General features: G+C 66.0%; 50 protein-coding genes (2 of these 50 cut by a window edge). 17 read left to right on the top strand and 33 right to left on the bottom strand.

What is annotated here, in order from left to right; translation table 11 throughout:
* Window positions 1-465, top strand: partial view of a heparan-alpha-glucosaminide N-acetyltransferase domain-containing protein gene (locus ACFVYC_RS04345; RefSeq protein ID WP_387546993.1) — the final stretch only. Its footprint begins 768 nt before the window's first position; 465 of the gene's 1,233 nt are visible here — the last part of the coding sequence; its start codon lies off the left edge, out of view; the stop codon is at window positions 463-465.
* Between the two features lie 55 nt (window positions 466-520).
* On the opposite strand, the gene ACFVYC_RS04340 is transcribed toward ACFVYC_RS04345, so the two are convergent.
* The 7 genes from ACFVYC_RS04340 to ACFVYC_RS04310 form a co-directional block, all read right to left on the bottom strand.
* Window positions 521-1,006, bottom strand: a complete 486-nt coding sequence (locus tag ACFVYC_RS04340) for a hypothetical protein (RefSeq protein ID WP_387547153.1) — start codon at window positions 1,004-1,006, stop codon at window positions 521-523.
* Between the two features lie 2 nt (window positions 1,007-1,008).
* Complete coding sequence (gene dapB / locus ACFVYC_RS04335; RefSeq protein WP_387546990.1) at window positions 1,009-1,779, bottom strand: 4-hydroxy-tetrahydrodipicolinate reductase; 771 nt, start codon at window positions 1,777-1,779, stop codon at window positions 1,009-1,011.
* Between the two features lie 113 nt (window positions 1,780-1,892).
* Entirely contained in the window at window positions 1,893-2,369 is a 477-nt protein-coding gene (locus ACFVYC_RS04330; protein ID WP_387546988.1) for a molybdenum cofactor biosynthesis protein MoaE, read from the bottom strand.
* On the bottom strand, window positions 2,359-2,880 hold the full coding sequence (locus ACFVYC_RS04325; protein ID WP_387546985.1) for a molybdenum cofactor biosynthesis protein B: 522 nt from the start codon (window positions 2,878-2,880) through the stop codon (window positions 2,359-2,361). The genes ACFVYC_RS04330 and ACFVYC_RS04325 overlap by 11 nt, the downstream gene beginning before the upstream one ends.
* Window positions 2,877-3,371: a cyclic pyranopterin monophosphate synthase MoaC gene (gene moaC, locus ACFVYC_RS04320; RefSeq protein WP_387546982.1), complete on the bottom strand. Its 495-nt coding sequence runs from the start codon at window positions 3,369-3,371 to the stop codon at window positions 2,877-2,879. Before moaC ends, ACFVYC_RS04325 begins: the two co-directional genes overlap by 4 nt.
* Window positions 3,359-4,672, bottom strand: a complete 1,314-nt coding sequence (gene glp, locus ACFVYC_RS04315) for a gephyrin-like molybdotransferase Glp (protein ID WP_387546979.1) — start codon at window positions 4,670-4,672, stop codon at window positions 3,359-3,361. Before glp ends, moaC begins: the two co-directional genes overlap by 13 nt.
* A 21-nt stretch (window positions 4,673-4,693) precedes the next feature.
* Window positions 4,694-6,247 (bottom strand): molybdopterin-dependent oxidoreductase, encoded by a 1,554-nt coding sequence (locus ACFVYC_RS04310; protein WP_387547150.1) that lies wholly within the window; start codon window positions 6,245-6,247, stop codon window positions 4,694-4,696.
* A gap of 189 nt (window positions 6,248-6,436) precedes the next feature.
* Here ACFVYC_RS04310 and moaA point away from each other — a divergent pair, with 189 nt between their 5' ends.
* From moaA to ACFVYC_RS04290, 4 genes are all read left to right on the top strand, one after another.
* Window positions 6,437-7,561, top strand: coding sequence for a GTP 3',8-cyclase MoaA (moaA, locus tag ACFVYC_RS04305; RefSeq protein ID WP_387546976.1), 1,125 nt, complete (start codon window positions 6,437-6,439; stop codon window positions 7,559-7,561).
* 5 nt (window positions 7,562-7,566) lie between these two features.
* The gene (locus ACFVYC_RS04300) at window positions 7,567-7,833 is read left to right on the top strand and encodes a MoaD/ThiS family protein (protein WP_387546974.1); all 267 of its coding nucleotides are present in this window, start codon (window positions 7,567-7,569) and stop codon (window positions 7,831-7,833) included.
* Window positions 7,834-8,076: 243 nt separating this feature from the next.
* Entirely contained in the window at window positions 8,077-9,636 is a 1,560-nt protein-coding gene (locus ACFVYC_RS04295; RefSeq protein WP_387546971.1) for an HNH endonuclease, read from the top strand.
* 130 nt (window positions 9,637-9,766) lie between these two features.
* A complete protein-coding gene (locus ACFVYC_RS04290) occupies window positions 9,767-10,063 on the top strand; it encodes a DUF4190 domain-containing protein (protein ID WP_387546969.1) in 297 nt (98 codons plus the stop codon).
* Window positions 10,064-10,076: 13 nt separating this feature from the next.
* Here ACFVYC_RS04290 and ACFVYC_RS04285 read toward each other — a convergent pair whose 3' ends face one another.
* The 4 genes from ACFVYC_RS04285 to leuA all read right to left on the bottom strand — a co-directional run bounded on the left by ACFVYC_RS04285 (window position 10,077) and on the right by leuA (window position 14,305).
* Entirely contained in the window at window positions 10,077-10,532 is a 456-nt protein-coding gene (locus ACFVYC_RS04285; RefSeq protein WP_387546966.1) for an SRPBCC family protein, read from the bottom strand.
* Window positions 10,533-10,610: 78 nt separating this feature from the next.
* Window positions 10,611-11,072 carry a DUF1579 family protein gene (locus tag ACFVYC_RS04280; RefSeq protein WP_387546963.1) on the bottom strand — a complete coding sequence of 154 codons (462 nt, stop codon included), beginning with the start codon at window positions 11,070-11,072 and terminating at the stop codon, window positions 10,611-10,613.
* Between the two features lie 41 nt (window positions 11,073-11,113).
* Window positions 11,114-12,457, bottom strand: a complete 1,344-nt coding sequence (locus ACFVYC_RS04275) for a M16 family metallopeptidase (RefSeq protein WP_387546960.1) — start codon at window positions 12,455-12,457, stop codon at window positions 11,114-11,116.
* Between the two features lie 108 nt (window positions 12,458-12,565).
* Window positions 12,566-14,305, bottom strand: coding sequence for a 2-isopropylmalate synthase (gene leuA, locus ACFVYC_RS04270; protein WP_387546958.1), 1,740 nt, complete (start codon window positions 14,303-14,305; stop codon window positions 12,566-12,568).
* Window positions 14,306-14,557: 252 nt separating this feature from the next.
* On the opposite strand from leuA, the gene ACFVYC_RS04265 reads away from it, so the two are divergent.
* Window positions 14,558-16,489, top strand: a complete 1,932-nt coding sequence (locus ACFVYC_RS04265; RefSeq protein ID WP_387546956.1) for a M13 family metallopeptidase — start codon at window positions 14,558-14,560, stop codon at window positions 16,487-16,489.
* 97 nt (window positions 16,490-16,586) lie between these two features.
* Here the strand turns inward: ACFVYC_RS04265 and ACFVYC_RS04260 are convergent, their stop codons facing one another.
* From ACFVYC_RS04260 to ACFVYC_RS04240, 5 genes are all read right to left on the bottom strand, one after another.
* Window positions 16,587-18,041: an LCP family protein gene (locus tag ACFVYC_RS04260; RefSeq protein ID WP_387547147.1), complete on the bottom strand. Its 1,455-nt coding sequence runs from the start codon at window positions 18,039-18,041 to the stop codon at window positions 16,587-16,589.
* A gap of 216 nt (window positions 18,042-18,257) precedes the next feature.
* Complete coding sequence (gene era, locus ACFVYC_RS04255; RefSeq protein WP_387546953.1) at window positions 18,258-19,217, bottom strand: GTPase Era; 960 nt, start codon at window positions 19,215-19,217, stop codon at window positions 18,258-18,260.
* The gene (locus tag ACFVYC_RS04250; RefSeq protein WP_387546950.1) at window positions 19,201-20,532 is read right to left on the bottom strand and encodes a hemolysin family protein; all 1,332 of its coding nucleotides are present in this window, start codon (window positions 20,530-20,532) and stop codon (window positions 19,201-19,203) included. The genes era and ACFVYC_RS04250 overlap by 17 nt, the downstream gene beginning before the upstream one ends.
* Window positions 20,529-21,002 carry an rRNA maturation RNase YbeY gene (ybeY, locus tag ACFVYC_RS04245; RefSeq protein WP_387546947.1) on the bottom strand — a complete coding sequence of 158 codons (474 nt, stop codon included), beginning with the start codon at window positions 21,000-21,002 and terminating at the stop codon, window positions 20,529-20,531. Before ybeY ends, ACFVYC_RS04250 begins: the two co-directional genes overlap by 4 nt.
* The gene (locus ACFVYC_RS04240; protein WP_387546944.1) at window positions 20,999-22,087 is read right to left on the bottom strand and encodes a PhoH family protein; all 1,089 of its coding nucleotides are present in this window, start codon (window positions 22,085-22,087) and stop codon (window positions 20,999-21,001) included. The genes ybeY and ACFVYC_RS04240 overlap by 4 nt, the downstream gene beginning before the upstream one ends.
* A gap of 361 nt (window positions 22,088-22,448) precedes the next feature.
* On the opposite strand from ACFVYC_RS04240, the gene ACFVYC_RS04235 reads away from it, so the two are divergent.
* Entirely contained in the window at window positions 22,449-23,408 is a 960-nt protein-coding gene (locus tag ACFVYC_RS04235; RefSeq protein WP_387546943.1) for a GerMN domain-containing protein, read from the top strand.
* Between the two features lie 19 nt (window positions 23,409-23,427).
* Here ACFVYC_RS04235 and ACFVYC_RS04230 read toward each other — a convergent pair whose 3' ends face one another.
* The 3 genes from ACFVYC_RS04230 to hrcA form a co-directional block, all read right to left on the bottom strand.
* Window positions 23,428-24,210 carry a 16S rRNA (uracil(1498)-N(3))-methyltransferase gene (locus ACFVYC_RS04230; protein WP_387546940.1) on the bottom strand — a complete coding sequence of 261 codons (783 nt, stop codon included), beginning with the start codon at window positions 24,208-24,210 and terminating at the stop codon, window positions 23,428-23,430.
* A gap of 2 nt (window positions 24,211-24,212) precedes the next feature.
* Window positions 24,213-25,340 carry a molecular chaperone DnaJ gene (gene dnaJ, locus ACFVYC_RS04225; protein WP_387546938.1) on the bottom strand — a complete coding sequence of 376 codons (1,128 nt, stop codon included), beginning with the start codon at window positions 25,338-25,340 and terminating at the stop codon, window positions 24,213-24,215.
* Between the two features lie 79 nt (window positions 25,341-25,419).
* Window positions 25,420-26,433: a heat-inducible transcriptional repressor HrcA gene (hrcA, locus tag ACFVYC_RS04220; RefSeq protein WP_387546935.1), complete on the bottom strand. Its 1,014-nt coding sequence runs from the start codon at window positions 26,431-26,433 to the stop codon at window positions 25,420-25,422.
* 175 nt (window positions 26,434-26,608) lie between these two features.
* Between hrcA and ACFVYC_RS04215 the strand changes: the two genes are divergently transcribed.
* The 3 genes from ACFVYC_RS04215 (at window position 26,609) to ACFVYC_RS04205 (ending at window position 28,615) form a co-directional block, all read left to right on the top strand.
* On the top strand, window positions 26,609-27,463 hold the full coding sequence (locus tag ACFVYC_RS04215; RefSeq protein WP_387546932.1) for a DUF3097 domain-containing protein: 855 nt from the start codon (window positions 26,609-26,611) through the stop codon (window positions 27,461-27,463).
* A gap of 163 nt (window positions 27,464-27,626) precedes the next feature.
* Window positions 27,627-28,046, top strand: coding sequence for a DUF4870 domain-containing protein (locus ACFVYC_RS04210; protein ID WP_387546930.1), 420 nt, complete (start codon window positions 27,627-27,629; stop codon window positions 28,044-28,046).
* A gap of 56 nt (window positions 28,047-28,102) precedes the next feature.
* A complete protein-coding gene (locus ACFVYC_RS04205; RefSeq protein ID WP_387546927.1) occupies window positions 28,103-28,615 on the top strand; it encodes a 2'-5' RNA ligase family protein in 513 nt (170 codons plus the stop codon).
* On the opposite strand, the gene hemW is transcribed toward ACFVYC_RS04205, so the two are convergent.
* Window positions 28,612-29,841, bottom strand: a complete 1,230-nt coding sequence (hemW, locus tag ACFVYC_RS04200; RefSeq protein WP_387546924.1) for a radical SAM family heme chaperone HemW — start codon at window positions 29,839-29,841, stop codon at window positions 28,612-28,614. The two genes, ACFVYC_RS04205 and hemW, sit on opposite strands and share 4 nt — an antisense overlap.
* Before the next feature lie 36 nt (window positions 29,842-29,877).
* The gene (gene lepA / locus ACFVYC_RS04195; RefSeq protein WP_387546921.1) at window positions 29,878-31,731 is read right to left on the bottom strand and encodes a translation elongation factor 4; all 1,854 of its coding nucleotides are present in this window, start codon (window positions 31,729-31,731) and stop codon (window positions 29,878-29,880) included.
* A gap of 174 nt (window positions 31,732-31,905) precedes the next feature.
* Here lepA and ACFVYC_RS04190 point away from each other — a divergent pair, with 174 nt between their 5' ends.
* Window positions 31,906-32,442, top strand: coding sequence for a type II toxin-antitoxin system PemK/MazF family toxin (locus tag ACFVYC_RS04190; protein WP_387546918.1), 537 nt, complete (start codon window positions 31,906-31,908; stop codon window positions 32,440-32,442).
* Window positions 32,443-32,611: 169 nt separating this feature from the next.
* Window positions 32,612-32,872 (top strand): 30S ribosomal protein S20, encoded by a 261-nt coding sequence (gene rpsT, locus ACFVYC_RS04185; protein ID WP_011692086.1) that lies wholly within the window; start codon window positions 32,612-32,614, stop codon window positions 32,870-32,872.
* A 118-nt stretch (window positions 32,873-32,990) separates the two neighbouring features.
* Here the strand turns inward: rpsT and holA are convergent, their stop codons facing one another.
* The 6 genes from holA to leuS all read right to left on the bottom strand — a co-directional run bounded on the left by holA (window position 32,991) and on the right by leuS (window position 41,726).
* Window positions 32,991-34,007 (bottom strand): DNA polymerase III subunit delta, encoded by a 1,017-nt coding sequence (gene holA, locus ACFVYC_RS04180; RefSeq protein WP_387546915.1) that lies wholly within the window; start codon window positions 34,005-34,007, stop codon window positions 32,991-32,993.
* Window positions 33,941-35,905, bottom strand: coding sequence for a ComEC/Rec2 family competence protein (locus tag ACFVYC_RS04175; protein WP_387546912.1), 1,965 nt, complete (start codon window positions 35,903-35,905; stop codon window positions 33,941-33,943). The genes holA and ACFVYC_RS04175 overlap by 67 nt, the downstream gene beginning before the upstream one ends.
* A gap of 165 nt (window positions 35,906-36,070) precedes the next feature.
* Window positions 36,071-36,982 carry a helix-hairpin-helix domain-containing protein gene (locus ACFVYC_RS04170; protein WP_387546910.1) on the bottom strand — a complete coding sequence of 304 codons (912 nt, stop codon included), beginning with the start codon at window positions 36,980-36,982 and terminating at the stop codon, window positions 36,071-36,073.
* Window positions 36,983-37,801: 819 nt separating this feature from the next.
* A complete protein-coding gene (locus tag ACFVYC_RS04165) occupies window positions 37,802-38,089 on the bottom strand; it encodes a hypothetical protein (protein WP_387546908.1) in 288 nt (95 codons plus the stop codon).
* A gap of 70 nt (window positions 38,090-38,159) precedes the next feature.
* Complete coding sequence (locus ACFVYC_RS04160) at window positions 38,160-39,143, bottom strand: DegV family protein (protein WP_387546906.1); 984 nt, start codon at window positions 39,141-39,143, stop codon at window positions 38,160-38,162.
* A 57-nt stretch (window positions 39,144-39,200) separates the two neighbouring features.
* Window positions 39,201-41,726 carry a leucine--tRNA ligase gene (gene leuS / locus ACFVYC_RS04155; protein ID WP_387546904.1) on the bottom strand — a complete coding sequence of 842 codons (2,526 nt, stop codon included), beginning with the start codon at window positions 41,724-41,726 and terminating at the stop codon, window positions 39,201-39,203.
* Window positions 41,727-42,020: 294 nt separating this feature from the next.
* Here leuS and ACFVYC_RS04150 point away from each other — a divergent pair, with 294 nt between their 5' ends.
* Window positions 42,021-44,408, top strand: coding sequence for a PEP/pyruvate-binding domain-containing protein (locus ACFVYC_RS04150; RefSeq protein ID WP_387546901.1), 2,388 nt, complete (start codon window positions 42,021-42,023; stop codon window positions 44,406-44,408).
* A 221-nt stretch (window positions 44,409-44,629) separates the two neighbouring features.
* On the opposite strand, the gene glpK is transcribed toward ACFVYC_RS04150, so the two are convergent.
* From glpK to ACFVYC_RS04135, 3 genes are all read right to left on the bottom strand, one after another.
* Window positions 44,630-46,144 carry a glycerol kinase GlpK gene (glpK, locus tag ACFVYC_RS04145; RefSeq protein WP_387546898.1) on the bottom strand — a complete coding sequence of 505 codons (1,515 nt, stop codon included), beginning with the start codon at window positions 46,142-46,144 and terminating at the stop codon, window positions 44,630-44,632.
* A gap of 52 nt (window positions 46,145-46,196) precedes the next feature.
* A complete protein-coding gene (locus ACFVYC_RS04140; RefSeq protein WP_387546895.1) occupies window positions 46,197-46,946 on the bottom strand; it encodes an MIP/aquaporin family protein in 750 nt (249 codons plus the stop codon).
* Window positions 46,947-47,038: 92 nt separating this feature from the next.
* Window positions 47,039-48,850 carry a glycerol-3-phosphate dehydrogenase/oxidase gene (locus tag ACFVYC_RS04135; RefSeq protein WP_387546893.1) on the bottom strand — a complete coding sequence of 604 codons (1,812 nt, stop codon included), beginning with the start codon at window positions 48,848-48,850 and terminating at the stop codon, window positions 47,039-47,041.
* A gap of 165 nt (window positions 48,851-49,015) precedes the next feature.
* Here ACFVYC_RS04135 and ACFVYC_RS04130 point away from each other — a divergent pair, with 165 nt between their 5' ends.
* From ACFVYC_RS04130 to ACFVYC_RS04115, 4 genes are read left to right on the top strand one after another with little or no spacing between them, the layout of a single operon-like run.
* A complete protein-coding gene (locus tag ACFVYC_RS04130; protein ID WP_387546891.1) occupies window positions 49,016-49,948 on the top strand; it encodes a sugar-binding transcriptional regulator in 933 nt (310 codons plus the stop codon).
* A gap of 10 nt (window positions 49,949-49,958) precedes the next feature.
* On the top strand, window positions 49,959-50,828 hold the full coding sequence (locus ACFVYC_RS04125) for an aldo/keto reductase (protein WP_387546889.1): 870 nt from the start codon (window positions 49,959-49,961) through the stop codon (window positions 50,826-50,828).
* 6 nt (window positions 50,829-50,834) lie between these two features.
* Window positions 50,835-51,764 (top strand): alpha/beta fold hydrolase, encoded by a 930-nt coding sequence (locus tag ACFVYC_RS04120; protein ID WP_387546886.1) that lies wholly within the window; start codon window positions 50,835-50,837, stop codon window positions 51,762-51,764.
* Window positions 51,761-52,861: a glycosyltransferase family 4 protein gene (locus ACFVYC_RS04115; RefSeq protein ID WP_387546883.1), complete on the top strand. Its 1,101-nt coding sequence runs from the start codon at window positions 51,761-51,763 to the stop codon at window positions 52,859-52,861. The genes ACFVYC_RS04120 and ACFVYC_RS04115 overlap by 4 nt, the downstream gene beginning before the upstream one ends.
* Window positions 52,862-52,909: 48 nt before the next feature.
* Here ACFVYC_RS04115 and ACFVYC_RS04110 read toward each other — a convergent pair whose 3' ends face one another.
* The 3 genes from ACFVYC_RS04110 to coaBC form a co-directional block, all read right to left on the bottom strand.
* A complete protein-coding gene (locus ACFVYC_RS04110; RefSeq protein WP_387546880.1) occupies window positions 52,910-55,057 on the bottom strand; it encodes a primosomal protein N' in 2,148 nt (715 codons plus the stop codon).
* Window positions 55,058-55,148: 91 nt separating this feature from the next.
* Window positions 55,149-56,384 carry a methionine adenosyltransferase gene (metK, locus tag ACFVYC_RS04105; protein ID WP_387546877.1) on the bottom strand — a complete coding sequence of 412 codons (1,236 nt, stop codon included), beginning with the start codon at window positions 56,382-56,384 and terminating at the stop codon, window positions 55,149-55,151.
* Window positions 56,385-56,461: 77 nt separating this feature from the next.
* Window positions 56,462-57,671, bottom strand: the 3' portion of a protein-coding gene (gene coaBC, locus ACFVYC_RS04100) for a bifunctional phosphopantothenoylcysteine decarboxylase/phosphopantothenate--cysteine ligase CoaBC (protein ID WP_387546874.1). Its footprint extends 32 nt past the window's final position; 1,210 of the gene's 1,242 nt are visible here — the last part of the coding sequence; its start codon lies off the right edge, out of view; the stop codon is at window positions 56,462-56,464.

Raw genomic sequence — 57,671 nt, 5'->3', positions numbered from 1 at the left:
GAACGGCTGCTGGACTCCCCCGGCTACCCGCTGCACAATGTTCTGCAGGTCAATCTGACGGGCATCCCGCAGGAGGGGTCCTGGTGGTGGCTGGCGTCGGCGGCGCCCCATTCGGCCACCCCGCTGGACCTGCTGCATACGTCTGCGGTGGCGGCTGCGGTGATCGGGGCCTTCCTCCTGCTGGGCAGGTTGGCCGAATGGGTGGCGTTGGACCTGCTGCTGCCCCTGCGCGGTGCGGGCGCCATGACCCTGACCCTGTATTCAGTCCACGTGTGGGTGGTTTCGGGCTTCTACCTGAAGCCCCTGCCGGCCGGCTGGACGGAGGACGCCATGTACTTCGCCCAGGCTGCCAGTGCAGTGGTGGTGGGCATCGTGTTCGTGCTGCTGAAGTGGCGCGGGCCCCTGGAATGGCTGGGGCACGCTGCCAATCAGGTGGGCCGCGGCGGCGCCAAGGCCATCCGCTAACATCCTTCGGCTGACGCCGGAGCCCTGCCTCCGGAGTCGGTTGGCAGCGCCCGGGTCAGGGCTGGGCCGGAACGTTGCCGCGGAATAGCTTGACGGCGTCCCGCATGGAGGCGCGGGCGCGTTTACGGTCGCCGGCGGCGTCATAAGCGCAGCTGAGCCGGAACCAGGACCGCCAGTCCTCCGGTGCTGCTTCAGCCTCCGCCCGGTACTTCTCGAATTCGGCATCGGCTGCGGACCGGACAATCCGGCCTGCCGGCGTCCTGGGCAGCTCGTCCACCGGAAGCCCGCCTTCGGCTTCGAGGACTTTCGCCATCTGCTCGGTGCGGGCCCCAAACATCAGTTCCCGGACCAGCGCCCAGGCACCGATCACGGGCAGTACGAGGTAGGCCGCTCCGATGGCTACAGCAGCAGGGTTACTGTCCGTCAGCAGCAGGACCGAGCGCTGGAAGGACACCACCAGGTAAAAAACCAGGAGCAGCGTAACCGCCCCAACCCAGATCTTGGTGCGGTTCTTCCGGAAGCCAGCCAGCACTCCGCCCACGGTCAAAGCCCCAGGTCCAGGTAGCCGTCCAGGCCTACCGTCAGCCCTGGGTGGGCCGCTACCTTGCGCAGTCCAAGCAGCACGCCCGGCATAAAGGAGGCGCGGTCGAACGAGTCATGGCGCAGGGTCAGCTGCTCGCCGGCGCTGCCGAGGAGAACTTCCTGGTGGGCGACGAGGCCGCGGAGCCGCACGCTGTGGACCCGTATGCCGTCCACCTCGCAACCGCGGGCGCCGGCGAGTTCGCTGGTTGTCGCATCGGGGCTTGGCGGCATCTGGGCGGCACTGCGTTCGGCGGCGATGAGCTCTGCCGTGCGGACAGCTGTGCCCGACGGCGCATCCACCTTGTCCGGGTGGTGCAGTTCGATGATTTCCACTGATTCGAAGTATTTGGACGCCTTCGCGGCGAAGGCCGAGGCCAGCACCGAGCCCAGGGCGAAGTTCGGCGCGATCAGGACGCCGGTTTCCGGGTGGTTTTCCAGCTGGCCTTCCAGCGCGGACAGTTTGCCGCCGTCCCAGCCCGTGGTGCCCACAACGGCGTGGATGCCGTGTTCGACGGCGTAGCGGACATTCGCTTCAGTGCTCTCGGGAACCGTCAGGTCCACCACGAATTTGGCGCCCGCTACCGTGAGCTGGTCCAGCGAGTCGCCGCGGCCCAGGGCGGCCACGAGCAACATGTCCGGCGCGGCTTCGATGGCTTTTACGGCTTCGGCGCCCATGCGCCCGTTTGCACCCAGCACGGCAACGGGCAAGGGAGCAGAAAGTTGTTCGGTCATGCGTTAACCCTACCGGTGGGCTCGCGGCGCACGGGAACTGCGAAGTGTGGGTTACCTCGCAGGCAACCGGGTGGAAACTCCCGGATGACCGGGAGTTTCGCTGTGGGCCCGGGTCAGCTGCCCGCGCCCACCCATTCCACTGTTCCGTCGGTAAAGAACTGTTCCTTCCAGATGGGAACCTGCTCCTTGATCCGGTCCACCAGCTCGGAGCAGACGGCGAACGCCTGTCCCCGGTGGGCTGCGGACACGGCGCACACCAGCGCGGGGTCGCCTATTTCCAGCATGCCGATGCGGTGTGCCGCCCAGATCCGCACAGGCTGCTTGGAAGCACCCCCGGCGCTGTCTCCCTGGGCCTGCTGTTCGGCAACGAGGCGGGCAACGACGTCGGCCATCACCTGGTGTGCCGTGGGGTGCGTACTGTAACTGAGGCGCTCTACTGCCTTGCCGCCGTCGTGATTCCGCACCACGCCGCTGAAGCTGACCACCGCGCCGGCGGTATCGCTTTCCACTGCCGCGATGGCCTGGTCCACGGAGATGGGTTCCGCGCTCAGGACCGCGTTGACCACCTCGAATGCTGTTTCAGTGCCCATGTCCGCCTTCCAGTTGGTCGCAAAGGTGCCCGATCACCGGGTCCAGGACGGTCAGGCCGTCCATAACCCCTTTGGGTGATCCGGGCAGGTTGATGATGAAGGTCTGCCCTGCTGCGCCCGCATAGCCGCGACTAAGGGCCGCCAGCGGAGTTTTCGCGGCGCCCGCGCGGCGGACCGCTTCCATGATGCCGGGGATTTCACGGTCCAGCAGCGGCAGCGTGACGTCCGGTGTGCGGTCGTCCGGGCTGAGGCCCGTGCCTCCGCTGGTGATAACGACGGCGGGCCGCTGGGTCAGGAGGGCCCGGATGGCCGCGCCCACCGGCTCGCCGTCCGGAACCACCATGGCGGGGAACACGGCAAAGCCGTGTTCGGTCAGCCAGTCGGTGATCACGGGGCCGGTTTCGTCGTCGTAGATTCCCGCGGCGGCCCGTGTGGAGGCGATCACGACCCCGGCTTTCCGGCCCTGTACGTCGCCGTGCCGGTGGGGTTCGGGCGTGTTGGGAGTGGTCACAGTGTCCAGTCCCCGCTCTTGCCGCCGCTTTTGGCGAGCACCTTGATGTCGTTCAGGACGGCGTGTTTGTCCACGGCTTTGATCATGTCGTAGACGCTGAGGGCCGCAACGGAGGCTGCCGTGAGCGCCTCCATCTCCACCCCGGTGACACCGCGGGTCTTGACCGTGGCCAGGATTGAAACGGCATCAATGCCAAGTTCGAAGTCCACGGTGACCTTGGACAGCGGCAACGGATGGCACAGCGGAATCAGGTCGGGGGTCTTTTTGGCGGCCATGATACCGGCGACCCTTGCCACGGCCAGGGCGTCACCCTTGGGCAGGCCGCCGGAACCGAGCAGGCCCAGGACCTCCGCGGTGGTTCGGACTGTGGCGGTGGCGGTGGCTTCCCGGGTGGTTTCGGCTTTGGCGGAGACATCCACCATCTGGGCGCTGCCGTCCTGGCGCAGGTGCGTCAGCGCGGCCGGGGATTCTTCTGCATTCACAGCATCCATACTTCCACCTCCGCCCCCGCCGCGAGCGCGGCCACTCCTTCGGGAACGTGAACCAGCACATTGGAGCCCGCGAGCGCATGCATCAGGTGCGAGCTTTCCCCGCCCTGCAACTCGACGGTCCCGTCAGGCTGCAGGGTGCCGCGGCGGACCTGGTGCTTGTGTTCAGGGGATTTGAGCGGCTGGGCCAGCCGGGCGCGGAGCGGCAGGCGGAGCGCCGGGGCACCGAGCAGGCCGGCCAGGACAGGGCGGAGGAACATCTCGAAGGACACCAGGCAGCTGACCGGGTTTCCGGGGAACCCCAGGACGGGGCGCCCTTCGAACGTGCCGATCCCCTGCGGTCCCCCCGGCTGCATGGCCACGTGCAGGAACTCCACCGGCTGGTCTTCCATCGCCTGCCGGACCACCTCGTAGGCGCCCTTGCTGACCCCGCCGGTGGTGACGATGAGGTCCACCCCGCCGCCCTCGGCCCGGAGCAGTCCGCGGAGCTTTTCCGGATTGTCCGTGACGATGCCTGTCCGCCGGACTTCCAGTCCGGCCTGCCTCATGGCGGCTTCCAGGAGCGTGCCGTTGGAGTCGTAGATCTTGCCGGCGGGGAGGTCCTGGCCCGGTTCCACCACTTCGTCGCCCGTGGTCACCAAAAGGACGGTCACGGCCTGGTGGACCGCCACCTCGGAGATGCCGAGCGCCGCCAAAAGACCCAGCTGTGCCGGGCCCAGGAAAGTCCCCGCTGCCAGGGCCGTCCCGCCGGCCCGGATGTCACTGCCGGTGTCCCGCACAAAGGTGCCGGGCGCTGCCGCAGGCAGCTTCACCGTTGCCCGCCCGGAGTGCGGCAGGAATCGGTCCGGTATGGCCCGCTCAATGGGGACGACGGCGTCGGCCCCCTCCGGGAGCATCGCCCCGGTCATGATCGGTGCAGCCAACCCGGGCACTAGGGCTGCGGGGCTTGCGCCGGCCGGGACGGGAGGCATAACGCGCAGCTCCGTTCCGCCGTCGGGCACGTCCGCGGAACGGATGGCATAGCCGTCCATCTGCGAATTGGCGAAGGGCGGCAGGCTGATGGGGGCGGTGATGTCGCTGGCCAGGCCCCGGCCCAGCGCCTGGCTCAGGGGCAGCAGCTCGGTCCGGTTGAGTGACCGCAACGGACGCAACAGTTCGGCGACGGCAGCCACATGATCAGCCACGGACCTCGCCCGGTGCCCGCCCTGATGCCCCCGGTGGCCGGCTGGAGGCGTGGTTGGGTGCAGCGCTTGATCCAGTGACGTTGCATGCGGGGACGTTCCATGTGGTTGCGGGCTGGTCATGGTTCCGCCTTCGGTAAGCCATCAGGGTTGCACGTCCACTCTAATCGTGTGGAAGCCGGTGGCTCCGTCAGGCGCAACCGGCTTGCTCTGCTCCTCCTGGACCTGCGCTGCGAGATCCGTGGCGCGGACCTGCACCTCGTACTGCCCTGCCGTCAGGTCCATACCCAGCTTCCATTGGTACCAGGTGTCCAGCGAGATGCCTGCCGCCAGTTGAGCCTGCTGCCACGGCCCGCGGTTCATGCGGAGTTCAACCTTGCCGATGCCTGTGTGCTGGGCCCAGGCGATGCCGCCGAACACAACGGTTCCCGCCTTCACCTGTCGGCCGGTGCGCGGCACGTCGATCCTGGAGGATGTTTTGATGGGACCCCGCTCTGACCAGCCGCGGGGCGTCCAGTAGGCGACGTCGTCCGCGAACCTGGTGACCTTGAGCCCCGTGACCCATTTGGTGGCCGACACGTAACCATAGAGTCCCGGCACCACCAGCCGCACGGGGAATCCGTGCTCCAGGGGCAGGGGCTCCCCGTTCATTCCGACGGCGAGCAGGGCATCCCTGCTGTCGGTGAGGACCTCAAGGGGTGTGCCCGCTGTCCAGCCGTCCACGCTTCGTGAAAGCACCATATCCGCTCCGGGCTGAGGCCCTGCAAGGGCGAGCAGTTCACGGACGGGCCAGCCCAGCCAGCGTGCGTTGCCTATGAGGTCTCCGCCCACATTGTTGGACACGCAGGCGATGGTCACGTGGCGTTCGGTCAGGGGTTTGGCAAGGAGTTCGGCGAAGGTCAGCTCTACCTCCCTGTCCACCATTCCGGTGACTCTCAGGACCCACGTGTCCGGGTTTATGGCGGGAACCGTGAGGGCCGTGTCGATGCGGTAGAACTCCGGATTTGGCGTGACCAGCGGCTGCATGCCGTCGACTTTCGCTTCAGCGGCTGCCGGTATGGCCGGCGCCGGTGAGCCCGGGGCCGGCAACACCACACGGCTCCTGGCTTCGCTGACAGCCGCTGCGGCGCCGCGCCATGTCGCTGCCAGCGCTCCGCCAATGACTGTGAACGCTGCTCCGCCTGCCAGAACCTGCAGGAAGCGACGGCGGCCCGGTGCGGCGTCGGCTCCTGCCCCTGGTGCGCTCCCCCGGTCCTGAAGCCGGCGGATCAGGAACCTGAGCAGCGCCGCGGCCGCGGCGGCTGTAAGGACCGCCAGCGCAATCGCGTTGAAGGAGGCTTGGGCGCGGGTCAGGACGGCCGTCAGGCCCACTAGCCCAAAGAGGGCGACCACCACGACGCCCATAAAGCGGCGCCGGTCCTCCACCGCTCCCGCCAGCGCGGCCAGTACAACCATCACCAGGGCCATGCCCACCAGGAGGGCTACCTTGTCCGCAGTGCCGAACAGCGCAACGGCCCAGTCCTTGACACCGGGAGGAACGGCATCGATGACAGCGCCGCCAACGGCCGTTAGAGGCGATAACGACGGACTGACCAAGCCCGCCAACAGTTCCCCCAGCACCACCGCACTGCCCACCGCAACTGCGCCTGCAGCGGCCGCCAGCCACCCCCGCCGCCGCAGCCCGTGCCCGTGCGGCAGTAAAGGCGCCGGACGCTCCGGGAGCTGCGTCCCGCCGTCGTGCGCTGCCTGCTGTGGCTGGGTTGCGTCCACTCCTACAGCTTATGTTCGCCGGCAGCCGCGGCGCCCGTCCGGCCCGTAGATTCTGCTGCTGTGGCTGGATGGCGTCACGGGTGTGATGCGCACCCCAACGTGGCGTAGCCTGAATTCATGAGTGTCCAGCTAGGCATGCCCCAGCCTCGGGAAGAAGCAGCATCCCTGCCGCCGGTTCCCGGTGCCCGCCCCGCTGAAGCTCCGGCCGGACTGGCCGACCGCTACGGACGCCGCGCCACGGACATGAGACTGTCGCTGACGGACAAATGCAACCTTCGCTGCACGTACTGTATGCCTGCCGAGGGCCTGGAGTGGCTCGCAAAGCAGGCGGTTATGTCAGCCGGGGAAATCGTGCGGATCGTGAGGATCGGCGTCGAGCAGTTGGGGGTCCGCGAACTGCGTCTCACAGGCGGCGAGCCACTCGTGCGGCACGACCTGGTGGACATCATTGCAGCCCTCCGCAGCAACCACCCAACCCTGCCCATCTCGATGACGACCAATGGCGTGGGGCTGGCGAAAAAGGCGGCGCCGCTGAAGGCTGCCGGGCTGACCCGAATCAACGTATCCCTGGACTCGCTTCATGAGGAAACCTTCACCCAACTGACGCGAAGGCCGTTCCTCAACCAGGTGCTGGCCGGGGTGGACGCAGCCTGGGCGGCCGGTCTGGGCCCGGTCAAACTGAACGCTGTGCTGATGCGGGGCATCAATGACGCCGAGGCGCCGTCGCTGCTCGGGTGGGCTTTGGAGCGCGGCTACGAACTTCGTTTTATAGAGCAGATGCCCCTGGACGCGGATCACGGCTGGACTCGCCGGAACATGATTACGGCCGCCGAAATTCGTCAGATTCTCTCCACCGATTTTGTCCTCAGCCCTGATCCCCGCGCCCGAGACGGTGCTCCGGCGGAGCGTTTTGAAGTACGACGGCGGGTGGCCGGGTCTGCTGGTTTGGATGGTCCCGCCCTGGGAACCGTGGGGATTATTGCCTCCGTGACCGAACCGTTCTGCTCCGATTGCCGCCGGACCCGGATCACGGCAGAGGGCAAAATCATGAGCTGCCTGTTTTCCCGGGAAGAGGTGGACCTGCTGGGCCTCCTCCGCTCAGGAGCCAGCGACGAAGCCCTCGCCCAGCGGTGGCAAAACGCAATGTGGCTCAAGCCGAAAGCCCACGGAATGGACCACGTGGGACTTGATGCTCCGGACTTCGTCCAACCGGACCGCAGCATGAGCGCCATCGGGGGCTGACACTTTTGAACGTACGTTACTTCGCTGCCGCACGCGCTGCGGCAGGCCTGGAGGAAGAGAACTTCGACCTGGCGCCCGGCGCCACCGTGGCTGATCTCCTCGAGACCGTTCTGTCCGTGCAGCGCCCTGAGCCTCCTGCCGGCACTCCCCCGCTGCCCCGCATCCTGTCGCGGAGCAGCTTCCTGCTCAATGAGGTGGCTGTGCGGGACCACTCCGTTGTCCTGAAGGCCGACGACGTGGTGGATGTCCTGCCTCCCTTCGCCGGGGGCTAGGGAGCACCTTTCCTGCGTTTTGGTTTGCCCGCACCAGCTGGACTGGCTGGGCACGGGAATGTCGGTGCCTCGATGGATGATGTTTCCATGGAAAACGTGGCGGGCACGGCAGGTGAGGCGATCGGCTCGGCTGCGCTGATTCCATCCGCCCCGGCTGCTCCAGTCCTCCTATCGGCCTCGCCCGCGCGCAGCCCCGGCCCAGGTCCAGGCCAAATTGTCGGCGCCTCGATAGATGATGTTTGTATGGGAAACGGCGCGGGCGTCGCAGCAGCGATGGAAGGCATCCATGGTTCCGTCGCGCGCCTAGATGCGCTGTTCTTCGAGGACGCCGCCCTTGAAACCGGTGCCAGTGCCGGTGACGCGGTGGATGTGCTGCAGCGCCAGTACGAAATCCGCCTGGAGCGGATGACGGCAGTGAAGCAGCTGGAAGCGCAGCTCGCCGCGGTCAAAGCCCGGGACGCGGCTGAGGCCCTCGGCATCCAGCACGCCATGACCCCACCGGACTTGCCCGTGCACGAGCGGACCTATGCCGAGATGTCAGCGGTCGAGGAGATCGCCGGGGTCCTGACCATCAGTTCCGGCGCCGCCGGGGCGCTCGTCAGCCAGGCCCGTCAACTCTGCGCACTGCCCCTGGCCGTGGCCGCCCTGTCGGCCGGGACCATCTCCTGGCAGCACGCCAGGATCATCGCCGACGAAACCGAAGGCCTCGGCCCCGCCGGCGCCGCGGCCCTGGCAGCGCACTTCTTGGACCCGGACGCACCCAACCCGGCCCGCGGAGCCGCACCCGGGGAACTCGTCCCCGCCCGGTTCCGCGCCAAAGTCCGCACCTGGCGCGAACGCCACCACCCCGAAACCCTCGAAAAACGCCACACCAAAAGCGCCGCCGACCGGCGGATGGAATACACCCCCGACCGCAACGGCATGGCCTGGATCTCGCTCCACCTGCCCGGCGACACCGCCTGCGCCATCTGGAACCGCACCACCGCCCTCGCCCGCGGCCTCCAAGGCCCTGACGAGCCCCGGACCATGACCCAACTACGCCCCGACATCGCCGCCGGCCTCCTCCTCGCGGCGCCCGCCGCAGGAAGCGCCCGCCGCGAGGACACGGGCCTAGGTGCACCTGCAGAAACGGACACTGCAGAACGGGACACCGCGGAGAGGGCGGCGGCCAACGGGCCCCCGGCAACCGACGGAATCGCAACCCTGGGAAACATCCTGGCGCCCAAGGCGGATGTTCTCGTCACCGTCCCGGTCTTCTCGCTGCTCGGCCGCACCGACGAACCCGCCCTCCTCGACGGGTACGGACCCATCCCGGCCTCCATGGCCCGCAAACTCGTCGCAGACGGCGCAAGCTCCTTCTACCGGGTACTCGTCGACCCCCGCGACGGCGCACCACTGGAAATCGGCCGCATCAACTACCGCCTCACCACCGCCATGAAAAAAGCACTCCGGCTCCGCGACGGAAAATGCACCTTCCCCGGCTGCAACAACAACTCCCCCGACAACGAAGCCGACCACCTCAAAGCCTGGCAACACGGCGGGACCACAGGCATCAGCAACCTGGCCCAACTCTGCCCCAAACACCACCGCCTCAAACACCACAGCGGCTGGAAACCCACACCAGCCACCCGGAACGAACCACCCGGCTGGACCTCACCCACCGGCAGACACTACAAAGCCGAACACCACCACTGGGAACCACCCCACTGGCCACCCGGGTCCTTACCAGCGGAAACGCCAAGGTCCCTGCCCGCAGAGAAAAGCCCCTTCGAAGACGCCCTCGTGGACCTGCTAACCGGGTGAGGTGCTGTGCTGCCTCCCGGCACGTTCGCCCAACGGCAGCTGGAATTCGCGGCCTGGCGGAACCACACCACCCGCCCTGGTTACAGGTGCCCGGTTAGACTCACTCTTACATCGAGTTTGGGGGAACGGAATGAACACACCTACAGAGCCGACCTACACATCAGTTGGTCGACTAAACAAACTGGCCGTCGCAGCCATGATTCTGGCTGTCATTGCAACTTCGGGGTTTTGGGTTTTTGGGGTCGCCGTTCTTGCTGTTTTTGCAGTGGGGGCCGGGCACGTCGCCCTTAACCAAATCCAACTCGGAGACGAGCGCGGCAAGGGGTTTGCCATCGCTGCCCTCGCCGTTGGGTACGGCATAGCAACAATTGCTCTGATCAGCACCCTGGGATTCATACCGGGCGCAATCCAACAGTTCTCGCAGTAATTCGGACGGCTGGCTAATCCGTAGTCGATTCACCCGCAAGGTGCCTGTTGCGCGTCTCGATGAGGTTTTGAAGGTATCGGGCCAGCACCAGTTTCTCGACCAGTCGTCCTATGGGGCCGAACGGTGCTGTGAACTCGACACGATCCACCATCGTGGTGCCCGTTGAGTCCTGGCGGAACTCATGGACATGCCGAAACCGTCGAAAGGGACCCTGGACCTGCTCGTCCACGAAATAGTCAGGCGACTGCATCTCAGTAATGCGACTGGTCATCTCCAGGGGGACGCCGAAGTGCCAAGCCCGCCATGTCACTTCCTCGTTCAAGGACAGCAGTCCGGACGTCACGCCAGCGACTGCCTCTTCGAGGGATTCCGCCATTGAATCCTTGTGCACATCGACGCTCCGGGCAAGGTCGAACAGTTCGGCTCGGGGCAAAGATACCCGCGTTGTGCACACAAAAGAGACGGCCATGGTCCGAGTATTGCAGCTCATCAAGCCGCAGCCTTAATCGAAAACGAGGCCGAACCTGCGCCGTTGCCGGCTTGTGATTCAAGCGCGCCGACACTCAGAAATCATAAACGGCCGGTACTCCTCGGCCATACCAAGGCGCAGTTCAGCTGTGTGGGTGAGGGTGTCGCCGTCGAGCCTGAAAGTGTGGCGGGCCGAGCCCCGATCACTGTGCCGCTCCACGCGGAGGACGCCACCGTGCCATGTGCAGCGCTCCGGCGTGCCTGGCGGCAATCCGGAGCTGTCCACGTAGTACCAAAGGATGTCGTGGTGGTCCGGATCAACGGTGAAGATGCCGTGCCCTTCGAAGTGTCGACCGTCCACTTCTGCGTGGCGGTACGTCTGCACGACGGCGGACCCGCCGGCCACCTGGGTGTAGGTGACCTCGGCGTCGACGGTCCGCTCAGGACCCCACGGGCCTGCCGCCAAATGGGCAGTCCCTTTCCAGTGGCCAAGGAAGCCTGCCAGGGCTCCCGGACCACGGCCCGGCAGGGTTCGCTCCACGGTCCCTCACCTCCAGTGCCAACTAGTTCCGCAGGCCGCCGTCAGAGTCCGAACGTTTCCGTTTCCTCGAACGGTCCGACAACGGTCACGGTCCGGGGCGCCGCAGCCAGTTCAGCCGCAAGGTCCTGGACCTGCTCGGCAGTAACCGACTTGATCAGCCGCAGTGTCTCATCGATGTCCTGGTACTCGCCGGAAACGAGCTCCGCGCGGCCCAGCCGGGACATCCGCGAACCGGTGTCCTCAAGTGCCAGAACGATTCCGCCGCCCAGTTGGCCCACGGCCTTGCGCAGCTCGTCTTCGGTGATTCCATGCTCCGCGAGCTTGTCCAGTTCCACGCCGAGCAGGTCCAGGACCTGCCGCACCTTGGACGGCGTGCACCCTGCATACATGCCGAAGTACCCGGCGTCGGCGTAGGAGGAAGCAAAGGAGTACGTGGAATACACCAGGCCGCGCTTCTCGCGGATTTCCTGGAACAGGCGCGAAGACATACCTCCACCGAGCACGGCGTTCAGGACACTCATCACGTAGCGCCGTTCATCGGTGGCAACGATGGTGGGGCAGCCCATGATGATGTTCGCCTGCTCCACAGCGCGCTTGACCACGTGTAGCCCGGCCGTCCCTGCGATCAAGGCCCGGTCGGTGGAACGCCGTTCCACGGGCGCGGCATCAGCCTTCAGCGACCACCCGGCAGTCTTGAGGGCGTTCACCACAAGGTTGCAGACGACGTCATGCTCCAGGCCGCCGGCGGCGGTGATCACCAGCTCGTCCGGCCGGTAGTAGCGCTGGTAGTGCTCCCACACGGAGTCGCGGGCCACGGCCTTGATGGCGTCCGGGGTGCCGCCGATGGGGCGTCCGAGGGGGTGGCTGCCCAGGACGGCGGACACAAAGTGTTCATGGGCGACGTCTGTGGGGTCGTCGCTGTCCATGGCGATTTCCTCAAGGATGACGTCGCGTTCCTGCTCCATCTCGGCCGGGTCCAGGACGGCCCCGGTGATCATGTCCGCGATGACGTCGATGGCCATGGGCAGGTCCGAATCCAGGACCCGCGCGAAGTAGCACGTGCTTTCCTTGGCTGTGGCAGCGTTTGACTCGCCGCCCACCTCGTCGAAGGCCGAGGCGATCTCCAGGGCGGTACGGCGTTTGGTTCCCTTAAACAGGAGATGCTCCAGGAAGTGCGTGGAACCATGCTGCCCCGGAGCCTCGTCCCGGGACCCGACGCCTACCCAGAAACCGATGGTTGCCGACCGCTGGCCAGGCATTGCCTCTGTCAGCACCCGCACTCCCCCGGGCAGCACAGAACGCCGGACCTCGGAGCCGCCGTCGGAACCGTGGACCAGGGTGTCGCCGCGGTGATTCTGCTCAAGCGGCAGGGGTACAACAGTCATTGAGGCCTTTCAAAAGGGGCAGCCGGGATCTGGCTGCCATCGTAACAGCGGCGGGGGGGGGGGGGGGGTCCCCCCCCCCCTGGGGCCCCCCCCCCCCACGGCGGTGCGTCAGGCCTGTGCGTACCGGATGGCGCGGTTGACCGCAGAAATCACGGCTTTGAGGGACGACATGCTGGTGTTGGCGTCAATGCCCACACCCCATAGCACCCGCTCCCCCACAGCGCATTCCACATAGGCAGCTGCCATGGCGTTGCCGCCCTCGGAGAGTGCGTGCTCGCTGTAGTCCAGGACGCGGACGTCCACGCCGTCCTCCCGCAGGATGCTAAGCAGCGCAGCGATGGGACCGTTGCCCGTACCGGTGCGCTGAGCCTCGACACCATCCACGGTGAGCGAGGCGTGAAGCGTCATGCCGCCGTCGTTATCTGTTTCAGTCTTGACCGCGCCCAGGGAGTAGCGGCCCCACTGTCCGTCCGCCTTGCCGGAGGGCAGGTACTCATCCTGGAATACCTGCCAGAGCTGGGCGCCGCTGACCTCTCCGCCCACAGTGTCGGTGCGCTTCTGGATGACGCCGGAGAATTCGATCTGGGCGCGGCGCGGCAGGTCCAGGCTGTGCTCGTTCTTGAGCAGGTAGGCCACGCCGCCCTTGCCCGACTGGGAGTTGACCCGGATAACAGCTTCGTAGCTGCGGCCCAGGTCCTTGGGGTCCACGGGCAGGTACGGGACCTGCCAGGTGAAGTCGGCAACGTCCTTTCCGGCGGCAGCAGCATCGCGTTCCAGCGCCTCGAAGCCCTTCTTGATGGCGTCCTGGTGTGAACCCGAGAAGGCAGTGAAGACGAGGTCGCCACCGTAGGGTGAACGCTCGGCGACGGGCAACTGGTTGCAGTACTCCACGGTCCGGCGGATGTCGTCGATGTTGGAGAAGTCGATCATGGGGTCGATGCCCTGGACAAAGAGGTTCAGGCCCAGCGTGACCAGGTCCACGTTGCCGGTCCGCTCGCCGTTGCCGAACAGGCAGCCCTCGATCCGGTCGGCACCGGCCATATAGCCCAGTTCTGCAGCCGCAACACCCGTTCCGCGGTCGTTGTGAGGGTGCAGGGACAGGATGATGCCTTCGCGGGGGTGCAGGTGGCGGCTCATCCACTCAATCGAATCGGCGTACACGTTCGGGGTGGCCATCTCCACGGTGGCGGGCAGGTTGATGATGACCTGCCGGTCCGCGGAAGCCTCAAATACGTCCGCGACCGCGTTGCAGACCCGCACGGCGTATTCGAGCTCTGTACCGGTAAAGGACTCCGGCGAATACTCATAGGTCACATGCGTGTCCACAAGGGTCTCTTCGTACTTCTTGCACAGCCGCGCACCCTGGAGTGCGATGTCCAGGATTCCGTCCTCATCCTGGTTGAAGACCACGCGGCGCTGCAGCACGGAGGTGGAGTTGTAGAGGTGGACGATGGCCTGCTTGGCGCCCACCAGGGACTCGTAGGTCCGCTCGATCAGGTGCTCGCGGGCCTGCGTCAGGACCTGGATGGTGACGTCGTCCGGGATGTGGTTGCCCTCGATGAGCTGGCGGACAAAGTCGAAGTCCGTCTGGGACGCCGACGGAAAACCTACCTCGATCTCCTTGTAGCCCATCCGTACCAGCAGATCGAACATCTTCATCTTGCGGGCCGGGCTCATGGGGTCGATCAGCGCCTGATTGCCGTCGCGCAGGTCCACTGCGCACCAGCGCGGGGCCTTGGTGATCAGTTTGTCCGGCCATGTGCGGTCCGGCAGCTCAACCTTGATCTGGTCCTGGAACGGCATGTAGCGGTGGGCGGGCATTCCGGAGGGCTTCTGTGCGTTTCGCATTACTATCGGGGCCTTTTCTGTGGTTCTTCCTTGAAAGGGTGGCCGGGCAACACAAACTCCGCAGCGAGGGTGGGCCTTGCGCTAGATCGCGTCTGAGGCCTCGCCGCGGCAGCTAAGAAGAAGAAGGTCTGCACGCACCATTTGAGAGTAACACGGGTGCGTAAGATGAAAGAGCACTACCGTCCGTTACGTCCACCATGCAGACGCCGACCGGTACTCCGCCGGCGGAGGTCAGCATAAAAAGGAGCTTCAGTGCCCATTTCGGGGATCGACCTGTCCACCTTCGATAACACCGTCCGGCCGCAGGATGACCTCTACCAGCACGTGAACGGCGCATGGTTGAAGGCTACCGAAGTTCCCGATGACCGGCCCCTCGAAGGCACCTTCACAGCCCTTCGTGATGGCTCTGAAATTGCCGTACGGGACATCATCGAGGAGGCAGCAGCAAAGGGCGGTGCCGCCAGCGGCATCGAGCAGAAGGTCGGCGACCTCTACAACAGCTTTATGGACGAAGCCGCCGTCGAAGCCAAGGGAATGGAACCGATCCGCCAGCGGCTCGCGGACGTCTTTGCCACCACCTCCGTGACGGACTTGATAGCGCTGGCAGGCCGGCTGTTCCGGGCCGACGTCGGCGGACTCTTCTACATCTATCCCGCTCCGGACGCCGGCAACCCGGACCGTGTCCTTCTCTACACCGGCCAGGGCGGCCTCGGACTGCCCGACGAGTCCTACTACCGGGAAGAAAAGTTCGCACCAATGGTCACGGCCTACGGGGCCCACGTCAAAACCATGCTTGGCCTCGCAGGGGTTCCGGATGCCGACAGTGCTGCCGGAAGGGTGGTAGCGCTCGAGACCAAACTGGCGTCCCACCACTGGGACAACGTCACCCTCCGGGACCCGCAAAAGACCTACAACCTGAGGTCCGCCGACGAGGCCTCCGCCCTGTTCCCGCTGCTTCCAACCTGGTTCGACGCCGCCGGCATAGATGAGGGGAAGCGGCAGGAGATCGTGGTGAGCACTCCCCCGTTCTTTGACGGTGCCGCCGGCCTCCTCGAGTCCGAGCCGCTGGCCCACTGGCAGGAATGGCTGGCCATGCGGGTGGTCAGCGCCGCGGCCCCCTACCTGTCCTCGGCATTCGTGGATGGCAACTTCGCCTTCTACGGGACCACCATCAGTGGTACCCCGCGGAACAAGGACCGCTGGAAGCGCGGGGTGGGCGTGGTGGAAGGCGGCCTCGGCGAAGCAGTGGGCCAGATCTATGTTGCGCGGCATTTTCCGGAAACACACAAGGCCCGCATGCAGACACTCGTCGCCAACCTCATTGAGGCCTATCGCCGGAGCATCACAGCAGTCAGCTGGATGGGCGAGGATACCAAGGCCGAGGCCCTTCGGAAGCTGGAGGGGTTCCGGGCGAAAATCGGCTACCCGGAGGAGTGGATCGACTACTCGGCCGTGGAGATCGACCCCGCCGACCTGCTGGGCAACGTGGAAAGGGCGCATAACGCCGACGTCGACCGGCACCTTGATGAGGTGGGCAAGCCGGTGGACCGCAACAAGTGGCTGATGACCCCGCAGACAGTCAACGCCTACTACCACCCCATGATGAACGAAATTGTCTTCCCGGCGGCGATCCTCCAGCCTCCGTTCTTCACCGCGGACGCGGATGACGCCGTGAACTACGGGGGCATCGGGGCGGTAATCGGGCACGAAATCGGCCACGGCTTTGATGACCAGGGGTCACAGTTCGACGGCGGCGGCGCGCTGCGGAACTGGTGGACCGACGAGGACCGCAATGCCTTCGAAAAACTCACGGCCAAGCTGGTGGCGCAGTACGAGGTACTTTCCCCGTACGCTGCGCCGGAACATCACGTCAATGGACGCCTGACGCTCGGCGAAAACATCGGCGACCTCGCGGGGCTGGCCATCGCCTACAAGGCATACCTGATCAGCCTCGACGGCGAGGAGCCGGAGGTCCTGGACGGCCTCACAGGGCAACAGCGCTTCTTCGCGTCCTGGGCAGCAGGCTGGCGGCAGGTCATCCGGAGTGAGGAAGCCATCCGCAGGCTGGCAACTGACCCGCACTCGCCCAACGAGTTCCGGACCAATGCCATCGCAAAGAACCTGGACGCCTTCCACGACGCCTTTGAGGTCACCTCCATGTACGAATTGTTGTTGTCGCCGTAGTTGCGCGTCAGCATCTGGTGAAAAACAAGGCCGGGGCCCGCCGTGGAGATTTCCACGGCGGGCCCCGGCCTGTTTTATCGCTTGGAGGCGGTGTCTGCTAGCTGTTCACGATGAGGAACGGGTTGGCCTGCTGGCAGAGGGAATCCCCGGCCGTCTGGTTGACAATGTCTTCCGGCAGCGGGACGGAGCTGCCGTACGTGGCGCCGGCGGTGAAGTCGGTTCCCAGATAGACCTGGACACCAGACACCGCCGGAGCCGGCAGCATCTGCGCCGCCGGGATCCCCAGCAGCGCGGCAACGTCAACCGCCACGTCTTCGAAGCCGGTGCCGTAGTAGACAACTGACTGTTCCACGGCGGTCGCCTCGAACTGTGCCGTCTGGGTGAAGCCGCCGCCAATCAAGGCCTGGACGATTTCCTGTGCCCGCCCTGGCACGCCACTGCCGTTGGCCACCGTCACTGCCTGGAGTGCCTTGTCGTACGGCGGCAGCGGAGGAGCCGTTTCACTGGGAGCCGCCGAGGGTGGAGGGGTGGTTTCGGTGGGCGCAGGGGTGGCCGGCGCGGTGGGATCGGTAAGGTCGATGTCCTGCCGCATCGCGGAGAACAGCTGGGAGCCGGCGGGTTCGGCAATCTGCAGCCTGTTCGGATCCAAAAGGGCGGGCGTGGTGGGAACCGCCACGAACGCGACCTTGCTGATGTCGATGTCCTTGAGCCGGTTACCGATGGTGAGCAGGCTGGGAACGGAAGCCAGCCCTTCGTCGACGGTCAGGTTCTGGGTGACGACGTCGGCGATCGTCAGCATTTTGCCGGGGTCGGACAGGGTTCCCTCATCCTTGATCTTCCGCGTCAGGGAAGACAGGAAGCCCTGCTGGGCCTTGATCCGGCCAAGATCGCCGCCGTCGGCAAATGCGTGACGGGTCCGCAGGAAGGCGAGGGCCATTTCACCCTCGACCGCGGATGTGCCCTTGGGAAGCCGGAGGCCGGAATCGGGGTCAAACACGGCGTCACTGATACACACTTCGACGCCGCCCACAGCGTTGGACAGTTCCTTCACCGCGTTGAAGTCCGCCATCATGAAGTGGTCCACTTCCAGGCCGGTCAGTTGGTTGACCGTGTCCACCGCGCAGCCTATACCGGCCTCATTCATCGCCTCGTTGATCATCACGCCGCTCCGGGCGGGAAAGGCCTGATTGGTTTCCCGGTCCATGCACTCGGGGATGTCAACCAGCAGGTCACGCGGGAAACTGATGACGCTGACGCGCTTGTTGTCTTCGGAGATGTCCATGAGCATCATGACGTCCGACTTCCCGTAGCCCTTGGAATCGTCCGCCGAGCCGTACTCCGAGTTCTTGCCATCGCGGGTGTCCGAGCCCAGGATCAGGATCTGCATCCGCCCGGTCGCTTCGCTCACCTGTTCGTTGTTGCCGCCGCCGGCATTCAGCGGGGCCTTGGAGATGTTGTTTTGGAGACGGATGAACCAGAAACCGGCGAAGGCGAGGGCGCCGACGAGGGCAACCGACAGCACGCCTGTGGTGATCTTCAGCCACAGCGGCATCCCGCGCACAGGGCCAAAGTGGCGGGCGGCTCCAACGGAGCCATTATCCGCGTGCCGGGATACCGGTCCCCCTGCTGACACGTCAGCTCCGTTCTCGCGCTTGTCGCGGCCTCGCCCCACGTGGTGAACCTTCCTCTAGATTCTGAAATCCGGTCCATTTTAGTGGTCCAGGCTGGGAAATCCCCGGACGGCCCCGCGGCCGCACGTATTAAAGCGTCAGAAGCCCAGCTTGACCAGCTGTTTCGGGTCCCGCTGCCAGTCCTTTGCTACCTTCACGTGCAGGTCGAGGTAGATGCGGGTTCCCAGCAGGGCCTCGATTCCCTTCCGCGCGTTCGTGCCCACTTCCCGCAGCCGGCTGCCGCCCTTGCCGATGATGATGGCCTTCTGGGACGGGCGTTCTACGTAGAGGTTCACCCGCACATCCAGCAGGGGGCTGTCTTCAGGACGGTCCTCCCGGGGCACGATCTCTTCGACCACCACCGCCAGTGAGTGCGGAAGTTCGTCCCGGACACCTTCCAGTGCCGCTTCCCGGATCAGCTCGGCGACCATAACGGCTTCGGGCTCGTCGGTCAGCTCCCCGTCCGGGTACAGCGGCGGCGACGGCGGCATGTGGCTGATCAGGACGTCGGCTACGGTGTTGACCTGGAATCCGTCGGCGGCGGACACCGGAACGATGTCCTTCCAGCCTTCCTCCCCGAGCACTTCCCGCCCGAGCGCGGCGACGGCGAGCAACTGCTCGGTGAGCGCCTGCCGGTCCACCAGGTCCGCTTTGGTAACGATGGCGATAACAGGCTGGCGGCCAACAGCGGCGAGCTGTGCGGCGATGTACTTATCACCGGGTCCGATTTTTTCGTTGGCGGGCAGGCAGAACCCGATCGCGTCCACTTCTGCGAGCGTATCCGCTACAAGGTCGTTCAGGCGCTTTCCCAGCAGGGTGCGGGGACGGTGCAAGCCCGGTGTGTCCACAAGGATCAGCTGTGCATCCTCGCGGTGGACGATCCCGCGGATCGTGTGCCGGGTTGTCTGCGGCTTGGCGGAGGTGATGGCCACTTTCTTGCCCACCAGCGCATTCGTCAGTGTGGACTTGCCCGCGTTCGGGCGGCCCACCAGGACGGAAAACCCTGCCCGGAAGCCCCCGAAATCCTCGTCGGCTGCGGCCTTATTTTTCTTGCTCACGTGGAACTCCCTGCTGGGTTGCTTCCGCCTCCTGGAGGAGGTCTTCAAGGTCAGTGTCTACTTTTGGAACCAGCGCCGCAATAATGTGGCTGACCCGGTTCCGACGGCCTTCGAGCCGTTCGGCGCGCAGCGACACACCGTCCACGACGACGTTGCTGCCGACGATGGGCACGCGGCCCAGCGCCTTGGCGAGCAGGCCGCCCACGGTGTCCACCTCGTCGTCGTCGAGCTCGATGTCAAAAAGCTCGCCGAGGTCATCAATGCTCATCCGGGCGCTCACCCGGTAGGAGCCGTCTTCCAGCTCCACGGCCTCGGCGCTTTCGGTATCGTACTCGTCGACGATTTCGCCCACGATCTCCTCGATCAGGTCCTCGAGGGTGACGAGCCCGGCGGTGCCGCCGTATTCGTCGATCACGATGGCCACGTGCGTGGATTCCTTCTGCAGCTCGCGCAGCAGGTCGCTGACCTGCTTCGATTCCGGTACATAGCGCACCTCCCTGACCAGCGAGTCCACCAGGGGCGGCTCTTCACCGGGGGCTAGCCCATGCAGGACGGCGGCGACGTCCTTGAGGTAGACGATGCCCAGAATATGGTCGGTGTCTTCGCCGATCACGGGAATCCTGGAATAACCCGAGCGGAGGAAGAGCGACATGGCACGGCGGAGGCTGGAGCCTGCCTCGATGCTGAGGATATCTGTGCGCGGGACCATAACCGCGCGGACCAGGGTGTCGCCGAAATCGAAGACCGACTGGATCATCTCGGCCTCGGTGTCCTCGATCATGTCCGATTCGCTGGCCCGTTCCACAAGCTCACGGAATTCCTGCTCGCTGAAGAAAGCCTCGTCGCCACCCGGCGCGCCGGGGGCTGCAGCGCTTCCCAGGGCCACGAGCCAGCCCGGAATAGGGCCAAGCACCCAGGTCAGGAAGCGGATCGTCGGTGCCGTAAAGCGAACGACGGCGGCCGAGTGGAGCCTTCCGAGCTGGCGTGGAGAAACGCCCACAATGACGAATCCCAGAAGGGCCATGATGCCGGTTGCGGCCAGCCCGGCCAGCCAGATGTTATCGAGCAGGCTGTACAGCAGGACGGCGACGGCCACCGCGGAGGCTGTCTCAAACCAGATCCGCCAGAACCGCAGCGCGCGGATATGGGCCACGGGCTGCGCCAAAATCCGGCGCATTGCGGTGCCGCGGCTCTTGAGGAGCGCCTCTTCAGCGTCGTGCCGGGGAAGGAAGTTGAAGGCCGCCTCAGCCGCCGTCAGTACCGCCGCAACGCCCAGGAAAGCCAGGGCCATCGCGACCAGAAGCAAAGGGGTCACTGGGTGGTCTCTGCCGGAGCTTCTTTGCCGGTGAAGCCGGACAGGAGTTCGCGCTGAAGGCCGAACATCTCGGCCTTCTCCTCGGGCTCGGCATGATCGTAGCCCAGCAGGTGCAGGATGCCGTGGGTGGTCAGCAGCAGCATCTCGTCCTGCAGCGAGTGGCCGGCGTTCCGGGCCTGGACGGTGGCGACCTGCGGGCACACCGCAATATCGCCCAGCATGCCCTGCGGCGTGGGCCGGTCCGGGGTGCCCGGAGTCAGCTCGTCCATGGGCACGGAGAGCACATCCGTGGAGCCGGGCTCATCCATGAGCTCGATGTGAAGCTTCTCCATCGCGGGTTCATCCACCAAAAGAATGGACAATTCGGCCTGCGGATGAATGTAAAGCTGCTCAAAAATGTACCTGGATAAAGCAACGAGCTCCGATTCGTCCACCTGGACACCGGACTCGTTGTTCACCTCGATGCTCACGCGTGTTCCCCCCGTTTTTCCCGGCTTGCGGAATGCTTGACCCGGCTGCGCTGGACGTCATCCCAGACGCTGTAGGCGTTGACGATATCGCCCACCAGGCGGTGCCGAACGACGTCCGCCGCATTCAGGACGGAAAAGTTGACATCCTCGATGCCCTGCAGGATCTCTTCCACGATGCGCAGGCCCGACCGTGTGCCGAAGGGCAGGTCCACCTGCGTGACGTCGCCTGTGACAACCATTTTGGATCCGAAGCCAAGCCTGGTGAGGAACATCTTCATCTGTTCGGGCGTGGTGTTCTGCGCCTCGTCCAGGATGATAAAGGCGTCGTTAAGGGTGCGGCCGCGCATATAGGCCAGCGGCGCCACTTCAATGGTCCCTGCCGCCATGAGCCGTGGAATGGATTCCGGATCCATCATGTCGTGCAGGGCATCGTACAGCGGACGAAGGTACGGATCGATCTTGTCGCTCAATGTGCCTGGAAGGAAGCCAAGCCGCTCCCCGGCCTCAACGGCCGGGCGGGTCAGGATGATCCGGCTGACTTCCTTCTGCTGCAGGGCCTGCACTGCTTTGGCCATCGCCAGGTAGGTCTTGCCCGTACCGGCTGGCCCGATTCCGAAGATGACCGTGTTGGCGTCGATGGCGTCAACATAGTTCTTCTGGTTCAGCGTTTTCGGACGAATGGTTTTCCCGCGGCTGGACAGGATGTCGTGGGTGAGCACATCGACGGGGTTCTGCAAGGACTGGGTGCGCAGGAGTGCCACGAGCTGCTGCAGGACGGCGGGGCTGATGACTGTACCGCGGGCAACCAGTCCGCGGACCTCGTGAAGGAGCCGCATAATCCGCGGCACGTCCGCAGCCGGACCGCTGATGGAGAGCTCGTTTCCCCTGACGTGGAAGTTGACGGCAGGGAACTGCTCCTCAATGAACCTCAGCGCCTCGTCGTGGCTGCCCAGCGACTGAACCATCTGGTCGGAATTGTCGAAGAGGACTACTTCGGTACGGACGCCGGGAAGTGTGTGGGGAAACTCCCCCGCTGCGCCCTCGCCGGTGACAAGCCTGCGCTTTCCGTTAGCTGATTCAGTCATAGTGCTGGCCCGCGGGCCCGTGATCCCCTCGATGTCGAAACAATAGCTGTTGGCTGGACTGCGGCGGCCGTTGCCGGTCGCCTCCAGCGGTACCTTCCATCCTACGCCAGCGGACACTCCTGACCCCATACTGCACCAGGACGCCGACGGCCCGGTCCGGCAGCACCCCGCGGGTTATCCCGTCATTAGGTATCAACTTCATATCGGCCTCATATCGTTCCAGTTGCAGTTGGACCGCCCGGCGCATCCCGGCCCGTCTGCTCCCCGGGGCTGTGCAATGCTGGAAATCCAGCCTGCTGCTGGAACATCAGGGCCGACCGGGGATCGGCCCATCCGACCAGGAAAGGACAGGGCAATCAAGTTGCCGGAAACCGCAGCGCCCCGCCGCGCCCGAGGAGCCTTCCCCGGCGCCCGCTCAGCGGTCCTTGCCGGTCTCCTGGTCGTCGTACCTGTCCTGGCAGGCTGCATCGCCGACCCGGGACCAACCCCCACCGGCACACTGTCCTCCAGCCCTGCCGGCCCCGGGAACACGTCCGGAGCCCCATCCACGAGCGCCCCCTTGGAGACCACGCAGTCGTCCAACAAGGCACCGGTCTACTGGATTGGCCGGAGCGACTCCAATGTCTTCCTCTACCGGGAATTCCGGGACGTTCCCGAGCAGGAGAATCCCGTGACGCGGGCCTTGCGCGCCATGATGTCGGACAAGCCGCTGGATCCCGACTTCTTTACGCCATGGCAGAACCCCAGCCAGCTGGCCACATCGATCTCCGGCAAGGACGTCATCACGGTGGATGTTTCGGAGGATGCCTTCAACAGCAACCTTGACGCCGACATGGCGGCCCGGGCCGTCCAGCAGCTGGTGTACACGGCAACGGCGGCTGCTGCCAGTTCGGGGCTGATTGACTCCGGGCAGCAGATCCGCGTCCGCATCCTCGTGGACGGACACACGGACTACGTCGCCTTCAACCATGTGCAGCTGGGCTCCCTTATGGCCCGCACCTCGGGGCTGGTGGCTCCGGTATGGATCATCGACCCCCAGGAAGACGTTGAAGTGGCGGACGGCAGCGTCAAGATCACTGGACGAAGCACCGTGGCGGGCGGCAAGCTCCGCTGGCAGATCCTGCGCTCCGAGGACAACGGCAACAAGACTCCGTTCCTGACCGGGGAAACAACGGCAGCCGCGGACCCGGCCCAGGCGGGAGTATTCACCCTGGCCCTTACACTCCCGGCGGGTGACTTCGAGCTCCGGGTGGCCCAGGCCTCCAGCCCGGAAGGCCCGGAGGGCGGCAGCGAAGACACCCGGAGCTTCAGGGTCCGTTAATTCCTGCTGCTGCTGCGGCTTAGAGCGCCGGCGCGGCCCAGCGGCCCAGGACGTCACTGGCAAGAACGACGGCGGCGGGACCTGCCGTGGATGAACGCAGCACGTGGTGCCCCAGGAGGGCCGTCACGGCACCCTGGCCGCACAGCCTTGTCACTTCCCGCTGACTGATGCCGCCCTCCGGCCCGACGATCAGGAGTACTTCCCGAACCCCGTCGGATGCCTCCGTTTCGAGCCACGTTTCCAGGACTGCCCGCAGGGGACGCACGGCGTCCTCGTGCAGGACAACGGCGAGCCCGGCCGCCTCCACGGCGGTGGCGAGGCCGGCAGTGTCGACGGCGGCCCGCACCTCGGGGATCCAGGCACGGCGTGCCTGCTTGGCGGCAGCGCTGACGACGGACTGCCACTTGGCGTGCGCCTTGGCTGCCCGCTCACCCTTCCAGCGCACGATGGAACGTTCGGACTGCCAGGGAACGACGGCGTCGATCCCCAGTTCAGTGGCTGTCTCGATGGCAAGCTCATCCCGGTCGCCCTTGGCCAGGGCCTGGACCAGCACCAGCCTGGTGCGTGGCCGGTCCTCAACAACCAAGGACCCGCATTCCACTTCGAGTCCGGAGGGGGAAGCGGCGGCAACCTTGCCGCTCATCCGGGTGCCGGCGCCGTCCACAATGTCCACGGCCTCGCCCGGAGCGAGCCGCTTGACCGTGACCGCATGCCGCGCCTCGGGTCCCTCCAGGACAAAGATCCCTTCCGGCACCATCCGGTCAAGGGACCCGGGCGCGGTGAAGAAAACGGGGTTGCTCACCGCTAGAGGTTACCGAGCCGGTCCCGGAGTTTGGCGAACATGCCGCCGCTGGCAGCAAGCTTGCCCTCCGTGATCTGCTCGCCGCGGAGTCTGGCGAGCTGGCGCAGCAGGTCTTCCTGCGCCGCGTCGAGTCTCGCGGGCGTCTCGACCTGGAGATGGACCTTCAGGTCGCCGCGGCCGTAGCCGCGCAGGTGGGTGACGCCCAGGCCCCGCAGGGTGATGATCTCCCCGGATTGGGTGCCGGCCTTTACGTCGATGTCCTGGGCTCCGTCGAAGGTTTCGAGGGTGACGTCGGTTCCCAGGGCAGCCGCCGTCATGGGGATGTTCAGGGTGGCGTGGAGGTCGTCGCCTTCCCGGACGTAGGTGGCGTCATTGTTGACGCGGATTTCCACGTAGAGGTCGCCGGCGGGCCCGCCGGCGGGACCGGCTTCGCCCTGGCCGGACAGCTGGATGCGTGTCCCGGTGGCGACGCCGGCAGGAACCTTGATGGTGAGGGAACGGCGGCTGCGGATCCGGCCCTGCCCGCTGCACTCGTTGCAGGGGTCCTTGATAACGGTTCCGAAACCTTCGCAGCTGCCGCACGGCGCGGCGGTCATGACCTGGCCGAGGATGGAACGGACTGCCCTCTGGACCTGGCCGCTGCCGCCGCAGATATCGCAGCGTTCAGGGTGCGTTCCGGGCTGGCAGCACGAGCCGTCACAGGTGGGACAGACCACTGCCGTGTCCACCTCGAGCTTCTTGTTGACCCCGAACACGGCGTCGCGGAGCTCGATCCGGACGCTGATAAGCGCATCCTGCCCGCGCCGAACCCTCGAGGCGGGGCCGGCGGTGCCACCGGCGCCGAAGAAGGTGTCGAAAATGTCCTGGAAAGCGAAGCCCTGCCCGGCGTAGGCTCCCCCGCCGAACCCGTTGTCCGTGCCGTTCTCGTTGCCGGTGGTGTCATAGACCCGCCGCTTCTGGGGATCCGAGAGAACTTCGTAGGCGTGGGTCACTGCCTTGAAGCGGTCCGCAACGTCCTCACCGGGGTTGACGTCCGGGTGAAGGGTCCGGGCCAGTTTGCGGTAGGCCTTCTTGATCTCTTCCCCGGTGGCATCCGGTGCGACTCCAAGGACTTCGTAGTGGCTGCTCAAAGTTCGTATCTCTTCCTTGTTGTTCTGCCTGCAGTCGTGCTGCATACACTGCTGTGCGCCTTTCGGCGCTGTACTGCGGTCAGGGTCCCAGAATCCGTGACAGGTAACGGGCCACAGCCCTGACTGCCGCCATGGTAGTGGGGTAGTCCATCCTGGTGGGACCCAGCACGCCAATCTTGGCGACACTGTCCGGGCCGTAGCCCGTGGCCACGACGGATGCCTCCGCAAGGCCGTCGTAGGGGTTTTCCCGGCCGATGCTGACGGTCACTCCGCGGGGGTCCTGTGCCATCTCGCTGAGCAGGCGAAGCATCACCACCTGCTCCTCGAGCGCCTCCAGCACTGGCCCGATGCTGAGCGGAAAATCGACATTGGAACGGGCGAGGTTGGCAGTGCCGGCCATCACCATGCGGTCTTCCCGGCTGCTGTGGGCAAGGCCTTCCAGCCCGTGCGCCAGCGCGTGGGCTGCCTGACGCTGTCCGGGGACGACGCCGGACACCACCGCGGGCAGGGACTGGCCGAGTTGGGCCAGCGGTGTCCCCGCGAGGGATCCAAGGAACTGGGTTCTCAGCGCAGCGATGGCGTCATCCGCGAGGTCCTGGCCGACGTCGATGACCCGTTGTTCGACCTTGCCGCTGTTGGCAATCAGCACCACCAGCACCTTCCGCGGGGCGAGAAGGACGAACTCGATGTGCCGGACCAGTGCTCGGTTGAGGTGCGGGTACTGGACCACCGCAACCTGGTTCGTCAGCTGGGACAACAGCCGGACGGTGCGTTCCAGGACGTCGTCGAGGTCATCCGCGCCTTCCAGCAGGGACTGGATGGCACGCCGCTCCGACTGGGACAACGGCTTCACAGCGGAAATCTGGTCGACGAACAGCCGGTAGCCCTTGTCCGTGGGAATACGGCCTGCGCTGGTGTGCGGGGCCGTAATCAGTCCCTCGTCTTCCAGGGCGGCCATGTCATTGCGGATGGTAGCGCTGGAAACGCCGAGATGGTGCCGTTCCACCAGGGCCTTGGACCCGACGGGCTCGCGGGAGTGGACGTAGTCCTCCACGATGGCCCGCAGTACTTCCAGTTTGCGTGGCTCGCTCACACTCCACCTCCATCCAGGGTTCAGGGCAGCCGTTCCGCCCGCGCCGTGCTCTACAGGGGTTAGCACTCGACGTGCCTCAGTGCTAACAGTCTATTATGACTCGCCCCGTTGTTAGCATTGGTACCGCTCCGGGCGAAATTCCGGGCCAGCATCCAGCACGAGGCGGAGTGATTCCATGCATTACCAGAACTGGGGAGCCCAGGACCTGACCGCACCGGCCCGGGCGCAACTGCCCGAGGTGCCCGTGGAGCGCGGCATGGTGCTGGAGGACGTCCAGTCCGGCTGGGTTGGGGCCGTGACCCGCGTGGAGAAATCGGGCGGGATGCATGTGGTGGCCCTGGAGGACCGCCGCGGCAAGTCCCGGTCCTTTCGGCTGGGCTTCGGCTTCCTCCTTGAAGGCCAGGCAATCCGGCTGATGCCCCCTGCCCCGCGGCCGGCGGCAGGCACGGGCACCGCCGCCGGCCGGACGGCGTCGGGTTCTGTGCGCGTCGCCGGGCAGAGGGCCCAGGTTGCCAAGGCCAGCCGCATCTGGGTGGAGGGAAAGCACGACGCCGAACTCGTCGAGAAGGTCTGGGGAGATGACCTCCGGGTGGAGGGCATCGTCGTCGAACCCCTCCACGGCATCGATGACTTGTCCGCGGCCGTGGCCGATTTCAGGCCGGGACCGGGCAGGCGCCTGGGGGTGCTTGTGGACCACCTGGTGCCCGATTCGAAGGAATCCCGCATTGCCGAGTCCGTGATGGCCTCTCCCGGGGCCGCGGGGAATGTGCTGATTGTTGGACACCCGTACGTTGACGTGTGGCAGGCCATCCGCCCAGCTGTCCTGGGCATCGAGAGATGGCCGGTAGTGCCGCGCGGCCAGGACTGGAAAACCGGCATCCTGGCTGCCTTCGGCTGGCCGCACGAAACTAAAGAGGACATTGGCCTCGGGTGGCAGAAACTGCTGGGCGCCGTCCGCAGCTACGCGGACCTGGAGGCGTCCCTGCTGGGCAGGGTGGAGGAAGTCATCGATTTCCTCACGGTTCCCTGAACCCCTGGTGTGTGCCGGACTGGCGCGCTCCTGGCTGGCGGGCGAGGTCAGGCATAACCGCTGCACCCAGTATTCTTGGTACTGCGGTGTCTGCCGATCGCAGGACCGGCAGCAGACATGGCATTCTTAGTCAGCACCAATGCACTTCAGAAGGAACAAGACTGTGGCAGAAAACGCACGTGATCACAGGGACAGCCAGGGCGGCCAGGGCCGTTCGGAGTACCACGGTGTTCCGGCGAATGCGCTGCCCCTGACGGCCAGCGAAGACCGGCAGTGGGCAACCCTGGCCCACTTTGGCGGCATCCTGGGTTGTGTCCCTGCCCTGCTGATCTACCTGATCTTCCGTGACCGCGGTCCGTTCACCGCGCAGGAGTCAAAGGAAGCGCTGAACTTCAGCCTGCCGCCCACCATCGCCGCGGTGGTTGCCAATATCCTGGTCTTCGTGCCGGTGGTCGGCAACATCTTTGCCGTTATTGCCACACTGATCTGGATCGGACTCACCTGCTTCTCGGTGGCGGCAGGCATCCACGTCAACCGTGGCCAGCCGCACCGGTACCCGTTCAACCTGCGCTGGATCAAGTAACGCGGGCACCCTCCGTTCTTTCCAGAGCCCACGCCACCGTCCGGCATGATGGGTGCATGCGCAGCGCCGAGTTGACCTTGGGCGAATCCACGGATTCTTCCATCAGGACGGATTGGGCTCGGCTCGCGGAAGCCGGCCTGCCGAGCCTCGCCACGCACACGTCCCCGAGCAACAGGCCGCATCTCACCCTGGCGGCCGGCAACGAACTGGCCGTCGGGTCTGCGGTGCAGGATATGTGGGGCGGCCTCCCGCTCGACATCCGGTTTTCCGGTGTGGTGGTCTTTCCCGCCGGACCCGGCAAATACGTGCTGGCACGCCTGGTAGTGCCGTCGGCGGCTTTGCTCCAATTGCACGCCCGGTTGCATGAGCAGTGCACCGGCGCCTACGCCAATACCCTGCCGGATGCCTGGACGGCCCACGTCACCCTCGCGCGCCGGATCCCCGGGCATCTGCTCGGACCCGCCATGGCTGCCTTGGACGTGCTGACGGAGGGGCAGTGCATGGCGGCGCGCCTCTGGGACGGCTCAACCAGGACCACCACCACCCTCGGCGTCACCCCGAAGGTCTAAGCGGGAAGCACCCGGCGGACCACCGCATCGGCCAGGAGCCTGCCTTTGAGGGTAAGGACGAGCCGTCCCCGGAAGGCAGCGGCCGGCTCCACCAGGCCGTCCGCGATCAGTCCTGCGACTTGGTGCCTGCCTTCGGCGCCCAGGGCAGCAACCTCAAGGCCGGACTGCAGGCGCGCCTCCAGCATCACCCGCTCCACGTTCCGGGTTTCCGGGTCCAGCGTCTCCCTGCCGGCGGCCGGTGACAGGCCTTGCGCCAGGCGGCCGGCATAGGCGGTGGGGTGTTTGACGTTCCACCAGCGGACTCCCCCCACGTGCGAATGCGCGCCGGGGCCAATCCCCCACCAGTCATCGCCACGCCAGTAAGCCAGGTTGTGGCGGCATGCCTGCTCCGGCGTGCGGGCCCAGTTGCTGACCTCGTACCAGCCGAGGCCGGCTTCGGTGATCAGCTGGTCGGCGAGCTCATACTTGTCGGCGTGGTCGTCGTCGTCGATTCCCGGGACTTCACCGCGGCGGATCTGGGCGGCCAGCTTGGTGCCGTCCTCCACGATCAGCGCGTAAGCACTGATGTGGTCAGGCTCGTAGGACAGTGCGGTCTCCAGCGAGCACCGCCAGTCGGCGAGGGACTCCCCCGGTGTCCCGTAAATCAGGTCCAGGCTGACTGCCAGGCCGGCATCGCGTGCCCATTGGACCACTTGCGGGACCCGGCAGGCCGAATGCGTGCGGTCCAGCACCTTGAGGACGTGCGGGACAGCGGACTGCATGCCGAAGGAGACCCGGGTGAAGCCGGCGTCCTTGAGGATGGCGAGGGATTCCGGCGTGACGGAATCGGGGTTCGCCTCCGTAGTGACTTCGGCGCCGTCCTCGATTCCCCACTGGTCGATCGCCGTCCGGAGGATCAGGGCAAGATCAGCGGCGGGAAGGAGGGTGGGGGTGCCTCCGCCAAAGAACACGGTGCTCAGCTTCCGGGCGGGAAGGCCGGATTCAACCAGCACACGGGCCGCCATTGCCACTTCCGAGGCGGCCGTCCCGGCATAGGCGTCCTGGGAGGCGCCGCCGCCGAGCTCCGTGGCAGTGTAGGTGTTGAAGTCGCAGTAGCCGCAGCGCACTGCGCAGAACGGGATGTGCACGTACAGGCCGAACGCCCGGTCCGCCGAACCGTCCACTGCCTGGGCAGGCAGCAGACCGTCCGACGGCGCCGGGTCGCCGAGGGGAAGAGTGCTAGGCATTGCTGGGGCCTCCGGTGTTGCCGGACGCGATGTTCACTACTTCTTTGCCTTGTCCTTGGACTCGTCGGTGGTGAGCGCGGCAATGAAGGCTTCCTGGGGCACCTCGACGCGGCCCACCATCTTCATGCGCTTCTTGCCTTCCTTCTGCTTCTCCAGAAGTTTGCGCTTACGGGAGATGTCGCCGCCGTAGCATTTGGCCAAGACGTCCTTGCGGATGGCGCGGATGCTTTCGCGGGCGATGATCCGGGAGCCGATGGCGGCCTGGATGGGCACCTCGAACTGCTGGCGTGGAATGAGCTCGCGCAGCTTGGTGGTCATCATGACACCGTAAGAGTAGGCCTTGTCGCGGTGGGTGATGGCGGAGAAGGCATCCACCTGCTCGCCCTGGAGCATGATGTCCACCTTCACCAGATCGGCCACCTGCTCGCCGTCGGCCTTCCAGTCCAGCGACCCGTAGCCACGGGTTTTGGACTTGAGGATGTCGAAGAAGTCGAACACGATCTCGGCCAGCGGCAGGCGGTACCGGATTTCCACCCGGTCCTCGGACAGGTAGTCCATGCCGCCCATGACGCCGCGCCGGCTCTGGCACAGTTCCATGATGGCGCCGACGAACTCGTTCGGGGCCAGGATGGTGGCGGACACCATCGGCTCGCGGACCTCGGAGATCTTGCCGGACGGGTATTCGCTGGGGTTGGTCACGTGGACCACCTTCTTGTCCTCCAGCGTTACTTCGTATTCCACGTTGGGGGCGGTGGAGATCAGGTCGAGGTTGTACTCCCGTTCGAGCCGCTCACGGGTAATTTCAAGGTGGAGCAGTCCGAGGAAGCCCACACGGAAGCCGAAGCCCAGTGCAGCAGACGTTTCCGGTTCGTAGACGAGGGCGGCGTCGTTGAGCATCAGCTTCTCCAGTGCATCGCGCAGCACCGGGTAGTCCGTGCCGTCCAGCGGGTACAGGCCGGAGAAGACCATCGGTTTGGCGTCGGCGTAGCCGGGGAGCGAATTGGCGGCCGGCTTGGCCAGGTTAGTGACGGTGTCGCCCACCTTCGACAGGCGAACATCCTTCACTCCGGTGATGAGGTAACCCACTTCGCCAACACCCAGGCCCTTGGACGGGGTGGGTTCCGGGGAGCTCACACCGATCTCGAGGAGTTCGTGGGTGGCCCGGGTGGACATCATCTGGATTCGTTCGCGGGGGTGCAGCATCCCGTCCACCACGCGCACATAAGTGACCACACCGCGGTAGGTGTCATAGACGGAGTCGAAGATCATGGCGCGGGCGGGGGCGTTCGCATCACCCTTCGGGGCGGGAAGGTCGCGGACGATCTTGTCCAGCAGCGCTTCGACCCCCATACCCGTCTTGCCTGAGACCCGGAGCACATCCTCCGGGTCCCCGCCGATGAGGCTGGCCAGTTCCGCAGCGTACTTCTCGGGCTGGGCGGCCGGGAGGTCAATCTTGTTCAGGACCGGGATGATCGTGAGGTTGTTCTCCATCGCCAGGTACAGGTTGGCGAGAGTCTGGGCCTCAATACCCTGCGCCGCGTCGACCAGGAGGATGGCCCCTTCGCAGGCTGCGAGGGAGCGGGAGACTTCGTAGGTGAAGTCAACGTGGCCGGGGGTGTCGATCATGTTCAGCGCGTAACTGGTGCCCTCAAGTTCCCACGGCATGCGGACCGCCTGGGATTTGATGGTGATGCCGCGCTCACGCTCGATGTCCATGCGATCCAGGTACTGGGCCTTCATGTCGCGGGACTGCACGACGCCGGTGAACTGCAGCATGCGGTCGGCCAGGGTGGACTTGCCGTGGTCAACGTGCGCGATGATGCAGAAGTTCCGAATAATGGCCGGATCTGTCGCGGCGGGCACCGGGGCGGTGCGGGCCATGGGAGACACGCAGGGTCCTTACTGTTGGCATTCACGCGGCCGCCGGCAGGACGCTCAAACGGCAGCCTGCGGACGCTCCGCACATGTGGAACCTCAAGTGTCCCACGTCCGGGCCTGTGGCACTGCATTACAGGCCCTTCGATGTTCCATGCCCGCGACGGTGGCCGGCGCTAGGGTTGCTGGATGGCTATCAACCTCCGTTCCCTGGCAAACGCCGTCAAAGCCGGCCTGCGCGTACTGCAGAAGGCGGGCAGGAAGTCATCCGCCGGCACTGCCGGTCCAACCCGCGGCGTCGCCTCACCTGCCAGGCCGGGGAGCGGTCAATACCCCGGCGACTTTCAGCGCCAATTCCCCATCCGGTACGCGCCGCAGCGGGACGGCGACCCGGATCCGGGTGAAGTGGTGTGGGCATGGGTCCCTTACGAGGAGGACTACTCGCGCGGGAAGGACCGCCCGGTGCTGTTGGTGGGCCGAAGCGGCAGCTATCTTCTGGGGCTGATGCTGACCAGCAAGGACCGGGTCCCCGGCTCGGGGGCATCAGCTGATTACGTGGACATCGGCGCGGGCGGGTGGGACCGGCAGGGCCGGCCCAGCGAAGCCCGGCTGGACCGCATCCTTCAGCTCCGGCCGGACAGCATCCGGCGGGAAGGTGCGGTGCTGGACCGTGCACGCTTTGAAAAGGTGGCTGCTGGGCTACGCCGGCGACACGGCTGGAACTAGCGTCCTGAATGGCCAGCCCTGCGCCTGACCTGCTATTCTTTATAGCTGTGTGTCCGTGCAGGTCGACGGCCACTGATGGTTGGCCGCCATAGGTATCCCCACGCCGCTCAGTCAATGGCCAATCTGAAAGCCCTCTAGACCATTTCCGCATTAAAAAGAGAGTTCACACGTGGCGAATATCAAGTCCCAGAAGAAGCGCATCCTCACCAACGAGAAGGCACGCCTGCGCAACAACGCAGTCAAGTCTGAGCTGAAGACGGCCATCCGCGCCGTCAACACCGCCGTTGAGTCCACGGACAAGGATGCAGCTGCTGCTGCCCTGGTTGCTGCCAGCCGCAAGCTGGACAAGGCTGTCAGCAAGGGTGTTCTGCACAAGAACAACGCAGCGAACCGCAAGTCGGCGATCTCCAAGAAGGTCAACGCACTGTAAGGTTTCCAGTTCCCTGAACTGATGGTTGTGGCCGGTACCGCTTGGTACCGGCCACACATCTTTAACCATCGGAAACGGCCTTTGTCCCGGGCGGCTCAGGGCCGCCCGGGACCTTGAGTTATCTGCCCTGGACGGACATGGCGATCACCGTGACCGCATGTTCGACGGCGTAAACGGGATCGCGTGACAGGCCCTTGACCTGGGCGTCGGCTTCGGCGGTGGCCTGGATGGAGCGGACCAGGCCTTCCGGCGTCCAGCGCCGGACATCCCGCTGGGCCTGTTCAACCAGCCAGGGCTGCATCCCGAGGTCGGCGGCTATCTGGGCCGAGGAACCCGAAGCACCTGCCACGCGGGCCACCGTCCGGAGCTTTGCCGCCAGCGCGGCGACCAGCGGAACGGGATCGGCTCCTGTGGCAAGGGCATGGCGAAGGGTGGACAGCGCCAGTGGACCGTTTCCTGCCATGGCAGCGTCGGCGACCTTGAATGCTGTGGCCTCGATCCGTCCGCCGTAGTAGCGGTCAACGATGTCGGTGGTCACGGTGGTGCCGGCATCAGCGATTAGCTGGCTGCAGGCGGCCGCCAGTTCCGAAAGGTTTGCCCCCACCGCGTTAACAAGCGCCTGCACAGCATCCGGGTCGATCCTTCGTCCGGCTCCCTTGAACTCGGCGGCGACAAACGCCACCTTGTCCGCGTCCTTTTTGAGGGGCTGGCAGTCAACTACCGGCCAGCCGCCCTTCTTGACCGCGTCAAGCAACTTCTTTCCCCGGACTCCCCCGCCGTGGCGCAGCACCAGGACGGCGTCCGGCTCCGGGTGGCCGAGGTAGGCCAGCGCGTCGGCCAGGAAGGCATCGTTCATCGACTCCACAGCCTCGACTTCGATGAGCTTGCTTTCGCCGAAAAGGGACGGGCTGACCTGCATAAGCAGGGTCCCGGCTTCGTACGCTGCGGCGTTGATGCGGCTGACCTCGACATCAGCGGCGGCTGCCCGCACCTCTGCACGGACCCGGTCCATGGCCCTGATGCCAAGGTACTCTTCGGGCCCGGCGACCAGGACCACCGCAGCCGGGGTTACATCCCGCCAGGTGGGGCCGTTCGACGCCGGCGAACGGGGTGCACGCTTCTGGGCAGCGGCCATCGGGGCTTCCTTCCGGAAAGTTTTGTGGAGTGTCCCAGCCTGCCATGTCCGGCGGCCCGGTCCAAGCCCGGACCGCCCTTCGGCAGCCCTGGCCAGGCGGATGTGCGCAGCGGCCTCCGGCTGCGGCGCTGTAATCTTCCGGCCGCGCAGCACTCCAGCACTTCAATCAGGGAAACGGTGTGGCGATGCAAAGCAATCACCAGGCGAACGAGTCGGTGCGGGCGGACGGCCGCCCAGGCTGCCACGAACGTCAGCACTGACAGGAGCAGCATGCTGAGCAGGCCGGACACACCCTCGGGCCAGGGAAGGGCCGCGCCGGGAAGCTGCGCGGTGAATCTGGCCGTCGCCGCCACGCCGGCGCTGAACGTCCCAGCTACGGCGATCAGGCCGGTCCCGGCCCAGGGGGCCAGAACCACCAGGGGCACGGCCGCCGTTCCCAGCAGTGTCACGGGTGCTACGAGTGGAGAAGCAATGACGTTGGCCAGCAGCGAGTAGGTGGAAAACTGGGGCTGCAGCACAACAATGACCGGTCCGCAGAGCAATTGGGCGGACAAGGGAACAGCCACCGCAGCCGCTGCCCACCGCGGGATGAACACAGGGGTCCATGCCATGATGCGCTGGCCGAGGACGATGATACCCAGCGTGGCCAAAACGGACAGGAGGAACCCGAAGCTTGACCCCAGCCCGGGGTCGATCAACAGCAGGCCAATCACAGCAAGGCACAGAAAGCTCAGGCCACGCCCGGACCGGCCGGCAGCCAGGGACACCACTGCCACCGCTCCCATGAGCGCTGCGCGCAGGACGCTGGCGTCCGGCCCAACGAGCAGCACGAACAGCCCGAGGCCTGCCACAGCCAGTACCGCCGCAGGCAGTCGGGGTAACCGGAACCGCCGGCACAACAGCAGCAGGGCGCCGAGGACCAGGCTGCAGTTTGCCCCGCTGACGGCTGTTAGGTGGGTCATGCCCACGCTTTTCATGGCAGCATTCAAGCCCTCGTCGAGCGCGCTGGTGTCCCCCGTGACCATTCCGGGAAGCAGACCGCGGGGGTCCGGGGCGAGGAAAGAGGCAGCGGAAATGAACCGTTCCCGCAGTTCCTTGGCTGCTCCTTGCAGGATGGCAGGTCCGACGGGTTGTCCTGGTCCGGAGGACGCCGTGAGAATGCCCGTCTCCTCCCTCCCGGGATTGGCGGTGCGAAGCTTTCCGGTTGCCCGGACCAGCTGGCCGGGCACCACGGCGCCCCAACCACCGCCACCCATCACCAGGAACTTGGCCCGTGTCTTCAGCACAACACCTCCGGTACTGACGTCCCGCGTCCAAACAGGCACGGACCAGCGCGCAGGCGGGCCGGCGTGGTTGGGTGCGGTCAGGGCCCGGGGTGCTCCTGCCACTTCCACCATGGCTACCACTGACTTACCCGAAGCGACGGCGGCTGCGAGGGGCCCATCATGGCGCTGGGCGGAGGCTACCGCGGAATGGGCCGCCGTCGTCGCTGCCAGGAGGAATGCGACAGCGATGGTGGTCAGGAAGCTGCGCGGCGCTGGACTCCCGTTCCTGTTTCCGGCGGGGCCGGTGCGGCGTCTGACGCTTCGGCGCAACAGAACGGCGGCTGCGACGAGCAATACGGAGCAAAGAGCTCCGAGCGCCATCGGGGGCAGCCAGAGCCCCGCCACGGAGGCCGCCCAGACGAGCGCGGCCGGCAGTGCCAACCGGATGTCAGTGCGACGACGTGAAGTTTCGACGCCGGAGCCAGGCTCCTGCCGCGTTTTCCTGTCGCCTTCCCGGAACCGGGCCGACTGCGAAATCCAGAATTCCTGGAGGCTTCCGCCGGGGCCACGGGCAGGGCCGCGCCGGAGCTGCCATCCTTGTTGAGCCGGGGCATCATCCCCCGCCGCTGCCATGGGCTGCTCCTTGGCGTGGGAGTGCCCAGTTCCCTGCCCGCCGGCTTCATGCCCGCGGACTGCCGATTCTACATATCGGCTCCAGGGGCTGGTCCTTGTGCCCCTCGTCCTGTTATCCATAACACCACGCGGGGGCCGTCGTGATCATGCGCCTTGCCCTTCGTCTCATATGGTTACCAGCGGCAGCAGTGCTTCCAGCATCTTGGGGCCGACGCCGTCAACGGCGTCCAGGTCCTCCACCGCCTTGAACGGGCCATGTTCCCTGCGCCAGTCCACGATGCGCTGTGCCAGCACTGGGCCGACCTTCGGCAAGCCATCCAGTTCCTCCACTCCGGCTGTATTCAGGTTGATCTTCGATCCTGCCGACGCTCCGGCACTCCCGTCCGGCGGCTCCCCAACCCCCGGCGCCCCGGCGTCCCCGGGGCCGGCCGGCAGTGCTTCGCCATGCTGCGGGACATGGATCTTTTGCCCGTCCTCCACCACCACAGCGAGGTTGAGGCGGTTCAGGTCGGCGCCGGGAGCGGCCCCTCCGGCCGCGGCAATGGCTTCGTGCACCCGGCTGCCGCCGGGCAGCTCCACCACTCCGGGACGAAGCACCGACCCCGCAACGTGAACCACAACTGCGCCTGCGGGAGCGCTTTCCTGCGTGTCGGGCTCCGGACCGGCCCGGCTGCCTCCGCCGCTGTCCTCACCCGAGGGACTGTCTTCGGCCGGAGCGGTGGTGCCGGGATTCATGCCGCTGAGTGGCAGGATCTCCGGCTGGCCGGCCGCCGCCTGCCACCAGAACCAGGCACCCGCCGCGACTGCAAGGACGCCCAGGAGGACGCCCAGCCGGAAACTGAGGCGCCAGCGGACGGCGGGACCAACGTCGGGAGGCTTCTTGGCCTCGGGCTCATCCGCCGGAAAGGTGCGGCTCCCCTTTCCTCCCTCATCCGTTCCGGCGCCCCGGTATTCGAAGGAGGTCCCGCCGTCGTCCCCCAGCAGCAGCCCGCGCGGACTGTCACCCAGGGTAGCCTGCAGCCGGGTCCTGGCGTGGCGCGCCCGTTCACCTGCTGCTCCAGCATTCCGGCGTGACATACCCCCACGCTAGGGACAGCCTGTCGCCAGGCACCAGGGCAAGAGCGGGCTATGTGAAAACCGGCATCAGGCGGTGTTCGACGGAGGTGCTCCTGGGTATGCCACCACGCAACGGCTGACTCAGAGCAGCCATTGCGGGCGTCGCTGGCATCGTGAACCATGAGAGCATGACAAGCCAATTCGTGTTTCTGGTGCATGCGGATCCCGACGGCCAGGATGCTTTCAATAAGGACGCGATCCAGTGCTGCCGGAACCGTGTCTGATCTGTCACTCCGGTTCCGAAGGATTGTCGAGGCGCTGCCGCGAGTAAAGGGAATGCGCGTTCTTGAGGTCGGAGGCGCACCAGGAGCTGCCGCCCGAGGGGTCGCCGCCGTGTCGGACCGACCGGACATGTACTTGTGCTTGATCGGCACCGGCCGGAATCGAGCGGACGAGGGCAGCCCGCCACGCAGAGATTGAAGCGGGCCTCTTATCGACGATGAGTGCACATGTCGAGGACTTCGAGTTACCTGCGAATGCGGAACTGTTCGACATCGCGTTCGCTTGTCGTGTGGGCGCTTTGGACGGTCGACATCCGCAGCTCTACACGAAGCGATAATCAGCCTCGCCTATGCCGTTGTGGCTGACGGCAAGCTTTACATCGATAGCGGTGACCCTCTCACGGCAATACCGCTGCACTGACCCCCGGCTTTCGTGTGCGGCCTACAGCCGACGATTTGAAAGGATGCCTCTCCGCACTTCAAACCAGTCGCTCGGCCCTAACCGGCCCGGGTACGGCAGTGGTGTCATGGCAAGTCGTGACGCAGGGATAACACCGACTTACCATTGGTCTTCGTAGACAACCTGGCCGGGATCATTCGTAACTGACCGCTCCCATGCCACTCCTTTGGAATCACGAATAGACAGGAGCGGCCGCAGCCGATCCGTCATTCCGTCCGCGGTACCTTTGAACCAGGTGACAGCTCCAACGGAATTTCCGTCGTCGTAAAATGGAGGAATGGGAAGATTTTTTTGAAACCAGTCATCCGCCAGGGCATAACGCACTACCTCTTCATCGCTGAGTCTTGCGGTCCGGCGAAGATGATCGACGGCGACGAAAACCCCCACGTGTACACCTGTCCGGCCCACATACCCGGCATGGAACCGTTGAAAATCCCCCATAGCCTTGTGCCTCCGGTCAGCCGGCGGCGTCCACGGCCAGGTTGTCGCCCACAATAACGGCAAGAACACCGAGCCCCGCGTGGGCAGCAAGTACGGCCGGGAGGGAGCTGATCTGCGCAGAAGGGCACTGCGGCAAGGCGGCCGCCAGCCGTTTGGCCAGCCCCTCCGCCTCCTGCGGGTTTCCGAAATGGTGGACGGCAAGGCGCACGCCCCCGGAAGCGGTCCGGGCGGAAACGTCCGCTGCGACGATCTCCTCCAGCCGGGCAACTGCCCGCACGGCTGAGCGCACCTTCTCCAGCGGAACGATCCTGCCGCCGTCGACCCCAAGGATTGGCTTGATGGCAAGCATCGTGCCCCACAATGATGCAGCCGCTCCGATCCGCCCACCGCGCCTGAGCTGCTCGAGGCTGGGAACGTAGAAATAAACCTTGGTCCGCGCCGCCTGGCCGGCAGCCGCGGCGGCCACCGCCGCCGCTTCGCCGCCTTCGCCGGCAACACGCGCAGCTTCCTGGACGGCCATGCCAAGGGCCATGCCCACCGTCCCCGAATCGACGACTTCCACGGGAATGCCCACCCTGCCGGCCGCAAGCCGGGCGGCATCCGCCGTACCGGACAGGCTGCCCGAGATGTGCACGGAAACCACCGCTTCAAAGCCCCTGCGCTGCGCCGCCAGGTAGGCCTGTTCAAATTGTCCGGGCGAGGGCCGTGAGGTCTTCACGGACGTCCCGCTGGCCAGGGCCAGGGCGATGGTCTCCGATATGTCGTCTTCGCCCTCACCGTAGATCTCGTCCCCCACCATCACGGGCATGGGAATAACGGTGAGCCGTCCGTCGCTGCCCAGCCCGGCAGCCCAGTCAGCCGGCAGCGCGGCGGCAGAGTCGGTCACCACTGCAATACGTACGACGGCGTCGGCTTGGGTTTCCGGACCTTCCTGCCGGCGCCGGCGGGCAAGCAGGCGTGCGCGGACCCAGGGCCAGGCGGCGGCATCGCTGTTGGGCAAAGGGGGCCTCCTGGAGTCACAGCAGGCCGCCGGAGGTTTCCGGCGGCCTGGTCCGGCTTATGCCGGGACGATGTTGACCAGTTTAGGGGCGCGGACGATGACGGTGCGGATGCCGCGGCCGTCGAGCGCGCGCTGGACGTTGTCAGAGGCCAGCGCCAGTTCGCGCAGTTGGTCTTCGGTGACGTCCGGCGAGACCTCGAGCCGGTCCCGGACCTTGCCCTGGACCTGGACGACGGCGGTGACGGTGTCCTGGACCAGCAGGGACTCATCGTGGGCCGGCCAGCCGGCGTTCGCCACCGAGGCGTGGTGACCCAGGACGTTCCACATGTCCTCCGCGGTGTACGGTGCGAAGAGGCTGAGGATGACAGCCACAGCCTCGGCAGCTTCGCGCACTGCAGGATCAGCTCCGCCGGCACCGGCGTCAATGGTCTTGCGCGTTGCGTTGACCAGTTCCATCAGCTTTGCCACCACCACGTTGAACTTGTTGCTGTCCAGCAGGGCGGCTGCGTCGGCAATGGTGCGGTGCGTGACGGACCGGAGCGCGCGGTCCCCGGCCCCGGGGTCCGTGCCGGGCTCACTGCTGACGTCCTGCGCCAGCCTCCATGCGCGGGCCAGGAACTTCGCAGAACCCGACGGCGAAACATCGGCCCAGTCGACGTCGTCCTCCGGAGGCGAGGCGAAGATCATGGTGAGGCGGACAGCGTCCACGCCGAACTTGTCCAGCTGCTCACCGAGGTCAACACCGTTGCCCAGGGACTTGCTCATGGCCTTGCCGCCGTTGAGGACCTGGCCCTGGTTCAGCAAGGCGCTGAACGGCTCGTCGGCCTCGATCAAGCCCAGGTCGTGGATGACCTTGGTGAAGAACCGTGCGTACAGCAGGTGCAGGATGGCGTGCTCCACACCGCCCACATACTGGCCGACCGGCATCCACTCGTTGATCTTGGCCGGGTCGAAGGGACCCTCCGTGAACTCCGGCGAGACGAAGCGCAGGAAGTACCAGGACGAATCCACGAAGGTGTCCATGGTATCGGTATCGCGTTTGGCCGGACCATGGCAGTTGGGGCATTCAACATTGACCCAGGCCTCCGCGGCAGCCAGCGGCGACGTCCCCTTCGGCGACAGGTCCTCACCTCGGAGGTCTGCCGGCAGGGTGACGGGCAGCTGCTCATCAGGCACGGGGACCTCGCCGCAGGACGGGCAGTGGATGATCGGGATGGGGGTGCCCCAGAACCGCTGGCGGCTGAGCAGCCAGTCACGCAGCCGGAAGTTGACGAACTTCTCTCCGGTGCCCTGGCGTTCCAGGATGGCGATCGCGGCCGGGATCGCCTCCGCCTTCGGCAGACCGTCCAGGTCGCCCGAGTTGATCAGGGTGCCCTCCCCGGCCGTGGCGGTGCCGGACACTGCGGGGTCTTCCTCGCCGGTATCCAGGACGGCGCGTACCGGGAGGTCGAACTTCCGGGCGAAGTCGAGGTCGCGCTGGTCGTGGGCCGGCACTGCCATGATGGCGCCGGTGCCGTAGTCGGCCAGGACGTAGTCGGCTGCCCACACCGGCAGCTTTTCACCGTTCAGCGGATTGACGGCGTACCGGCCGGTGAAGACGCCGGTCTTCTCCCGTTCCGTGGACTGCCGTTCGATCTCGGTCAGTGCTTTGACCTGTTCACGGTATTCGTCCAGGGCGGCGGAATGCTCGTCCGTCACCAGTTCGACGGCGAGCGGCGCGTCAGCTGCGACGACGAAGAACGTCGCGCCGTACAGGGTGTCGGGACGGGTGGTGAAGACGGTGACGTCCTTGGCGGGCTTGCCGCCGTCGGCCTCGATCACGAAGTTGACGTGCGCGCCCTCGGAGCGGCCGATCCAGTTCTTCTGCATGGCCAGCACCCGCTCGGGCCAGTGGCCCCGCAGCTCCTCCATGTCATCGAGCAGCCGGTCGGCGTACTCGGTGATCTTGAAGTACCACTGGTTTAGGGACTTCTTGGTGACAGTGGTGCCGCAGCGTTCGCAGGCGCCGTTGACAACCTGCTCATTGGCGAGCACGGTCTGGTCCTTGGGGCACCAGTTGACCGGTGAATCCTTGCGGTACGCCAGTCCACGCTCGTAGAAGCGTTTGAACAGCCACTGGGTCCACCGGTAGTACCCCGGGTCCGAGGTGTGCAGCCGGCGTGACCAGTCGGCCGAGATGGCGTAGCGCTTGAAGGACGCGGCCTGCGTGTCGATGTTGGCGTAGGTCCACTCGCTTGGGTGGGCGTTGCGCTTGATCGCAGCGTTCTCGGCGGGCAGGCCAAACGAGTCCCAGCCAATCGGATGCAGGACATCGTAGCCCTGCTGGCGGAGGTAGCGGGCCACAACGTCACCCATGGCAAACGCCTCGGCGTGCCCCATGTGCAGGTCCCCGGAAGGGTACGGGAACATGTCCAGCACGTAGCGCCGCTCCCGGGAGCCGTCGTCTACAGGGGTGAAGACTTTGAGGTCTTCCCACACCTGCGGCCATTTGGCCTCCATGGCGGCAAAACTGTACGTGCCCTCGTCGGGCACCTCCGCCGACCCTGCTGCTGTTCCGGTCTCTGTCTCCGGCTGAACGCCCACTGCTGCCCTTTTCTGTTCTGTTACGGCATCTGTGCTGCCATAACGGCCTGATCCTCCTGCTGGCGGCCCGGAAACTGGCCCGGACACACAAAAGCCCCTCGCCATGGAGGGGCTGCCGCACGGTTATCCGTTGTTTCGGATGCCGGGCGGCTAACTAAGCAGAAGGATCGCACGCATGGAACCACTTTAGCGCACGAAGGCGTTGGGCCGGGGAGCGGCCGACCTGTACCGCCGGAGTCATGTGTCACTAAACTTGAGTCGGGCAATCCGGCTACCGTCCCGGCAGGTGATTCCTTGGGCAATGACTCCCGCGATGACATGGGCGATGACGCAGGTGCAGCCGTCAGCGCCGGTCCACTTGACCGCCGTCTTTTCCCTCCCCTCGGCGGTCCTCTCGCCCTGACCCGGGAAGCGGCAGGAGGCAAGGCCGCAGCCTTGTCCGAACTGAAATCCGCGGGTTTTCCCGTTCCTCCAGGCTTTGTGGTCACACGCACGGCGTTGGCCGCCCGGTCAACTGACGGTCAGGCTGAATGGGACCGCGAGGTGCGGGCAGCCGCACTCGCGGCTGGTCCCGGCCCGTATGCGGTCCGTTCGTCGGCCGCTGCCGAGGATTTGCCCGGCGCTTCCTACGCCGGGATGTATGAAAGTTATCTGGACGTGCCAGGCGCAGACCTCGCTTCGGCCATCACCCGCTGTTTCGCGTCGGCCAACGCCGGCCGTGTCCGGACGTACCGGGACTCGCTCCGGCCGCAGCCGGCTGGCGGCCCGGGAGCTGGAGAACACGTCGTTCCGGACACTCGGGACGGAGCCCCTTCCGATGTCGGAAACATGGCGGTCCTCGTGCAGCAGATGGTGGACGCCGCGGCTGCGGGCGTCGCTTTCACGGCGAATCCCCTGACCGGGGCACGGGATGAGACGGTCATCTCCGCTGTGAGGGGGCTCGGGCAAAGCCTGGTGGGAGGGTCGGAGCACGGCGAAGAGTGGGTGGCGCGAGGTGGCCTGGCGACCCGCAGGAGCGGTGCAGCTGCCGGGCAGATGGCATCTGTGCTGACGCGGGAAAGCGCGACGGCGGTTGCCGCCCTGGCAGGCGGCGTCGCCGGGCACTTCGGCTGCCCCCAGGACATCGAGTGGGCTGTGGACCGCTCCGGCCGGGTTCAGCTGCTGCAGGCGCGTCCGATGACGGCCGTTCCGGAGCCGGTGGTGTGGCGGGCGCCGGGAAAGGGAGCCTGGATCCGAAACTTCCGGCTGGGAGAATGGCTTCCCGAACCCGTCACTCCGCTGTTTATGGACTGGGTCATCCCCTGCATGGACGCGGCTTACAACGACGCCGTCTTCCGCTCGGCCGGCCTTCGGGTTCCGATGGGCAACGCCACAGTGAACGGTTGGTACTACGTGGCCCCGCCAACGCCCCGGGCACTCCCCCGCCTGCTTTTGGGCGGCAAGCCATCCTCGCTGCCCTACTTTTTCAACTTGGTGGTCCGGCCCATGATCGACCCCGCGGGCGCGGACCGGGCCGTCCTGCGGGACCTTGAGGTTCAGTGGCGCAGCCAACACCTGCCGGCCTACCGCAGCCTGGTTGACAGCTACCGGGATGTCCCGCTGCCCTCAAGCGTGGCCGGGCTGATGGACCTCGTTGAACAGGTGGCTCGGGCGGCCGGGCAATACCTCTGGTTCTTCGCTGCCACCGGCGGCGCGGCCTGGAAAATGGAGTTGGTGCTGGCCAGGTTCTGGCGCAGGCACCTTGCTCCGGCGTTCGCTGTCCGGCAGGAGCAGGGACTGGACGACGGCGGCGGCTACCAGGTGCTGCTGGGCGGCCTTGCCCCGGCACTGCCGGTCAAAGTGGACCACGCCGTCTACAGCCTCGACTGGTATCACCCCACGGCGGGCGAAGAGCCTGCCCCGCCCGCCGGGTCAGGCAGCGTTTCCCAGGGCGCCGCGCCAGCGGTTGCAAGGCGGCGCGCAGCAGAGGCAGCCAGCCGCTCCGTGCTTCGGAATACCCGCCATCTCACGCGGTTCGATACGCTGCTCGCGCTGGCCCAGCACTATGCCCTGCTCCGGGAGGAACAGGTGCGGGACTTCACCCTGGGCTGGCCGTTGCTGCGCCGCTGCGCCAGGGCCATCGGAGCCCAACTGCAGCAGGAGGGTGTGATCAGCGGTCCGGATGATGTGTATTTCCTGACCCGGCGGGACCTGCGGCGGGACGCGCCCCCGCAGCACGAAGCCGTGGCAGGACGCCGCGGGCCCTGGCTACGCCAGCGGAAACTGTCCGCTCCACTGGTGCTGGGCACGCTACCGATGCTCGGCAACACCTTCGACCGGGTGGCCAACACAGCCCGCAGCACCACCATCCTCCCGCAGGGCGCACTGGTGGGACATCCCGCAAGCCCCGGCCGGGCCAGGGGCCGCGTCCGGGTAGTCGAGGGTGCAGCGGACTTCTCAAAGTTCCAACCATTCGAGGTCCTGGTTGCCAGGGCAACAGCACCAGCCTGGACCCCACTCTTTGGTCAAGCGGCAGCCGTGGTCACCGACGGAGGCAACCTGGCAGCCCATGCCTCCCTGGTTGCCCGGGAGTACGGCATCCCGGCAGTAGTAGGAACAGGAACAGCCACCCAGGACCTCCACACGGGCCAGCTGGTCACAGTAGACGGCAACGCAGGCATAGTAGTCGTCCACACCGAATGAGCGTGGCCCACCGCCGCGAGGAAGGCTGCACACTAACTCACAGGCACGAGGCAGATTGACCCGGCGGCAGACAAAAGGGCCAGAGGCTCCCCCGCCATGGTGTGGTGGGCACCCGTGAGGGGCCCACTGCTGCGAGGGCCCCGACACGAGCTTGCGAGTGTTGGGAGCAGCAGGGGACGGGCGGGCGGGGAGTCTCTGGCCCTTTTGGGAAAGGTGAAGAGTTACCGCACGTCCTCGTCCACCCAATCCATCGACTTGGTTACTGCCTTCCGCCAGAGGCGGAGCTGCCGGTCCTGTTCGGCCTGGTCCAGCTGGGGGTCCCAGCGCTTGTCTTCGGACCAGTTGGAGGACAGTTCGCCGAGGTCCTTCCAGAATCCGACGGCGAGGCCGGCGGCGTAGGCGGCGCCCAGGGCGGTAGTCTCCACCACCTTCGGGCGGATGACGGGGACGCCGAGGATGTCCGCCTGGAACTGCATCAGCGCATCGTTGGCCACCATGCCGCCGTCGACCTTCAACTCGGAGAGGGGAACGCCGGAGTCGGCGTTGACGGCGTCGAGCACCTCGCGGGTCTGGAACGCGGTGGCTTCCAGCGCTGCCCGGGCAATGTGGTTCTTGTTGACGAACCGGGTGAGGCCCACGATGGCGCCCCGGGCGTCCGAACGCCAGTATGGTGCGAAGAGCCCGGAGAACGCCGGCACGATGTACACGCCGCCGTTGTCCTTCACCGATGCCGCGAGGGTTTCCACTTCCGGGGCGCTGCTGATCATCCCCAGGTTGTCCCGCAGCCACTGGATCAGTGAGCCGGTGACCGCGATGGAACCTTCCAGGGCGTAGTGGGGCGCCGCGTCGCCGAGTTTGTAGCCCACCGTGGTCAGCAGCCCGTTCTTCGAGTGGACGATTTCCTCGCCGGTGTTGAAGATCAGGAAGCAACCCGTGCCGTAGGTGTTCTTCGCTTCGCCGGTCTGGAACGCCGCCTGGCCGAACGTGGCTGCCTGCTGGTCCCCGAGGATGCCCGCAACCGGAACCTCGCGCAGAAGCTGCGAGGTATGGACGGTGCCATAGACCTCGGAGGAGGATTTGATCGCCGGCATCATGGACAGCGGGACGCCGAAGATGCCCAGGATTTCCTCGTCCCACTGCAGCGTGTCCAGGTCCATAAACAGCGTGCGCGACGCGTTGGTGACATCTGTAACGTGGACGCCGCCGTCCACCCCGCCGGTCAGGTTCCACAGGACCCACGCGTCGGTGTTGCCGAACACCAGGTCGCCGGCTTCGGCTTTCTGGCGGGCGCCTTCCACGTTGTCCAGGATCCACTTGATCTTGGTGCCGGAGAAGTACGTGGCCAGCGGAAGGCCCACCTTCTGCTTGAAGCGGTCGGCTCCCCCGTCCCTGGCGAGTTCGTCCACGATGTCCTGGGTCCGGGTGTCCTGCCACACGATGGCGTTGTAGATGGCTTCGCCGGTTGTTTTGTCCCAGACCACGGCAGTTTCGCGCTGGTTGGTGATGCCGACGGCGGCGATGTCGTGCCGGGTCAGGTTCGCCTTCGAGAGGGCCGAACCGATGACCTCGCGGGTGTTGTTCCAGATCTCGGCAGGTTTGTGCTCCACCCACCCGGCCTTGGGAAAGATCTGTTCGTGCTCCATCTGCCCGGAGGAGACGATGCTGCCGCTGTGGTCAAAAATGATGGCACGGGTGCTGGTGGTTCCCTGGTCGATAGCGATGACGAACTGGCTCATGATGACGTCCTTGTCTTTAGCGGTTTGTGTGGGCAGTGGCTTGGGTGAGGGGTCAGGAGGTTGCTGTCACGATAATCGGGACCCAGCGGGCGACGAGGCCGCCAAGGGCTCCGCCCACGAGCGGGCCAACGACGGGAATCCACGAATAGCCCCAGTCGCTGGAGCCCTTGCCCTTGATCGGCAGCAGGGCGTGGGCAATGCGCGGGCCGAGGTCACGGGCGGGGTTGATCGCGTAGCCGGTGGGGCCGCCGAGGGAGACGCCGATGCCCACGACGAGGAGTGCGACTGCCAGGGGGCCAAGGCCGGACGGGGTTCCGCCGAGCGTAAGGATCACGAACACCAGGACGAAAGTACCGATGATCTCGGTGACCAGGTTCCAGGAGGTGGACCGGATGGCCGGGCCGGTGGAGAAGACGCCGAGTTTACTGGCGACCTCCTCTTCGGCGTCGAAGTGCTGCTTGTAGGCGAGCCAGCAAACAACGGCGCCGAGGAAGGCACCCAGCAGTTCGCCGCCAAGGTAGGTCAGAGTGGAAGCGAAATCCACGGCAACACCCGGGGCGTATTCGGGACTTCCGTTAACCAGGAGGCCAAGGGTTACGGCAGGGTTCAGGTGCGCCCCGGACTTTGCGGCCACAAAGACACCCGCGAAAACGGCGATACCCCACCCCCAGGTCACCATCAGGAACCCGCCGCTGTTGCCTTTGGTCCCACGCAGGGCGACGTTGGCGACGACGCCGCAACCCAGCAGGGTCAGCATCGCCGTTCCGAAGACTTCGGAAAGGAAAACAATTCCAAGAGACATCTTTGACTCCTTTTATTTTCTGTTGTCGGTCCTTCGCGGGTTGAAGGATCGTGGGGCCGGGGCGGGTGGAGCGCCCCGGCAGCCAGCCTGTCCTATGCGACCAGGCTGTGCGTTTCTACGCGGTGGAACCGCTGCAACACGTCCTGGGCGTGTTGGATCTCGGCAGCCCGCGCCGCGAAGTCCCATCCCAGGGGAACGGCGAGTATGTCCGCAACCTCGTTGAGCAGCTCTCCCGTCACCAGGCCGCGGAACGCCAAAGAAGTCCGGCGGATGAGGACGTCCACGAGGTGCCCAACCTGCTCATGGGCGGCCATGAACTCCAATTCACGGACACTCAGTTCGCGGGTGGAGTGCAACAGGCGGTCCGGCCCGCCGTCGAGGTATGCAATGACGGCCTCCGCCCGGGTTCCGTACCGGGTCAGGAGCCCGGCGGTCCGGTCGGCGTCGCGGCCTGGGGTCATGTGCTGCTTGATCCACTTCTGCACTCCCGCTTCATCGGCGGGGAAGCCGGCGCCGCCGCCGATGGCGAGCTGCGCCGTCGAGACTTTCCGCTGTATGCCCAGTTCCGCGAGGACGTCATTGGTGAGGTGTTCGGCCAGTGCCCGGAACGTGGTCCATTTGCCGCCCACCAGGCTGAGTACGACGGCGCCCGCCCCACCATCGTTGCTCCCGGGCTGCCGGCGCTCAATCCGGTAATCCCGGGAGACAAATCCGGGCTGGGTGGCGTCGTGACGGGGCAGCGGCCGGACGCCCGAGAAGGTGTAGACAATTTGTTCGCGCGTGACGGCAATGTCCGGGAAGACGTGGCCGATGAGGTCGAAGAAGTACTCGATTTCCTCGTCGGTGCAGACGGCGTCCTTCGCAATATCGGCGTCCACGTCCGTGGTCCCGACGAGGACCCGGTCCCCCATTGGATAGATGAGGACGATCCGGCCGTCGGTGTGCTCAAAGAAGATTTCGCGTCCTCGGCAGGCGGCAAGGAGTTCCGGGTGGTCGAGCACGATGTGCGAGCCCTTTGTGCCGCCCATAAAGGCTGAGGGTGTTCCCATGGACTCATTGGTGAGGTCCACCCAAGCGCCGGTGGTGTTGACGATGACGTCTGCCGTGAAGTCGAACTCCTCGCCGGTCAACTCATCGCGCAGCCGGACCGTGCCGCCTTTGCCGGTGCCTCGGTTGGGTACGCCGGTCATGGATGTCAGTGACAGGTAGTTGCTGGCGCGTGCTGTGTTGCCCTGGCTGGAGCCGGAGGTGTCGCCCGCCTTTTCGCCGTCCTGCAGGACATCAAGCGTGAGCCGCTCGGGGTTGTGCACGGAGGCGTCAAAGTAGGTGGCCGCGAACTTGACGTCCGGGCGAAGGTCGGGCAGTTCAGCGAGGGCGCGCTCACGGCCCAGGAACTTGTGGCGCGGCACTGTGCCGCCATCGCGGGAAAACGAGTCATACAGGCTGAGGCCCAGCTTGATGAGGAACGCGCCGCGCTCCCTGGGCCTGCCCTGCCGCTTATGCGTGAGGAAGCGCAGCGGGGCGGCAAGCACTCCCGAGAAGGTACTGAAGATGGGGATGGTGGTCTGCAGGGGCTTGACGTAGTGCGGTGCGATGCGCAGCAGCCGGTTGCGCTCCACCACCGACTCCCGGACGAGCCGGAACTCACCGTTTTCGAGATACCGGATGCCGCCGTGGATCATATGCGAGGACGCGCCGCTGGCCCCCTGGCAGTAGTCGCCGCGTTCCACGAGCGCAACGTCCACTCCCTGCAGGGCCAGGTCCCGGAATGTTCCGACGCCATTGATCCCGCCACCCACCACCAGCACTTTCGCATGCGGGCGGAGCCGCAGGTTGTGCACCGATGCGCGCTCGGTTTCCTGCTGTGGTGCTGCGGTGCGGGCGGGTGAATCCTTCGGTCCCAAAACGACTCCCTTGGGCTTTATGTGTCGCGGGTACAGCTAAGTGATCCGCCGTTCTCATCTATTGTTTGGAGTAATGGAAAATGGAGTCAAGCAATATGCACAAACGTGCAGAACGGAGCACCCGTGGACCCGTCCCGGCACGCACACGCCCTTCGAGCTGCACAAATGTATTATTTGCAGGACCTCACCATGGACGCCATCGCCCGCGAGCTCCGGACATCCCGTTCGACGGTGTCGCGGCTGTTGTCCTCCGCCCGGGATTCGGGCCTGGTGCAGGTCCAGATCCGCAACCCCCTGGACACCGGACCGGAGCTGGAAGGTTTGATCCGGCGCCGGTACGGGGTTGACGCCCATGTTGTGCCGGTGATGGAAACCCTTAATGAGGCTGAAACCCTGGACCGGGTGGCGATGCAGGCCGCCCGCACCATCGGGCCACTGGTGGATTCCAATGCGATCATCGGCGTGGCCTGGGGTTCCACGCTCAGTGCCGTCAGCCGGCACCTGACGAGGAAGATAACGCACGACAGCGTGGTGGTGCAGCTGAACGGTGCCGGCAACATGCACACGACGGGTATTACCTATGCGAGCGACATCATGCGCCGCTTCGGCGGCGCCTATGGTGCACGGGTGGAACAATTCCCGGTTCCCGCCTTTTTCGACCACGCCGCCACCAAGACTGCCATGTGGAATGAACGCAGTGTGCAGCGCATCCTTGAACTCCAGGAAAAGATGAGCATCGCGATCTTTGGTGTCGGATCGGTGGATGCCGATTACCCCAGCCACGTCTACGCCGGCGGATACCTGGACGAGGGCGACCTCAACATCCTGGCGACGTCCGACGTCGTGGGCGACGTTGCCACCGTTTTCTTCCGTGCTGACGGTTCCTCGGACGGGATCGTCCTCAATGAACGGTCCACCGGCCCCGCCCTCAGCGAACTTCGGCAGGTCCGGCGCAGGATCTGCGTGGTTTCCGGGGTGTCGAAGATCAACGGGCTGAAGGGGGCGCTCGCGGCGCGCCTGGCTACGGACCTGATCCTCGATGAGGCCACCGCGCGCCGTCTGGTAGGCCTGGAGGGCCTCGCTATGGCAAGTAGGTAGAGTCATTGCTATGAGGATCTCACCGCGGCTGGGCCTGAACAACGGCGTGCTGATCGACCAGCTGGGCTACGGCCTGTACAAGGTGCCGTCATCCGATGCGGCCGGACTCGTTGCGATGGCCCTCGGTTCCGGGTACCGACACTTCGATACCGCTGCCATGTACGGCAACGAGTCGGGGGTTGCGCGGGGCCTCAGTTCCCAGCTCGGCGCCCGGACGGGCAACGGCGGTTCCGGTGAACACTTCCCGGCACCCGCACGGGAGGACATCTTCGTCACCACCAAGGTATGGAACGATGACCACGGCTACGACGCCACCCTGCGTGCATTCGATACCTCCATGGTCAACCTGGGCCTGGACTACGTGGACATGTACCTCATCCATTGGCCCTGCCCACGGCGCGGACTGTTCCCCGAAACCTACCGGGCCATGGAGACGCTCTACCGGGAGGGAAAGGTGCGCGCCATCGGCGTCAGCAACTTCCAGCCAGCACACCTTGACCGTCTGCTGCAGACAGCTGAAGTGACCCCGGCCGTCAACCAGATCGAGCTCCACCCGTGGCTCCAGCAGCACGAGCTGCGGAAGATCCACGATGACCTCGGGATCAGGACCGAAGCGTGGAGCCCACTGGGCCGCGGACGCGTGCTGACCGACCCCGTGGTGCAGGCATGCGCCGCCGAACACGGCAGGACGCCGGCGCAGATCATTCTCCGCTGGCACATACAACTGGGTAACATTGCCATCCCCAAGGCAAGCTCCGAGGCGCGCATCCGCGAGAACCTGGACATTTTCAGCTTTGAGCTCTCCGCCAGGGACATGGATGCGCTCGCCGGACTGGACCGGGGACAACGCACCGGTTCCCACCCGGACAACGTCAACTAGGACCTCATGAAAACCACCTCCCAGGGGCAGACCCCCGCGCCTGCCTTCTTCAGCCCGGACCTCGCGGGACGCACCCGGGCCTCTTCGATACAGCTCGCCGGGGGGAAGGTGGCATTCTGGACCTACGAGCCCGTGCAGGCAACCCCGGAAACCCGGACCATCCTGGTGATCCACGGGTTCCGTGGAGACCACCACGGCCTCCTTCGGGTGGCCGACCACCTTCCGGAGATGCGCATCATCATGCCGGACCTCCCCGGCTTCGGCAGCTCAGACGCTTTCGGGCCCGGTGGGCACACCGTTCCTGGCTACGGAACGTTCATCACGGAGTTCATGGCGGCCCTCAACCTGGGCCCTGATACCGTCCTGCTGGGCCACTCGTTCGGGTCCATCATTGCCGCCCATTTCGTGGCCGTCCATCCCGGCGCCGTGAATCCCCTGATCCTCATCAATCCCATCCCCGCGCCTGCCTTGGAAGGTCCCAAAGGCGTGATGACCAGGCTGGCGGTGCTGTACTACCGGCTGGCCGCCCGCCTGCCCCGGCCGCTGGGGCTGGCCCTGCTGCGCAGCCCGGCGATTGTCCGGGTGATGAGCGAAACCATGGCCAAGACGGGCGACCAAAACCTCCGGCGCTTCATCCACGGCCAGCATCACGCGTACTTCAGTGCGTTCGCCAGCCGGGACAGCCTCCTCGAGTCGTTCACCGCCTCCGTCAGCAGCCACGTGGCCGAGGTGGCAGGCCGCCTGGCCCTTCCGGTCCTGCTGATCGCCGGCGAGAAGGACGAAATCGCCATGCTGCCGGACCAGCACCGGCTCGCCGCGCTGCTGCCCGACGGCGAACTCCAGGTCATTCCGGGCGTCGGCCATTTGATCCATTACGAGACGCCGGAGCCGGCCGCCCGATACATCCGCAGCTTCCTGAAGGACCACCCCGCGTGAAAATTGTCATCGACGCCCGTTTCACCAGGACGGACCACCACGACGGCATCAGCCGCTATGGAGCCAGCCTGATCGCGGCGGCCTCCGGGATCGCCGACGTTTCCATGCTGATCTCCGACCTCCGCCAGCTCGCCCTGCTGCCGGACGTGCCGTACACGCTGATCAACAGCCCCCTGTCCCCCGCGGAACTGTTCGTTGCCCGCAAAATCAATCCGCTGGGCGCGGATGTGGTGGTTTGCCCGATGCAGACCATGGGCACCTGGGGCCGCAAGTACGGGCTGGTCCTGACCCTGCACGATTTGATCTATTACGAGCACCCCGCACCTCCGGGATTCCTGCCCGCCCCCGTGCGGCTGCTCTGGCGGCTTTACCACAAGGCATACTGGCCGCAGCGCCTCCTCCTCAACAGGGCCGACGTCGTGGCCACCATCAGCCGGACCACGGAGGCCCTGATGGCCAAGTACCGGCTCACGCGCCGGCCCGTCCGGATCATCAGCAACGCACCGCAGCCGGCCCAGCAGCCCCGCGTGGCGGCTGGCGGTGCCGAGCCTTCCCTCGTGTACATGGGCTCGTTTATGCCCTACAAAAATGTTGAAACCATGGTGGCGGGCATGGCTGGGCTGCCCGGCTTCACGCTTCACCTGCTCAGCCGCATTACCCCACAGCGGCGCGCCGAACTGGAGCAGCTCATCCCGCCCGGGGCTTGTGTGGTCTTCCATAACGGCGTCACCGACGACGAGTACGCCACGTTCCTGAAATCAGCCACCGCGCTGGTGAGCCTCTCGCGGGCGGAAGGGTACGGCCTGCCACTGGTGGAGGCCATGGCGCTGGGCACGCCGGTCATCGCCAGCGACATCCCCATTTTCCGGGAAGTGGGCGGCGACGCGGCCAGTTACGTTGATCCGGCGTCGCCCGGGCAGTTTGCGGACGCAGTAAAGAAGCTGCAGGACCCGGACCGATGGGAGGAAACCTCGCGGCGCTCTGTTGCCCGCGCCGGGGAGTTCACCTGGGATGAGTCGGCCCGCCAGCTGGTGGAGGTGGCCCATGACATCGTCGCCGCGCGCCGCGGGGAATCGAACCCGCGCCGCGGCCGGTAGCGGCAGTTGCGCGCCGACTGGATGCATCCCGGCAGCAGGCAGGATCCGCTACAGCACGTCCACGCCGTCCAGCCGCAGCTGGACCGGTTCAGCACTTCGTTTGGCGGCGGTCGCCGCCCGCGTTGCGCGGAGGACGCGGGTGGCCGCGGCGGCCTGGGCGTAGGGGAAAAACAGGAGGGTCCGCACATCTTCTGCCGACCGGCGGGTGGACGGCGGGCCGCTGAGGATGACAGGCGCAGGGCCCGCCGTACGGAGGCGGACCCCGGATTGCTCCAGCTGCGCTGCCACTGCACCTGAGAAATGCTCGACGGCGGCCCGGGGGCCGGTGACCGAGGCAACGCGCACCGCAGGCGGAAGCTGCAGCTCCGCACGCAACGAAAGCTCACGCTGGGCATAACCTGCAGGATCCCATCTCAGCAGCGCACCCACCGCGACGGTGTCCGCTGCGGTAATCACCACGAGGCCTCCCTCAGCGGCAGGCCGGACCAGGGACGCGGCGTTGAACCAGCGCCGCACCGTGTCCTCGCCCGCCCGCAGCGTCTCCCGACGCAGCAGGGAATCACCGTCCAGCAGCAAGGCGGCGGCATATCCCCCTTCTGCTACTGGCTCCGCTCCCACGGTGGCCACCACCAGGGCCTTGCCGCCCGTGACGCGGGCCTTGACCTGGTCGCCCGAGGACATGATAACGGTCTTACCGGGAAACGCCCGGCCCAGCTCCTCGGCAGTCCGGATCACGCCCGTTGCGCCCCTGCGGAGCTTCCGGCTGCTGCAGTGCGTGCAGTGCCAGTCCGGGGCAGGAGTGGAGCACCACCGGCATTGGGGAAGGGCGGACGCGCCGCTGGCCCCTGCTACCGCCAAAGGACCCTGGCAGGCACCACACCGTGCCGGCTCGCGGCAGGTGTCACACACCAGTGACGGCGCGTAGCCGGCCCGGGCCACCTGTACTAAAACCGGCCCCCGCTCAAGGCCCTCTTTGGCCGCCCGCCACGCGGCTCCCGGAAGGCGGGCGATGCCGGCCAGCGGATCACGCTCCTGCTCGAAGCTGTCCGCCGTATTCACCACGCGCGGGACGGTGCGGCGGACCAGCGTGCGATCGGCGTCGACAGGCAGGGCCCAGCCCGTCTCGACAAGCCGCTGGACTTCGGTACTGCGGGCGTGCCCGGCCAGAAGGCAGGCAGCCCCTGCCTGTTCCGCGCGCAGGAGCAGGACTTCGCGGGCGTGGGCATAAGGCGCACGCTGCTCGATATGGAGGTCGTCGCCGTCGTCCCAGCAGACCACGAGGCCCAGGTCCGCAACGGGCGCGTAGGCAGCGGACCGGGTACCAATGGCCACGCGTGCTGTTCCGGCCAGGAGCCGCAGGAAATTCCGGTAGCGCGGTGTGGGCCCGTCATCCGCCGTGAGGCGGGCTACGGCGTGGTCCGGAACCAAAGCCCCCACCGCCTCTTCAAGCCGGTCCAGGTCCCGGTTGTCCGGCACCACCACAACGGTTCCCCGGCCGGAAGCGTAAGCAGCGGCTATGGCCTCGGCCAAAAGTTGCGGCCAACCGGCGGAGCCATGACCCTGAAGGGGACTCAACACCGCCCGTGGCGAGGCCCCTTCGTTCAAATGGCGCAGGAACGCGGGGCCTGTCCGGTAGATGGTCCAGGCGCTGTCCCCCCAAGGCCCCGTCACGGCTCCAGCGGGTTCTCCCGTCCCATCCGCCGGCGATTCCCCGGAATCAGGGTAGGTCTTCTCCAGCCGGGCAACCCGCGGGGGAACCGCAACCCGAAGGACGTCGCTGACGGTTCCCGCGTACCGGGCCGCGACAGCGGTGACCAGGTCGCGGATCTCCGGCGTCAGGACGGCAACCGGGGAAACAATTTTCGCGAGGGGCAACAGCGTGTGACCGGCGTCGGACTCCGCCACCCGTTCCATGATGAACCCGCTGAGGTCCTGGCCGTTGAACTTGACCTTCACCCTGACGCCGGGCCGGGCATCTTCATCGAGGGCGGCGGGCACACCGTAGTCGAATGGCCGGTCCAGGTGGGGCAGCGAGGATTCCACGAGCACCCTGGCCACCGGGAGGTGGGCAGCGAACTGCGGGCCGGTGTGCTGCTTCCGGGAAGGAAAGCCCTGCAACAGGGACGGCTGCACCGGCGCCGGCAGATCCAGAAACGGCTGTGCGGAATTGTCAGCAACCACGTTGGCTACCTCCATTCAGCATCACCGGGTGAACCTGGCCAGTAAACCACCCGGCACCGACATTCCAGCCGTACCGGCATTTCCGCCGGAGCCGGGTGCCGGCCGGTCAGGCGTTGAAGAACGCCTTCAGGTCATCCACGCGGTCCAGGCGCTCCCAGGTGAAGTCCGGATCGTCGCGGCCGAAGTGGCCGTGCGCGGCGGTCTTGGCGTAGATGGGCCGCTTCAGGTCCAGGGCGTCGATGATGGCGCGGGGACGCAGGTCAAAGATTTCGGCGATGGCAGCGCTGATCCTGGCCGGGTCAACGGTTTCAGTTCCGAACGTCTCAACGTAGGTGCCCACGGGCCGTGCCTGGCCGATGGCGTAGGCGATCTGGATTTCTGCACGCTTGGCCAAGCCGGCGGCAACAACGTTCTTGGCAACCCAGCGCATTGCGTAGGCGGCGGAGCGGTCCACCTTGGACGGGTCCTTGCCGGAGAAGGCGCCACCCCCGTGGCGTGCCATGCCGCCGTAAGTATCAACAATGATTTTCCGCCCGGTGAGGCCTGCATCTCCGACAGGGCCGCCGATAACAAATTCACCGGCCGGGTTCAGGATGTTCGCAGCACGGGAGATGTCCAGGTTGGCGGCAGCCAGCACCGGCTCGATGACGACGGCGGCGAGGTCCGCGCGGAGCTGTTCCAGGCTTGCGCCTTCGGCATGCTGGCTGGAGATGACCACGGTCTCGACAGAGACCGGCCGGTCCTTGTCATAACCAACGGTCACCTGGGTCTTGCCGTCAGGGCGAAGGTATGACAGCTCCCCTGACTTCCGGACTTCGGTGAGGCGCTCGGAAAGGCGGTGCGCCAGCCAGATCGGCGTTGGCATGTAGGAGGGAGTCTCGTCACTGGCGTAGCCGAACATCAGGCCCTGATCCCCGGCGCCCTGGAGGTCGTAGTCGTCCTCCTGGCGTCCTTCACGGGCCTCAAGGGAGTTGAAGACTCCTCCGGCGATGTCGTTGGACTGCTGGCCGATGGACACAGAAACGCCGCAGCGGGCGCCGTCGAATCCGTTGGCTGAGGAGTCGTAGCCGATGCCCAGGATGGTCTCGCGCACGATCTGCGGGATTTCGACGTAGGCGTCTGTGGTGACCTCACCGGCCACGTGGACCAGGCCGGTGGTGGCCATGGTCTCCACAGCGACGCGGGATTCCGGGTCCTTGTCCAGCAGGGCGTCAAGGATGGCGTCACTGATCTGGTCGCAGATCTTGTCCGGGTGGCCTTCGGTGACCGACTCGGAGGTGAAGAGCCGGAGCGCGGAGGGCGTGGCCGCGTGGGACTGGGGAAGGTGCAGCGGTAAAGTCACTCAACTACCTTACTGGTTGGGATCTGTCTGCCCGCCGCGAGATGTCCCCGTGCTAAGCAAACGTGGCCGGGAACACTTCAGGCTCGTGGCGAAACGTGATTCAGTTCAAAGCCGATCCGGCTGATGATGGCCGTCGAAACGTCCGTTTTGGTTCCGGCCGCCTCCTGTGGCTCGGAACCGTTCCGGGAGAGGATGACCACGGAGTTGGTGTCCTGGCCGAAGACCTTGTCCGCGCCCACGTGGTTGACCACCAGCAGATCGCACCCTTTGCGCTCCAGCTTTGCTTCGGCGTAGGCCAGGACGTCGCCGTGGCTGTCGCCGGTTTCAGCAGCGAAGCCAACGATCAGCTGCTGCCGCTTCCCGTGGCCGGCGCCGTTCCGGAGTTCCACCAGTTCGTGCAGGATGTCCGGGTTGCGGACCAGCGTGATGACGGGGTCTGCGCTGTCATCGCGCTTTTTGATCTTGGTGTCGGAGACCTCCGCGGGGCGGAAGTCAGCCACCGCCGCGGACATAATCACGACGTCGGAATCGGCCGCGGCTGCCAGCGCGGCCTCCCTGAGCTGCAGGGCGGTCTCCACGGGCACCACTTCGACGCCCGCCGGCGCGGGGACTTCCATGTGCGCTGCGAGCAGGCGGACCGTCGCCCCGGCATTCCGTGCGGCGACGGCAAGGGCGACTCCCTGCTTGCCCGAGGAGCGGTTCCCCAGGAACCGCACCGGGTCCAGGGGTTCGCGGGTTCCGCCGGCGCTGATGGTGACGGTCCGTCCGGCCAGCGGCAGCTGGTAGTCGGACCCGCCCTGGACCAGGGCCATGGCGGCGTCGAAAATCACCTCAGGCTCAGGCAGCCTCCCCGGACCGGAATCAGATCCGGTCAGCCGGCCGGTGGCCGGCTCAAGGACGGCCACCCCGCGGCCCCGCAGCGTTTCCACATTGGCCTGGGTGGCGGCATGCTGCCACATCTCGGTGTGCATGGCCGGGGCGAACAGCACCGGGCCGTGAGCCATCAGCAGGGTGTTGGTGAGGAGGTCCCCGGCCTGGCCGGTGGCTGCCTTGGCCAGCAGGTCCGCCGTAGCCGGGGCGACGACCACAAGGTCGGCTTCGTGGCCGAGGCGGACGTGGTTGACTTGGTGGACGTCGTCGAAAATGCTGTTGCTGACCGGATTTCCGGACAGCGCCTCCCAGGTGGCAGTGCCAACAAAGCGGGTTGCCGCCTCCGTGGGAATCACCGTGACGTGATGGCCGGCTTCAGTAAAAAGCCGGAGGAGCGATGCCACTTTGTAAGCGGCT

Origin of the sequence: Pseudarthrobacter sp. NPDC058329 (genome assembly GCF_042879835.1) — a bacterium.
Taxonomy (GTDB): domain Bacteria; phylum Actinomycetota; class Actinomycetes; order Actinomycetales; family Micrococcaceae; genus Arthrobacter.
The sequence above is the reverse complement of the archived record's forward strand: the minus strand, read 5'-3'. Positions and strand labels throughout refer to the sequence as shown.

Excerpts from the sequence above, each read along its gene's own strand:
- dapB (WP_387546990.1), bottom strand. The coding sequence starts at position 1,779 with ATGACCGAACAACTTTCTGCTCCCTTGCCCGTTGCCGTGCTGGGTGCA.
- ACFVYC_RS04330 (WP_387546988.1), bottom strand. The coding sequence starts at position 2,369 with ATGGGCACTGAAACAGCATTCGAGGTGGTCAACGCGGTCCTGAGCGCG.
- moaC (WP_387546982.1), bottom strand. The coding sequence starts at position 3,371 with ATGGATGCTGTGAATGCAGAAGAATCCCCGGCCGCGCTGACGCACCTG.
- glp (WP_387546979.1), bottom strand. The coding sequence starts at position 4,672 with ATGACCAGCCCGCAACCACATGGAACGTCCCCGCATGCAACGTCACTG.
- moaA (WP_387546976.1), top strand. The coding sequence starts at position 6,437 with ATGAGTGTCCAGCTAGGCATGCCCCAGCCTCGGGAAGAAGCAGCATCC.
- ACFVYC_RS04295 (WP_387546971.1), top strand. The coding sequence starts at position 8,077 with ATGGGAAACGGCGCGGGCGTCGCAGCAGCGATGGAAGGCATCCATGGT.
- ACFVYC_RS04290 (WP_387546969.1), top strand. The coding sequence starts at position 9,767 with ATGAACACACCTACAGAGCCGACCTACACATCAGTTGGTCGACTAAAC.
- ACFVYC_RS04285 (WP_387546966.1), bottom strand. The coding sequence starts at position 10,532 with ATGGCCGTCTCTTTTGTGTGCACAACGCGGGTATCTTTGCCCCGAGCC.
- ACFVYC_RS04275 (WP_387546960.1), bottom strand. The coding sequence starts at position 12,457 with ATGACTGTTGTACCCCTGCCGCTTGAGCAGAATCACCGCGGCGACACC.
- leuA (WP_387546958.1), bottom strand. The coding sequence starts at position 14,305 with ATGCGAAACGCACAGAAGCCCTCCGGAATGCCCGCCCACCGCTACATG.
- ACFVYC_RS04260 (WP_387547147.1), bottom strand. The coding sequence starts at position 18,041 with ATGCCGCTGTGGCTGAAGATCACCACAGGCGTGCTGTCGGTTGCCCTC.
- ACFVYC_RS04240 (WP_387546944.1), bottom strand. The coding sequence starts at position 22,087 with ATGACTGAATCAGCTAACGGAAAGCGCAGGCTTGTCACCGGCGAGGGC.
- ACFVYC_RS04215 (WP_387546932.1), top strand. The coding sequence starts at position 26,609 with ATGCATTACCAGAACTGGGGAGCCCAGGACCTGACCGCACCGGCCCGG.
- ACFVYC_RS04205 (WP_387546927.1), top strand. The coding sequence starts at position 28,103 with ATGCGCAGCGCCGAGTTGACCTTGGGCGAATCCACGGATTCTTCCATC.
- hemW (WP_387546924.1), bottom strand. The coding sequence starts at position 29,841 with ATGCCTAGCACTCTTCCCCTCGGCGACCCGGCGCCGTCGGACGGTCTG.
- ACFVYC_RS04190 (WP_387546918.1), top strand. The coding sequence starts at position 31,906 with ATGGCTATCAACCTCCGTTCCCTGGCAAACGCCGTCAAAGCCGGCCTG.
- holA (WP_387546915.1), bottom strand. The coding sequence starts at position 34,007 with ATGGCCGCTGCCCAGAAGCGTGCACCCCGTTCGCCGGCGTCGAACGGC.
- ACFVYC_RS04175 (WP_387546912.1), bottom strand. The coding sequence starts at position 35,905 with ATGGCAGCGGCGGGGGATGATGCCCCGGCTCAACAAGGATGGCAGCTC.
- ACFVYC_RS04170 (WP_387546910.1), bottom strand. The coding sequence starts at position 36,982 with ATGTCACGCCGGAATGCTGGAGCAGCAGGTGAACGGGCGCGCCACGCC.
- glpK (WP_387546898.1), bottom strand. The coding sequence starts at position 46,144 with ATGAGCCAGTTCGTCATCGCTATCGACCAGGGAACCACCAGCACCCGT.
- ACFVYC_RS04140 (WP_387546895.1), bottom strand. The coding sequence starts at position 46,946 with ATGTCTCTTGGAATTGTTTTCCTTTCCGAAGTCTTCGGAACGGCGATG.
- ACFVYC_RS04130 (WP_387546891.1), top strand. The coding sequence starts at position 49,016 with ATGTATTATTTGCAGGACCTCACCATGGACGCCATCGCCCGCGAGCTC.
- ACFVYC_RS04125 (WP_387546889.1), top strand. The coding sequence starts at position 49,959 with ATGAGGATCTCACCGCGGCTGGGCCTGAACAACGGCGTGCTGATCGAC.
- ACFVYC_RS04120 (WP_387546886.1), top strand. The coding sequence starts at position 50,835 with ATGAAAACCACCTCCCAGGGGCAGACCCCCGCGCCTGCCTTCTTCAGC.
- ACFVYC_RS04110 (WP_387546880.1), bottom strand. The coding sequence starts at position 55,057 with ATGGAGGTAGCCAACGTGGTTGCTGACAATTCCGCACAGCCGTTTCTG.